Here is a 55,531-nt window from a genome sequence, read left to right on the forward strand (position 1 = left end):
CCCCCGCGCCCCGCCCCCCCCCCCCCCGGGGCGGCCCCCCCGCGGGGGCCCCCCCCCCCCCCCCCCCGCCGCCGCGGGGGCTGGGCGGTCAGGCGGACGGGCACGGCGTGCCGGGGACGGTCAGGGCGGCCCTGGCGTGGCTGACCACGATGTCCACTCCCGCCAGCGTCCGCACGTGGATGGCGTTGACCGCGACACCGGCGCCCCCTGCGATGGGCACCTGCTCGTTGATCACGACTTTCGCCACGAGCGGGAGGTTGATCGTCAGGTTGGGCTTCGGGTCGGTGATCGACACGCCGCCGACCTTGAGGTTGGTGATGTGCACCGAGCCGTCGACGTCGACCTGCCCGCTCTCGCCGTCCCGGGCTTCGGCCTTGGCGGTGATCTCCTCGGCGGTGACGAGACCGCCGAGGAGATTCACCCCCGCGGTCTTGGCGGAGGCGGACGCGGTGCGCAGGCCGTCGTCGCCGACCGCGCCGGCGGCCTTCGTGGCGATCGCGCCCAGTGAGCCGAGGCCGGGAAGCGTGGCCTGCAGGAGCGTGCCGTCGTCGGGACCCGGGGCGTCGGTGCAGGTGACGTCGGAGGGAACCAGCGGCGCGACCGTCACCAGCGGGGCCGAGACCCGGCCGCCGTGCGCGTGCGCGTCGAAGACCAGGACGGGCCGGGTGAAGGTGACCTCGGCACAGCCGGGAGGGTCGATCCCGGTGCGGTCGGTGACGTCCGCGGCGCACGTGCGGTAGGTGCCGGTGTGGGCGGCCACGACGGTGACCGTCGCGGAGCAGGAGGCGGCGCCGGCGGGCAGGGTCCCGGTCACCGTGACCTGCCCGCCTCCCTGCGGCGCGGTCACGGTCGCGTCCGCGCAGTCGGTGGACGGCGCCCCGGCGACGGTGAGGCCGCTCGGCAGGCTGCCCTTGAACGACCAGCCCTTCTTCACGGCCAGTTCGCCGGTGTTGGTGATGGTGAACTTCAGCGCCGCGGTCTCGCCCACGCGGGCGGAATCGGGGCTGTAGGAGACGTCGAGCCGGGGTGTGACGTCCAGGATGCGTACGTTGTCGAAGGCCGCGTCGTTGCCGATGCCACTGGCCTGGAAGTTGACCAGCCTCAGCCGCAGCGCGCCCCCGTCGAAGAGGACGGGCCCGTCGCTGGTGTAGGTGCCGACGGCCACCGAGCCGATCGTCGTCCCCGGGTGGGCGCACGGCTCGATCGGGGTGGTGAAAGCGGGCACGGCCGTCACCGCGTCCAGCAGGTAGAAGCCCAGCTTGGCGTGGTTGGCGAAGCAGTTGGTCTCGGCGACGTCGACGGAGAAGGCCAGGAACCGCTTGGGGCCGATGTCGATGGAGAAGTTCGACTCCAGTTGAGTCCTGCCCGAGCCGGGATCGTCCCCGGTGTAGGCCGTGACGGCGTGGTTGGTCGCCGGGTCCTCGCCCGCCCACTGGCCGAGCGCGCCGGCCATCTGCTTCACCGTCGCCCAGGCGTTGCCGCAGCCGGAGGCCACCGGTGCGACGGCGGGGTTCTGCTGCGAGGCGATCCAGCCGTTGCAGTGGGTCAGCCAGGCCGGGTCGGCGGTGTAGGTCTGGTGGACGGGCGCGGCTCCGGTGTAGTCGCTGACCAGGATGGGTGTGGCGCCCTGACCGTGCTCGAAGTCCTCGGCGAAGACGGTCTTCGGTGGCGCGGGCACGCCCGGATCGCCGGGTGCGGCCGCGGCCGCACCCGGCTGCGCCGTCAGGGCCGCCGCCGACAGGACCAGCGCGCCGAGAGCGGCGACCGCCCTGTGTGACGGACCTGGCGCGTGGCCACGCGCATGAGAACGCCTCATGTGCGAGTTCCTCCCATTGGTTGACGATGGCGAAAGGCGTGAACGCCCCCGAACCGCTCCGGCCTTTGTATAAGCAAAAAGAGCGACCTTTAGGCAATTAGCTGGATCGCTCCTAAGACAAAATGGCGTGCCGTTCTCAGGCTGTCAATGACCTTTCCGATTTGCCTCGTTTGGCGGCATATATCGGCATATCATGGATGATGCCGCGCCGAGAGGAATAAGGAAGGCGAAAATTCTGGCGGGCTGTACCTGATGCGGGCGTGCCGCCGTCGCACCCGAGGAGCAGGTTTTCGAGGCCAGGCTGATGCTGGGCGAAGCCGAGGCATGCGGAAACGCCGGCCTTGTCACGTCGCTCAGCACCAGACGGGCGTACGGCATTTCTGCGGCTACATCACCCGCCCGCACTACGGCTGGCCAGCCGGATGCGGTCAGTGTTCCAGGCGCGCGAAGGAGTCCGGAGCGGGCTTGCGCGGCCGACCGTCATCGCCGGGCCGGCCGAAACGGCTGGGCGGAAAATGCCGGCTGCGCGCCGTGGTATCCCGCCGGCGATCGCCGGTAAGGGCTTCATTCCTGAGCGGATGCGCCCGCGGTTTCAGGCGCCCGCCGCTCCGCTGTTGTCGGTGGCGGCGTAAACCTGCAGGAGCCGCTCGACTCCGTGTAGGAAGGTCTCGCAGATCAGCACCGGGTCGAACAGGCAGCCGGCGGCCATGGCCCCGTCGCGCATCATCACGAAGTGGCGGGCGGCGGGCTCGGCGCCGGTCTCCTGGACCTTGGCCAGTAGTTCCGTGATGGTTTCCAGGAACCATTGGCGGTGGGCGAGCACGGCCTTGTGCACCGGGGACTCGGGGTCGGGATACTCGGCGGCAGCGTTCAGGAAGGCGCATCCCCGGAAGCCGGGGGACTGGATGCCATCGCCGATGGATCTGCTGAGGGCCCGGATGGTGTCGGCGGCCGGTAGGCCGGCGGCGACGGCCTGGTCCGCCTGACCTCGCATGGCCCGGTCGACCTCGTTCAGATAAGCGAGGACAAGGTCTTCCTTGCCCGGAAAGTGCCGGTAGAGGGTGGCCCGCGTCACCTGCGCCTCGGCGACTATGCGATCGATGCCGACGGCGTGGATGCCCTCCGCGTAGAAGAGCCGGGTGGCCGTGTCGAGCAGCCGGGACCGCGCTTGGGACGTCCGGCCTTCGGATTGGCTGCGCATGCGGCCATCCTAGTAGGTAGAACGTTCGGTCTTGACAGCGCGCGCCGGAGGTTGCAGGCTGTACGAGGTAGAACGTTCTGTCTTGCGAAAGAGCTCTCCCCAGTGGCTCGTCTTCGCGTACGCACCGCCCCGCTGTTCATCGGGGTACGGCCGCGGTCGCCGCGGCCGGCCTTGCCGGCGGCGGGTCCCGCGTGCGCGGCACGGAGGACCTCGGACTCTCCGTCCCTCGTGAAGCCGGCCTGAGTTTCCCTCGAGCATCTGCCGCGACCACGGCCGTCAGCGCGCGCCGGGAGTGTCCTCCCGGAACGAGCGAGGCGGTCTCCTCCTCACTCCAACTCCGGCAAGGATCGTCATGAGTTCCATCGCTGCTTCACCCGGCATCTCCGGCACCGCGTCAACGCTGCGGCGGCTGTACTTCGTCCGGTTCGCGTTCGCCATCGTCTGGGCCCTCGCGATGTTCACGACCGCCTCGAACCTGGGTCCGCTCGCGGTCGCCCTGCTCGTGCTCTACCCGCTGTTCGACGTGGCCGCCGCCGTCATCGACGCTCGCGCGTCGCGCGCCACCGGAGCACCCGCCCTGCTGTACGTCAACATCGCGGTCAGCCTGATCACCGCCATCGGCGTGGCCGTCGCCTGCGCGTCCGGCATCCCGGCTGTGCTGCGCGTGTGGGGCGCCTGGGCGATCGTGGCCGGACTGGTCCAGTTGATCGTGGGCGTCACCCGCCGCACGATGGGCGGCCAGTGGCCGATGATCATCAGCGGTGCCATCTCGGTACTCGCCGGCGCGTCGTTCATCCTCGGCGCCTCGGCGACCGACCCGACGCTGACCAACGCGGCCGGCTATGCCATCCCCGGCGGCGTCTTCTTCCTCATATCGGCCGTTCGCCTCGGCCGCGCCGCGAAGGGAAACTGACATGGACACCACCACGTACGACGTCATCGTGATCGGGGCGGGTCCGGTCGGGGAGAACGTCGCCGACCGGGTGGTGCGGGGAGGGCTGAGCGCCGCCGTCGTCGAGCGCGAGCTGGTCGGCGGGGAATGTTCCTACTGGGCCTGCATGCCGACCAAGGCATTGCTGCGCGGCGCGGCGGCGTTGCGGGCGGCGCGTCAGGTGCCCGGGGCGCGCGAGGCGGTGACCGGTGGTCTCGACGTAGCCGCGGTGCTGGGCCGCCGGGATTCCTTCGCCTCGCAGTGGAAGGACGATGGTCAGGCCGGTTGGCTCGATTCCGCCGGGATCGTGCTGCACGTGGTCAGGGCCGGATCGTGTCCGCGAACGTGGTGGAGGTCACGGCGATCGAACCCGGCTCCTTCCGCACAGGCTGGGCCGGACCGTCCATGACACTGTTCTGTCCCACCCGCGAGCGCGACGGAAGGCAAGCGGGAACAACTGGGCGATCCGGCCAGAGCCGGGGACGCCGTCGTGCGCATCGCGTCGGCCGGTGCGCTGGAAGCGATGAGGCCGTGACGACCTGCGACACGTGACAACGCCGATCATGTGCGAGGGACGACACGGCTCGCCTCGGGCTCCGTGCGCTCGGCCGGCCAGTTGCGCAGGGCGACGTCGATCGTGTCGAGCACCCGGCTCCAGGACTCGTCCGCGGCGCGCGGATGATGGCGGAAGCCGCCTGCCGCCTCGAGACTCACGAACCCGTGGAAGACGCTGCCCAGCAGCCGGACCGCGTCGGTCTGGTCGGGCTCCGCCAGCGAGTAGCCGCGTAGGATCGCCCGCGTCATGTCGGAGTGCCGCCGGGCCGCGCTCGCCGCCTCGGTCTCCGGGTCGAGATCCACCTGCATCGCCGCGTACCTGCCAGGATGCTCCCGGGCGTAGTCGCGGTAGGCGCCGGCGAAGGCGACCAGTGCGTCCCTGCCCGCCCGTCCGGCCAGCGCCGCCGCGGCCCGGTCGGCGAGCTCGGTCAGGGCCAGCGCGGCCACCCGGATCCGCAGCTCGTGGGCGTTCCTGATGTGCGAGTACAGACTGGCGTCCTTCACGCCGAACCTGCGCGCCAGCTCCGAGACCGTCAGGTTCTCCAGCCCCACCTCGTCGGCCAGTTCCGCCGCCGCCTCGGTCAGCCGCTCGAGCGTCACCCCGGCTCGTGCCATCCGCCATCCTTCTTTCCTAGGAGTCCTAGGTAAAAGCTTAATCGATTGCCCCCCAAAGCGGCAGTAGGTAGGTTCAATCCTATGAAGCCAATTGCTGAGCGCGAGATCCGCGCCTCGTTCGTCAACTGCACCAAGGGCGAAGCCAAACGCCTCGCCGTACCGAGGGATCTGGATGCGCGGCCCTGGGACGACCTGGACTTCCTGGGCTGGCAGGACCCCGCCTCCCCAGGCCGTGCCTATCTGGTCGCGGAACAGGGCGACCGGCTGGTCGGGGTGGCGCTGCGGCGGGCCACTGCCAATGCCGGACACGTGCGGCGCAGTATGTGCTCACTCTGCCTGACCACCCATACCGGCGACGGCGTGTCGCTGATGACCGCCCGCCGCGCCGCCGGCAGCGGCAACTCCGTCGGCGCTTATATCTGCACGGACCTGGCCTGCTCCCTGTATCTGCGCGGCAAGAAGGACGTCGGGCCCGGCGGGCGGATGCCCGAGTCGCTCACGCTGGAAGAGAAGATCAGCAGGACCGCGGTCAACGTGAGCGAGTTCCTCCAGAAGGTGACTCAGTGACCGGAACTGCGGGTATGCGCGGCGCGCCGGGGCCCGACTCCGTCCGATCGTGACGCGGCCGCGTCAACTCTGGCGCAGGACGCAGAACTCGTTGCCCTCCGGGTCGGCGAGGACGATCCACGAGACGTCGCCCTGGCCGACGTCGGCGGGCCTCGCGCCGAGTGCCCGCAGCCGCGCCACCTCCGCGGCCTGGTCGTCGCCGGGATAGGGCAGCACATCGAGATGGACGCGGGTCCACGTCGTCGTCGCGCCGGACGTCGTGCGGACGAACTCGAGATACGGCCCGACGCCCTCGGCGGAACGCAGCCTCGCGTATTCGCCGGTCACCTCGTGCACGGTCCAGTCCACCGCCTCGCCCCAGAACCGGGCCATCGCCCGCGGGTCGGCGCACTCGACCACCACCGCGGCGATCGGCCCGGTGTCCCGGTAGATCTCCCGGGGCTCCAGCACACAGAACACGTTGCCCTCCGGGTCGGCCAGAACCGTCCACGGGACCTCGCCCTGGCCCACGTCGGCGGGCCTCGCACCGAGCTCCTTCAGCCGCGCCACCAACTCCGCCTGATGGGCCGCGGAGGTGGTGGCCAGATCGAGGTGCACGCGATACCTCACCGTCTCGGGATCCGGGACGGCGACGACGTCGACGCAGACGGCGGTGGGGTCCGGCCAGACGAAGCCCACGGGTTCGACGTTGGTCACGCCGGGCCCCTCGCTGGAGACACCCCAGCCCAGCGCCTCCGCCCAGAACCGGCCGAGCGCCGCGTCATCCCGGGCTTTGAAATTCACCTGAACAAGTCGCAGCGGCATGCCGCCGATGTTATGCCCGTGGGGATGAGCGCCGGCAACCGCTAGCAGGCCTGGTCCGCGCTCGCTCGGGATGGTGGCAGGAGGCGGCGTCGCCCTCGTTCCCGGTCGTCGGGGAGCCGGCCACGGTGCCGGAGGTCTGATGGTCTGTGAGACAGACCATCAGGCGGCCTCGTTCACGACGGCGGTCCGGCGGGGCAGAACCGACAGCGCGAGCCAGATCAGCGACGCGGCCGCCGCCACGTGCACGGCGCTGGTGAGCGGGGTGTCGGGCAGCGGCGCGAGCACCGCCAGCAGCGGCAGCGTGATGCCGTACCCGTACACGGCGAGCCTGGGGAAGATCCGCGAGCGCGCCATCGAGACGGCGAACAGCATCGTGCCGGCCACGAACACCGCGGTCGCGGTGAGGAACGCCACCTTGGTCGGCCCCTGGAGCAACTGCTCCACGAGCGTGGGCTCCAGGTAGAACAGTACGAGGTTCAGGCTGAACGCGACGCCGGCGAACAGGCCGAGCCCGACGACGTTCACGGCGTACGCGACGAGCCCGAAGCGCCCGGCGGCGGCGGCCTGGTGAAGGTAGAGGATCGTCAGGGCGGGTGTTCCCAGGGCGCTCCCGGTTCCGAGGACGAAACTCGTCACGGCGGTCTCGCCGGTGAACGCCTCGACCAGTGCCGGGCCCCCGATCGACAGGCCCAACAGGATCGCGCAGATCGCGCCGAAGCGCGGCAGCCAGGTGGAAGTCATCGCGAAGCGGCTCCTTGCCGTCGGTAGCGGACGCGACGACCGTAGGAGGCCCAGGGCCGGTGGGTGCAGATGCCGATCGTCCCGGCTCGCGCCCGGAGGTCACGGCGCGTACGCCGGGCGGGGCCGCCGGATCCGGAGCGGACCGTGCCGGTCGGCATGTGCCGTCCGGCCAGAACAGGCCCGCGACGATCGCTCCCGGCGCAAGCGGGGCGTAGCCTGACTGCGGGCGTCCCGGCCGGAGGGGGACCGGCTGCCGTGGGGGAGTGGGCTCCGGTTCGCCTGATCCGGTCGCCCCGGCCATGCCCGCCGGAAGAGACGTGCTGCCCGGGGCGGTGTCCGCCGTACCGGTAGGGAGGTTTGGGATGACTCCGTCGCCGACCACGCTCCTCCCGGCCCCCGCACCAGCCGCGTCCGGGCGCCCGGTGCCCTGGGTCGCGCCGGTGCTGTACGCCGCGGTGCTGGCGAGCGGGCTGTACTACGACGTCGTCGGCGCGGTCCCTCCGCCGTCCGCCGAAATGGCCGTCTTCGTCGCCGGTCTGGCGGCGCTGTCCGGCTTGGACGTGCTGGAGCGGCGGCGCTACCGCGTGCGGACGCCCAGGGGCCCCGCGGCCGCCCTGGCGGGCGTCCGGTTGGCCCTGTTCGTCGTGGTCACGGCCGCCGACCCGGCCGGCCTGTCCCGGGTGCTGTTCGTCCTCCTCCCGTTCACCGCGTACTTCGCCTTCGGCCGCCGGGTCGCGGTCGCGCTGGCCGCCGTATGCCTGGGCCTGCTGACGGTTTGGTTCTCGATCGCGGCCCCGGGCTGGTACGCGAACTCGGCGTACGTGTCCGACCTGCTCATGTTCGTCCTGGGCCTGGTCCTCGCCGTCTCCATGGCCGCGGTGGCCGTCGGCGAGCAGGAATCGCGTACGCGGCTGGAGCACGCGCTGAACGAGGTGGAGGAGTCTCATACGCGGCTCAGTAGGTACGCCGAGCGGGTCGCCGAACTCACGGCGGCCGAGGAACGCAACCGGGTCGCACGCGAGATCCACGACAGCCTGGGGCATCACCTCACCGCCGCCGCCGTGCAGATGGAGAAGGCGGAGGCGTTCCTCGACCGCGACCGGCCCACCGCCGAGCGCGCGCTGGCCGACGCGCGGTCGTCGGCCGCGCGAGCCCTGGAGGAGGTCCGTCACTCGGTGCGCGCGCTGCGTGGAGAGACGGTGCCGTTCCGCCTGCCGGAGGCGCTCGCCGATCTCGTACGGCACCTGGACGGCACCCGCCCACGCGTGACTCTGGAGACGACCGGTGACGAGTCGGGTTACGGCGCCGCGGCGCTGAGTGCGCTGTACCGCGCCACGCAGGAGGCGCTGACCAACGCCCTCAGGCATGCCGAGGCCGGGCGGGTCGCGGTCTCGGTGACTTGCGGGGACGAGGAGGCGCGGCTCGTCGTGACGGACGACGGCACGGGCCTTCCTCCGGGCCCTTGGGAGGAGCGGGGGGTCGGCCTGCGCGGGATGCGGGAGCGGGTGCGGCTCGCCGGCGGAGCCGTCGCCGTCACGAGCGAGGCGGGGCGGGGCACCACCGTCACCGTGACCGTGCCGCGCCGGTCGAGGGCGGTGTGACGATGACACTCTCCCCTGCGGATCCCGCGGGCCCGGCCGGCGACCGGCGCGTGCGGGTGCTGGTCGTCGACGACCAGGAACTGGTGCGCGAGGGCATCGCCTCCCTGCTCGGCATCCAGCCCGGCATCGCCGTCGTGGGCACGGCCGCGGACGGCCAGGAGGCCGTCGAGGCCGCGCTCTCGCTGGAGCCGGACGTGGCCCTCATGGATGTCCGCATGCCGCGGATGAGCGGAGTCCAGGCGGTGTCTGTCCTGCGCAGCCGAGCCCCCGCCTGCCGTGTGGTGATGCTGACGACCTTCGACAACGACGAGTACGTCGTCGAGGCGCTGCGGGCGGGCGCGGCCGGTTACCTGCTGAAGAACCTCCCCGCCGCCCGGCTCGCCGAGGCGGTGCGGCTGGCGTCCGCCGGCGTCACCCAGCTCGACTCCTCGGTCACCCTGCGCCTGGCCGCCACCCTGCCCTCCGAGCCGGAGCCCGGCCGCGACGCGGGGCCGTCACCGGCCTCGGTCCTGACGCCCCGCGAAATCGAGGTTCTGAGACTCATCGCGACCGGGTCGACCAACAGGGAGATCGCGGCGCGCATGTACCTCAGCGAAGGCACGGTGAAGAACCACATCTCGCGGATCCTCGGCAGGCTCGGCCTGCGTGACCGGACCCAGGCCGCCGTCTACGCGAAAGATCACCGGCTCCTGTGAGCGCCCCGGCCGCGTCTAAGGGGGATGGCCCCTCCGGCCCGGATGACCTGTCTAACCGGTGGCCGGGGCACGACCGGCGGCGGCCAGGACCACGGCGGCGGCCAGGGCGGTGACGGCCGCCAGGAGGGCGGCGGCGGCCAAAGTCACACCGTCGGGGTGGATCAAGGGCTGGGCGCGTAGGGCCTGCCAGGTGACCAGAGTGAGCAGGCCGGTGTAGCCGGCGGCTGCCACGCCGATCAGGCGGGCGCGGGTCCGGTCGTCACGCAAGAGGGGATGGCGAGCCGCCAGGGCGGCCAGGAGCAGGGCGGCGATCAGCATGACCTGCAGCCCGTGCAGGCCGACGAAATGGGGGATCCTCAGGTCGCCACCGGTGGTGCTCCACTGTGTCAGAGGAAGGCCGGGGCCGCCGTCGGCTACGCCCACGCTGTGACCGCTGCTCAGGGACACTCTCTCACCACTGGTGGTCAGCGCGGTCTCCGTCTTCCCCTGCAAGGGGATGAGGAACCCCAGGGCCATGCCGACAACGGCCAGGGTCAAACCTGTGTGGATCGCCCGGCTTACGGCGCGGTCGGCGTGGACGCGCTGGAAGGCCAGGATGATCGCGAGCGCGATGTTGGCCAGCATGATGCAGAGCACACCGTTGCCGAAGACGACCTGCACGATCCTCTCGGCCGCAGCGGTGGACTTGTTGAAATGGCTGAAGGTGCCGCGGGCGGCCTGGATCGCGACGATGGCGGTGTCGACGAATCCGGTGACGGCGAAAACGGTGGCCAGGCCCGAGGTCCACTTCCTGCCCCGGTGGGGCAGCGACAGCATCCAGGCGAGGGTGGTTCCGTAGACGGCCATCGACACCGCGAACTTGAACGGCTTCAGCCAGACGGGGGCACCGAGAAGTACCCGTTCGTCGAACACGAGCCCGACCGCGGAGACGACCAGCAGAACCAGCATCGAAGCGACCATCAGCATCAGCGGCCGATGCCACCGCATCACCCGGTGACACGGCGCACCACGAACAGTGGACACGGAACCTCCTGGGACGACCAGAGTCCAGACTCCCGGTCGCCGGCCGCGGCCACACTGCCGTACGCCCCCTTGTCGCAGGGGGGTCAGCCCTACCATCGGTTCGCCGCGGTCAGGCGTCGGGCAGATTGGGCCCGGGCCGCGCCCTTCGGTGGAACGGTGCCGATCCGATAGCTTGCGAGAATTACCCATCTCCCAAGTGATCCGTCCGGCGGCATGACGCAACGGATGAGTACTTTCTATTTTCTATTTCCAGAAAATCAGAAATTCGCTAAGCTGGGCGGCCGTGACGAGCTCCGCGACACTCACCGCGTGCAAGCACTGCGGCGCGCCCATCGAGCAGCCGGTACGCCGGGGCAGGCCGCGGGAGTACTGCCCGGACGGCGACTGCCAGGCGGCGGCCAAGAGGGAGCGGGAGCTCCGCCGTGCCACGCCGGGTCTGGAGGGCGCGCTGGCCCGGGTGGAGGACCTGTACGAACGCATGGAGAAGGGCCTGGCGGCGGCGATCGAGCCGCTGGCGCGGGTGCTCGCGGAAGAGCTGAGCCCGGCGGGGGTCGAGGCGAAACTGAGCGCGATCCAGGCCGAGGCGCACACGAGCGTCGCCATCGCCCGCGCCGAGCGTGAGCAGGCGCTGGAGCAGGTACGGCTGGCCCGCGAGGCCGCCGAGGAGGCCCGCCGGGAGGCGGAGGAGGCCCGCCGCCGGACGCAGGAGGCCTACGCCGAGCGCGACACGGCATTCGCCGACGCGGAGACCGCCCGCGAGCAGGCCCTGGCCGCGCTGCGGGAGGCGGCGAGCACGGAACGCCGGTCCAGGCAGGAGGCCGACCAGGCCACCCGCCGGGCAGAGATCGCCGAGGCCGCCCGGGAGCAGGCCGTACGCGAACTGGCCGAGCGGGTGGACCGGGCCGCGGCCGACGTCCGCCTGGCGCGGGAGCAGGCCGAGCAGGCCGTTCAGGAACGCGACGCGGCGCAGGCCGACGCGCGGACGGCGCGGGCGGAGGCCGAGCTGGCCCGCCGCGCGCATCGGGAGGCCGAGCAGTCCAGTGCCGCCGCGCTGGCCCGGGCCCAGGCGGCCGAGGCCGAGCGCGACCGCGCGGTCGCGCGTGCGGAGGGCGAACGCGACCGGGCCGTGGCACAGGCCCACGACGAGCGTGACCGGGTGCTGGCCCGGGCCCAGGCGGCCGAGGCGGCCCGCGAGCAGGCCGTCGCGGAGGCCGCCCGGCTGCGCGCGGAGGCGAAGCAGGCCGAGTCGCGCGCCGGCGCGGCGGACGCGGAGGCCGCCCGGGCCGGGCAGGACGCGCGGGCCGCGGCGGCCGAGCGCGAGCGGATCCAGGCGGAGCTGACGCTGGAACGGGCGCGACTGGCCGACCTGCGTGCCCAGCTCGACGTGGCCCGGGCCGAGGCGGCCCAGCTGCGCGAACGCGCGGTCGCGGCCGAGCTGCGGCTGCACCGCGATGCCGCCGAGCCGCCGCCCGCGCCGTGACCGGGGCGGATGGCTGTCAGCCCGGAGCAGCGGCCCGCGTCGTGCTGCGGAATGTGCGGAGGTGCCGCCCGCGCCGTGTTCGGGGTTGAGGAACTTAGGAACAGCCGTTGGCGCTGAGAATGATCTTGCGCAAAAGGTGATGTCCAGCTTCGGCGTGCGACCGCTCTACCTGGCGGTCTCTGGCCCGTGGATGATGCGGTGGATGGTGGAGCGTCCGACGCTGTACTCGGTGGCCAGGTCGGCCAGGGACACCTCGCCCTCGGCGTATCGGCGGCGGATGGAGCGCCGGGCGGGTTCGGGCAGTTTGGGTTGCTTGCCCTTGAGCTTGCCGTTCTTCTTGGCCAGGGCCATGCCTTCGCGGGTGCGCAGGTTCCCGAGGTTGGCCTCGAACTCGGCGACCATGGCAAGGGTCTGCAGGAACAGGCGGCCGAATGGGTCGTTCCAGTCGTAGACCGAGCCGCCGAGTCCGAACAGGATGCCGCGTCCGGACAGGTCGGTGAGGATCTGGTTGGCCTCGGCCATGTTGCGGGCGAAGCGGTCGAACTTGGTCACGGTGAAGACGCTGCCGTCCCACACGGCGGCGAGGGCTTGGTCGAGGCCGGCGCGGTTGCGGCGGGTGGTGCCGGAGAAGCCGCGGTCGATGTAGATCCGCTCTTCGGGGACGCCAAGGGTCAGGAGTTGCTCGGTCTGGATGATGACGTCTTGCTCGTCGGTCGAGCAGCGGGCGTAGCCGACGCGGGTTCCGTTCACGGCTCCAAGTGTTCCGGATAGGGGGCCTTCACCGGAACAGTTCACGGAACACCTATACGGAACACTGCGACCTGGGGCTCTGTCTCGGCTGGCGGGTGTTCCGGTTGAGGATCCCTAAACGGAACAGAGGAAGCTCTTCCGCTTCGCAGCCTGAGCTTCCCTTTCCCTTTCGCCAGATAGCGGCTCCCCGGCGCCTGGCTCGCCTCCCGCACCATCCCCGAGCCGCACCCGGAGGAGAGCGATGCCCTGAGATGATGGCCGCATGAACGTCACCAGGGCCCGGCGGTGGGGTCTGACGGTCGCGGGCGTCGCGGTGACAGTGGCCGGCGGGGTGGCGACCAACAAGGTGGACGGCCCCGGATGGGCCCAGATCTCCTGGTACGCGGGGGCGATGCTGTGCCTGGTGCTTGGCCCCTGGCTGACGCTCAAGGGCTCGGCCCGCCCGGCGGCGGCCCCACCCGCGTCGCGCGAGGCGGGCGCCTCGCGCGTCGTCGGGAACATCCCGCGGGCTCCGGCGGCCTGGCAGCCGCGGGCCGAGCCGATGGCGGCGCTCGAAGGGGCGGGCGCGTCGAGCCGGTCGGTGTCGGTGTCGGTGCTCACCGGGCCTCGCGGGGCGGGCAAGACCCAGCTCGCGGCCGCCTACGCGCGCGCCTGCGCTGAGCGGGAGTGGCCGCTGGTCGCCTGGGTGCACGCGGAGAGCCGTGGCCTGCTCGTGTCGGGCCTGGACACGGTCGCCCGCGCCATCGGGATCGCCGTGCCTGAGGAGGATGCCGAACACGGCGCGCAGCGGCTGAAGGACTGGCTCGAGGCGCGCCGGGAGAGGTGCCTGGTGGTGTTGGACAACCTGGTCGACGCCGAGGTCGCGGTCCCGTGGCTGCCCGCCGTGGGCGCCGCGCAGGTCGTCGTCACCAGCACCCGGCGCGCGGTGGAGGTCCTGGGCGCGGCTGTCCCGGTGGGGATGTTCACGCCGGAGGAGGCGGTGGCGTTCCTGCGCGAGCGCTCCGGCCGCCGGGACGAGGAGGGGGCGCGCCGCCTGGCCGCCGAGCTCGACGGGCTGCCGCTGGCGCTGGCCCAGGCGGCCGCGGTGATCCGCGGTCAGGGCCTCGACTACGCGACCTACCTGGAACGGCTGCGGTCAGTGCCGCTGGAGACGATGCTGCCGCCGATCCCGGCCGACGGCTACTCGCACGGCGCTGCGCAGGCCGCCCTGCTGTCGCTGAACCGGCTGGGCAGGCGGCGCAAGACGCGGACCGAGCGGGGGCTGCTGGACCTGCTGGCGGTGCTGTCCCCTGACGGGGTTCCCCGGTCGTGGCTGCGCCGCGCCAACACCTACATGGCGCTGGTGTGGTTCAAGGGTGACGCCTCGCTCCAGATCGACGCCGCGCTCGGGGTGCTGGGCGACAGCTCGCTGATCACCATGAGCGTGGACGGGTCGACCGTCGGGATGCACCGGGTGCTGCAGCGCGTGGTCTGCGACGTGGCGCGCCAGAAAGGGCGGCTGGACCAGGTGCTGCTGAGTGCGGCGGCGCTGGTCGCGGCGTGCGCGCCGGGGAGTGCGGGGGCCTCCGCCGATCGCGAGGCGTTCGTCGACCAGGTGGAGGCGCTCCGCCGCCACGCCTTCCAGGAAGGTGTCAAGGAGGGGACGACGACGTTCATCATGACGCTGCAAGGGCGGGCGGGCGAGTATCTGGAGGACGCCTTCGACCCGAAGCGGGCCGCCGCGCTGTACGAACATGCCCTGGACGGCCTCGAACGCGTCCTCGGCCCGGACCACTACGACACGCTCCTCGCCCGCAGCCTCCTCGGCAACGCCCTGAACGAATCCGGTGACGTCGCTGCGGCGGTCCCGCTGCTGGAGCGGGCTGCCGCCGACTTCGAGCGGATGCAGGGTCCCGATCACCCCGACAGCCTCGCCGCGTACAGCGCTCTCGCCCGTGCCTACCAGTCCGCGGGCGATCTGCGGCGCGCCATCCCGCTGTTGGAGCGTGCCCTCGCCGACTACGAGCGGGTGCTCGGCCCCGACGACCGCAACAGCATCGTCAGCCACAACGAACTGGCCCGCGCCCTGGTGCAGGCGGGTCAGCCGGAACGCGCGATCGAGCTGCATGAGAAGGCCCTCGCGGCGCTGACCCGCGTCCTCGGCCCGGACCACCGTGACACCCTGTTGACTCGGGTGGAGTTAGCCAGGGCCCACGCGCGGGCTGGCGACCCCGGCCGGGCCATCGACCTGTTCAAGCAGAGCATCGCGGACATGGTGCTGCACGGGCCGGACGATCCGGTTATCCAGCTCGCCCGGGAGGAGCTCGCGAAGCTGTCAGGGGAGCAAGTGGCGGGCGGTGAAGCCGAGGACGGCCGCGGCGGGAGCGAGGGCCACGACGCGGCCGGGTAGCGGCGCGCGCAGCTCCGTCGTCGGGCGGTACGGGTCCCGGTAGCGCGCCGCCGACGCAACCTGACGCGTGTCCCCGTGGGGCCATCGGTTTGCCAGGGCTCGCTTTTACGCCGACCACGACAAATGGCGATCCCAGAATCACGCCATCAAGCGATCCAAGTGGAGAAAAGGCGAGAAGGGGTGGCACCCCGGGAATGGACCACACTCCGGGAGCCGGTGGGCCCCCGCGAGGCCGGGAGGCCTTACGCCCCTTCCTCCTCCAGATCGCCGGTGTCGGGGAAGTCGGTCAGGTCGGGGACCTCGCCGAGCTGGCGCAGTCCTTCGACCGGCGTGGAGGAGGAGATGGAGTAGCGGCCCAGGACGTTGAGATGGGCGTGGCCGAGCGGGGACAGCCGGGCGGCATCCTCGTCCTTGACCGGGACGCCGTCGGCGCGCAGCCGGTCGACCGCGGCCGACAGATACTTCGAGTTCCACAGCGCGACCGCGTTGACGACCAGGCCCAGGGCTGCTAGTTGATCTTCTTGTCCTTCCCGGTAGGCCTTGCGGATCTGGCCGCCTGCGCCGTGGCAGATCTTGCGGGCGAGCCGGTGCCGGGACTCCTGGACGGTGAGCTGTTTGTTCAGCTTGCGCCGGTAGGTGTCGTCGATCGGGTCCAAGATGCTGAGCAGGTGCAGGGTCTTGTCGATGCGGCCGTACTCGGCGAACGCCTGCCCGAGCGGGGTGGGCCGTCCATTCCGGGCGAACATGCGCAGCAGGTCGTAGGCGCGGACCTGGTTGGTCACCAGGGACCCGGCGACCCGGGTCATGTCCGACCATTGGGTGAGAATCTTCTGTCGATTGATCTTGTTACGGGCGATCGCCTCCAACGGCCCATAGTCGGCCGGGGTGGTGCTGCCGGGCACCTCCGCGCGCCAGAACCGCTGGTCGCCCAGGTCGGCGAAGCGGGGCGCGAACCGGTAGCCGAGCATGGAGAAGATCCCGAACACCGTGTCCGAATCGGACGCTTGGTCGGTCGTGACGACCTCGGGCTGCGGCCCGGCGTCGATGTTGATCAGGGTGTCCAGGATGAACAGCGAGTCGCGCGGCGTGCCGGGCACGACCATCTGCCCGATCCCCATCACCTGATCATTGACGGCGTTCAAGAGCGTCACACCGCGCTTGTACCCGAAATATTTGGGCGACGGGGCGGCGTTGATCGTCTGCACCGGGACGACGAACCGCAGCCCATCGACCGAGGCCAGCAGCCCGCCGCCCCACAACTGCACGATCGGCACGCCGCGCTGGGCCTCGATCAGGATCGCGTTCGCCGCGGCGTGTGTCTCGGCCCGCACGTAGTTCTGGTCGACGTGCGAGAGCCGGCCGCGGGTCAGCGCCTCGTCCCCATCCTTGATCACCGGGGTGAGGCCGACGTTGCAGGCCTCGCTGATCAGTAGCGCGACCAGGGACCGGGGCAGGTCGTGCATGCGGGTGGAGATGTCGGCCAGGTGCACGTAGGCGTCCAGGAACCCGGTCCAGGAGTGCACCTCCAGCAGTAGCTCGGGCAGGTCGATGCGCGGCAGCATGGCCTGGCAGGCCGCGCGCACCCATTTCAGCGACGGGCTCTCGCCCAGCGCGCCGAGCTTCTCCACCGACAACCGGGCATGCCCATCCGGCGGGGTGACCACCCGGACCAGGGCGTCGTCCCCGGCTTCTTCGAGCCGGCCGGCCATCTGCTTCCATGCCGCGTCCAGCGCCAGCTGCCTGGCGTCCAGATGCGCCTCGACCGGGTCGGTGAGCGACAGGGAGGCGAGCACCTCCTCGCTGATCGCCTCCCACGCCTTGCCGTCCAGCAGGTGGGCGCGCGGGTCGGCCCACCGCAGCGACGGCGCGGCGAACACGTCCCGCACCTGCAGTGCCCGAAACAGCCCCTCCAGGACACAGACCACATACGCGTCACGGTCCACCGCGCCCTTGGGCAGGCCGGGGCTGGCGAACACCGGCCGCTTCCAGGCGGCCGTCACCAGGGAAGCGTCGATCTCCTTCGGCAGGAGCGGCTTGCGGGAGACGTGCCGGCGCGTCAGCTCCGGCAGAGCGCGCACCGCGGCCAGGACCTTGCGGCCACCGGCCGCCGTGCCCAGCGCCTTCGACTCGCCCAGCAGCTTTAAGAACGGGCGGACGGTGTTGTACTTGTCGACCAGCGCGGCGCGCAGCGCCGCCTCGGCCGCGCCGTCGTCGTCGGGCACGAGCTCCTCGACCTGTTCCAGCGCCGCCAGCACCTGATCCTTGCTCGCCCCAGCCTCGGCGATGACGGCCGTCCACAGCGCCGCGGGGTCCAGGTCGGCGCCTGCCTCGGCGACCAGGTCGAGCTGCTCGATGAGCACCCGGCCCGCCCGCGACAGCAGCCGGGATGCCTTCTCCAGCTTGGGCAGCATCGCCAGCCGGTCGCCCGAGGACTTGCGGCGCGCCGGAGAGATCAGGCGCGAGGCCATCAGCAGCGCGAACAGATCGAGCGCGTCGTCGATCGCCTCGGCCTCCAGCGACCGGGTCACGGCCAGCATTGTCGCGGTCTTCCTCGGCTCGTTCAGACGGGCCAGCAGCGGCGCCTTGCTGCCCGCCCCATATTTGGCGAGCGTCTTCATCCGCCGGACCGGCACCTTGTCCACGCGCACCCGCCCCAGCCGGAACCGGGCGATGTCGTCCACCCGCTGCAGCGCCCGCGCCATCTCCGTGCCCGACTGCCGCTTGGGCGCCTGCCGCAGCCGCTCGAGCTCCGACATCCGCGCCCCCGCGGGAACCACCAGCAGCCCCGACAACTCCCGTCGCAACGCCGGATCGGCGCGCTCCACCTGACGCGCCACCGTCGCGTACAGGCGCTCATCGGCCTGCTCCCGGACGCTGGCCACCAGGCGTTCCAGCACCGTCACCCCGGGCAGCAGCACCCGATGCCTGCGCAGCCACGCCACCGACTGATCGAACAACGCCGTCGGCCCCTCGGCATGCGTCCACGCCCGGCCGTGCAGGAACGTCCGGAATCGCCTCGCCAGCACCCGCCCCTCCCACGATTCGTGATCATCGGTAGCCGTAGGCGTCCCGGATCATCCACGCGTGCTCATACGCCGTCTTCAGCCGCTCGCCGTACTTCTTGACCTGCGAGGGATCGCCGATCCCCAATTGCTCGGCCAGATAGTCCACCACCGGCCACGGCACCGCCAGCGGGTCCTCCAGGAACAGACCTTTGTACCGGACCGTCCCGATCTGGACGGCCACGCCCAGGCGATGTGAGTCCTGGCGCGACTTGGCGATCACATCGCGATCGAATGCGTCCAGGAAGAAGAACTTCTCCAGGTCCGACAGCGACGGCAGTTCCTCGAACGCCGTGTACGCCCTGACCTGGTCATCAGACAAAAACCCCACAGGCATGGGCGACAACGGTAGAGACGTCAATGATCACCGTCAAAGCGACGATCACGCCAGATGCCCGAATCTCGTAGCCGAGACGATCAAACACCGAAACCGGGCGTCACACTCCGCTCAAGATCTTTCTCAGCGCCAACCGCTGTTCCTGGGTTCCTCAACCCCGGTGCTGCGGAATGTGCGGAGGTGCCGCCCGCGCCGTGTTCTCGGTGGAAAGCCGCGACCCGCTTGTCCCGGGAAAGTCTGACGTCGTTTGTCAGGTATTTCTGTGAGCATTCCTGCCATGGAGAAAGCACTGACAGGGAAGGTCGCCCTGGTCGCGGGGGCGACACGGGGTGCGGGCCGGGGCATTGCCGTCGAGCTGGGCACAGCGGGGGCCACGGTCTACGTGACGGGGCGCAGTACGCGAGAACACCGCTCGGAGATGGACCGGGCGGAGACGATCGAGGAGACCGCCGATCTCGTGACCGCTGCCGGCGGTCAGGGGATCGCCATCCAGGTGGATCACCTGCAGAAGGACCAGGTGGAGTCCCTCATCCAGCGAATCGACCGGGAGCACGGGCGGCTGGACATCCTCGTCAACAACGTCTGGGGCGGCGAGCTGCTCTTCGGGTGGAACGAGAAGGTGTGGGAGCACTCGCTCGACAAGGGTCTGCGCATCCTGCGCCTCGCGATCGACACCCACATCATCACCAGCCACTACGCTCTGCCGCTGATGATCCGGGAACCGGGCGGTCTGGTCGTCGAGGTCACCGACGGCACCACCGCCTACAACGCGGAGAACTACCGCATCTCCCTGTTCTACGACCTGGCCAAGACCTCGGTGAACCGCTTGGCGTTCGCGCAGTCGAAGGAGCTGGCGCCGTACGGGGCGACCGCCGTTTCCCTGACTCCGGGCTGGATGCGCTCGGAGATCATGCTGGAGGTGTACGGGGTCACGGAGGCGACCTGGCGCGACGCGCTGGACAAAGAACCGCATTTCGTCATCTCGGAAACGCCTGCCTATGTGGGGCGTGCGGTCGCGGCACTCGCGGCCGACCCCGAGGTCGCGCGGTGGAACGGGCAGTCGCTGTCGAGCGGGCAGCTCGCCGGTGTCTACGGCTTCACCGACGTGGACGGCAGCCGGCCCGACGCGTGGCGCTACGTCGTCGAGGTCCAAGACGCCGGCAAGCCTGCCGACGCGACGGGTTACCGCTGACCGCGGTACATCCGGGCGAGCCGGTCCGCCGCCTCCGCCATGCGGGTGCGCAGTTGCGGAGGGTCGAGCACCTCCACCTCCGGGCCGAGCCGTAGCAGCGTGTCATAGGCGACGTCGAGGGATTCGACGGGCAGCAGCGTGGTCACCCGTCCCTGCCCGTCGGGCCTCCCGGCGGCTTTGTGCGCCTGCTCGAAGGCGGGTGGTTCGACGGCGAACCGCAACATTCGCATCCCTCTCGGACTCAGCCGAATGGTGACGTGCTCAGCCAGCAACGAGGCGACGAACTGTGCGGTGTGCTCCGCCCAGAAGCCGGGCAGATCGAAGGACTCATCACGGTCGAACGGTGTCTGGGCCGACTCGACGGCAGCGATCCGGTCCACACGGTAGGTCCGGTAGTCCCGGCGCACCCGGGCCACGAGGTACCAGACACCCGCCTTGAGCACGAGTCCGTATGGGTGCACCGTACGGGACACCTCGTGGCCGTTCTCCCGGCCCCGGCGGTAGCGCAGCTCGACGGCCTGGTCCCGCCAGACCGCCTGGGCCAGGTCGGCCAGGAGCGGCGGCGGATCGGCGGCGGCGAACCAGCCGGGAACGTCCAGATGAAACCGTTGCCCGGCCCGCGCCGGGGCGTCGTGCAACGCGGCGGGCAGCGCCGCGATCACCTTCAGCCGCGCACCGGCGACGGCATCGGCCAGCCCCATCTCCTGGGCCGGACCCGGCAGTCCGGAGAGGAACAGCGCCTCGGCCTCCGTGCGGCTCAGCCCGGTCAACCGGGTCCGGTAGCCGCCGATCAGGCGGTAGCCGCCGTTTCGCCCTTGCTCGGCGTAGACCGGTACGCCCGCCGCCGAGAGCGCAAGCACGTCCCGGTACACCGTTCGCTCGGACACTTCCAACTCGCGTGCGAGTTCCGCGGCCGTCATCACCTCACGGGATTGGAGCAGCAACACCAAGGAGATCAGCCGAGATACGCGCATCCCCTCATCTTGTGAGATGAGCGCAGCCGGTACTCGTCCGGGCCGGCTGAACCGGCAGCCGCACCCGGCGCACAACACCTCCACCCGCGTCGAACGGCCGGTGGCGGCAAGCCGAGCCCCGTGAGCTGCTTCGACGGCATTGACCGCTCGGTCGCTGCGCGACAGCATCGCCGCGGATCAGACCACCGGCCGTGACCGGGACCAGCCGGACGGTCACGCCGGACTCGCGCTGCGACGCGGGCGTGTCCGCAGTCGTGAGCCGATGGCTGGTAAATGGCTCGACGGGATGACGCTCGGGCTTGTAGCTTGCAGTCGATCGTGACACCGCCCGAGGAGGTGAGACCCATGAACGCTGTATCGAAGTGGGTGCTCCCCCTTCCCGTCATGGTCGGGCGATTGACGTAGGTGTCGCCGGGAGCGCCTCGCCGACAAGGCACTCCCCGAAAGGCAACACCTATGAGTTCTCAGTTCACCGCCGAGCCGTCGCCGAACGACATGGCCGAGCGGGACTTCACCTCGGGCGACGTCCCCGGACTTCGGCCGCCGTCCTCCGGCGCCGATCGCGCGCCCCTCATGTTCGACGTGATCATCGCCGGGTGCGGGCCGACCGGCGCGATGCTGGCCGCCGAGCTGCGGCTGCACGACGTGCGGGTGCTCGTCCTGGAGAAGGAGACCGAGCCCAAGTCGTTCATCCGCATAGTCGGTCTGCACATCCGCAGTCTCGAGCTGATGGCGATGCGCGGGCTGCTGGATCGCCTTCTCCCGCACGGAAGACGGCGACCGGCCGCCGGTTTCTTCGCCGCCATCCCCAAACCCGCGCCCAAGGGCCTGGACTCCCCGTACGCCTATCTTCTGGGCATCCCGCAGCCGGTCATCGAGCGTCTGCTCGAAGAGTACGCGATCGAACTGGGCGCACAGGTCCGGCGCGGTTGCGCGGTCACCGGTTTCGAGCAGGACGACGAGGGGGTGACCGTCGAGCTGGCCGGCGGGGAACAGCTGCGTTCGCGCTACCTCGTCGGCTGTGACGGCGGGCGCAGTACGGTGCGCAAACTGCTCGGTGTCGGCTTCCCCGGCGAGCCCTCACGGACCGAGACGCTGATGGGCGAGATGGAAGTGGGCGTGCCGCAGGAGGAGATCGCCGCCACGATGAGCGAGATCCGCGAGACCCATCGGCGATTCTGGCTCAGGCCCTTCGGCGGAGGGATCTACAGCGTCGTAGTCCCCGCCGCGGGAGTCGGCGATCGCGGGCAGCCGCCTACCCTGGAGGATTTCAAACAGCAGTTGCGCACCATCGCCGGAACCGATTTCGGCGTGCACTCCCCGCGCTGGTTGTCCCGCTTCGGGGATGCCACCCGGCTGGCCGAACGGTACCGGGTCGGGCGGGTGCTGCTGGCCGGCGATGCGGCACACATCCATCCGCCCATCGGGGGACAGGGACTCAACCTGGGCGTTCAGGACGCGTTCAACCTCGGCTGGAAACTGGCCGCGCAGATTCGCGGCTGGGCGCCGGAAACACTGCTGGACACCTACCAGGCCGAACGTCATCCCGTCGCCGAGGACGTGCTGGACAACACCCGCGCACAGATGGAACTGCTGTCCGCCGAGCCGGGCCCGCAGGCCGTGCGCAGGCTGCTCACCGAACTGATGGACTTCGACGAGGTGAACCGCCATCTGACCGAGAAGATCACCGCGACCGCCATTCGGTACGACTTCGGTGACGGCCCCGACCTGCTCGGCCGCCGCCTGCACGACCTCGACGTGAAGCAGGGCCGCCTCTACGGTCTGCTGCACGGCGGCCGCGGCCTGCTGCTGGACCGTACCGAACGCTTGACCGTCGGCGGCTGGTCGGACCGGGTCGACCACCTCGCGGATCCGTCTGCGGCACTGGATGTTCCGTGCGTCCTGCTGCGCCCCGACGGCCACGTCGCCTGGATCGGCGACGATCAGCGGGAGCTGGACGACCATCTGTTCCGCTGGTTCGGCAAGCCCGCCGACTGATCCCCCCTGCAGCCGCGGCGGCCCAGCCCGGCGAACGCGCGGTCGCGGCCGAGCCGCGGCCGCGCGGAGCGCCGTCGAGCCGCCGGACCGACCGGCCGCCGCGAGCGCAGGAAGGCCACCTCTGCCGGTCCCCGGCCGGCATCGCCTGAGTTCACGCCAGGTGGCCTCGGACGCGTGAAGCGTGCGGTGAACGGCGGGGATGAGGCGGACGACGTCGCTGCGGACCGCCAGAAGGTGGCGCGTCCACGCCGTCCGTGCCACACTCGCTGTTATAGAACTCTGTTGGGAGTTATAGAACGATAGGAGAGTGGCATGCGAGACGTGCTGCCGTGGCGTGAGCCGGCCCCGCCGGACGGGACGATGGGCGAACCCAGAGCGCGCGGCCGGTTCGGCGAGTACGGCGGACGGTACGCCCCGGAGTCCCTGGTGGAGGCGTGCCGCGAGGTGGAGGAGGCGTTCCGGGAGGCATGGGCGGATCCGGGGTTCCGTGCCGCCCTCGCGCGGCTGCTCGCCGTGCACGCCGGGCGGCCGACTCCGCTCACACCGGCCCACCGGCTGTCGGACGCGCTGGGCGTGCGGCTGTACCTCAAGCGCGAGGATCTCACCCACACCGGTTCCCACAAGATCAATAACGTGCTGGGCCAGGCCCTGCTGGCCACCCGCATGGGACGGCGGAGACTGATCGCCGAGACGGGGGCGGGCCAGCACGGGGTGGCCACCGCGACCGCCGCCGCGCTGCTCGGGCTGGAGGCCACGGTCTTCATGGGCGAGCGCGACATCGAGCGGCAGGCGCTGAACGTCTTCCGCATGCGCATGCTGGGAGCCGAGGTCGTCCCGGTCACCGCGGGCAGCCGTACTCTCAAGGACGCGACCAGCGAGGCCATGCGGCACTGGGTGGGCGCGACCGGCGACTCGCACTACTGCATCGGCTCGGTCGTCGGGCCTGACCCGTACCCCTGGATGGTCAGGGAGTTCCAGCGGATCATCGGCGACGAGGCCCGCGGGCAGTGCGCCGCCGAGCTGCGGACCGGCGTGCCGGACTACGTGGTCGCGTGTGTCGGCGGCGGCTCCAACGCGGCCGGCACGTTCGCCGGATTCGCCGACACCCGGGCGCGCCTGGTCGGGGTCGAGGCGGAGGGCGGCGCCGGGGCGACCCGCGGCCGACTCGGCGTCATGCACGGCTGCCGCTCGCTGTTCCTGCAGGACGACGACGGGCAGATCACCCAGGCGCACTCCATCGCCGCCGGGCTCGACTATCCGGGGGTCGGCCCGGAGCACGCTCACCTGCGTGACCTGGGCCGGGCCCGCTACGTCGCGGTGACCGACGAGGAGGCGGCCGCCGCGGCGGTACGGCTGGCGCGCACCGAAGGCATCGTCCCGGCGCTCGAATCGGCGCACGCCCTGGCCTGGGTGATCCGCGCAGCGGGCGACGGCGAGCTGCCCTCGGGATCGACGGTGCTGATGACGCTGTCCGGCCGCGGCGACAAGGACGTCTCGACCCTCAAGGAGCTGCTGTGACGGACCTCACCCTGACCGCGGGAGCGGTCGAACGCCACCTGCGTGCCCGCCGGGACACCGGACGTGGCCTGCTCATGCCGTACGTCACCGGAGGGATCACGCCCGGGTGGACGGACTACCTGCGGGCGTTCGCCGACGCCGGGGCGGACGCGATCGAGGTCGGCCTGCCCTTCTCCGACCCCACGCTGGACGGCGTCACCATCCAGCAGGCGAGCGACACGGCACTGGCCCGGGGGGCGAGCACCCGCCGGATCCTCGCCGACCTGTCCGGCGTGCCGGACCTGGGCGTGCCGCTCGTGGCCAGCACCTACTACAACCTCGTGCTGCACGACGGCCCCGAGGCGTTCTGCGCCGCGTTGCGCGGGGCCGGCGTCGGCGGCCTGATCGTGCCCGACCTGCCCGTGCACGAGGCGGACGAGCTGACGGACGTGGCCGCCGCCGCGGGCATCGAACTGGTCCTGCTGGCGTCGCCGGCGACGCCGCAGCCACGGCTGGCGGAGATCGCGGACCGTAGTCGCGGCTTCGTCTACGCGGTGTCGGTGATGGGCACCACCGGTGAGCGGGCCGCCCTCGCCGCCTCGGCGGCGGAGCTCACCGAGCGGATCAGACGCGTCTCGGACCGGCCGGTCTTGCTAGGATTTGGCATTTCCACTCCGGACCAGGCACGCGAAGCCCGCCGGCACGCCGACGGCGTCGTGGTCGGCGCCGCGGTGATGCGGCGGGTGCTCGACGGGGCCGGGCCGGACGACCTGCGGGCCTTCCTCGCGCCCCTGCGGCAGGCCCTCGACCAGGAGTGTGACCGACCACGATGACCCCCGACGGGACCCCCGACGCCGGGCACGAGGCGAGATACCGCGCCATCGCCGCCGACCTCGCCGCGAAGATCCGGTCGGGGCACTACGCTCCCGGTGAGGCCCTGCCGCCGCAACGGGAGCTGAGCGCCTCCTACGGGGTGACCCTCATGACGCTGCGCCAGGCGTTGCGGCAGCTCAGCGACGAGAGGCTGATCGTGCAGCAGCCCGGCAAGGGCACGTTCGTCGCCCCGCCCCATCTGGCGTACCAGCTCGACTCGCTCCGCAGCCTGGTCGACGACCTGCGTAAACAGGGCCACGAGGTGCGTACGGCGGTGGCCGGGCGGGCGGTGCGCCGGGCCCCCGCACGGATCGTCGCGGAGCTGCGGCTGCGTCCCGGCGACACCGCCCTGCGGCTGGAGCGGGTCCGCGAGTTCGCGGGACGTCCCGCCGTGCACCAGGTGTCCTGGGTCCGCCGGCCGGTGGCCGACCGGATCCGCGACCGCGACTTCACCGCCGTCTCCCTCTACACGGCCCTCGCCGACGCGGGCGTGACGGTCGCCCGGGCGTCCGAGGTGGTCCGGCCCGGTCTGCTCGACCCCGCCGCCGCCCGTCATCTCCTCGAGCCGCCGGGCAGCCCGGTGCTCGTCAGCAGCCGGATCACCTACACGCTCGACGCCACGCCCGTGGTGTCCGACCACGCCACCATCCTCGGCAGCATGATGGAGATCCGCACCGAACGCGCCGCCACCGGTATCTCTCTCACCTGGGGCGCCACCAGCTGAGGACGCAGTACGGCCGACGCGTCCGGCCGCCGTCACGGGAAGTGGCCGAGTTGATCGCGCACGCCTTCTCGCGGAAGCGTCACTTCGTGGCGAGGGGCAGGCGCAGGACGAGACGGGCCCCGTCGCGGTGATCGGCGGCGTACAGCCGGCCGCCGTGCTCCTGGGCGATCTCCCGCGCGATGGACAGGCCGAGCCCGGACCCGCCCGGATCCCGCAGCCGGGCCTCCTCCCGCCGGTAACGGCGCTCGAAGACGCGTTCGCGGTCCTCCGGCGGGATGCCGGGGCCGTCGTCGAGGACCTCCAGGACGGCGTCGGGCGGGTCGGCGGCGACGACGATCTCGATCGTGGTGTTCGTGTGCCGTTCGGCGTTGGTCATCAGGTTGCTCAGCAGACGGGCCAGGCGGATCGCCGACGCGCGCACGCACACGTGCGGGTCGAGGCGGGTGAGGACGGAGGCGCCCGGGGTGCGACGGTCGAGTTCTTCCGTGACGAACTCGGCGAGGTCGATCAGACGGTCGTTCTCATGGGTCTCGGTGTCCAGCCGGGCCAGGTCGAGCAGGTCCGCCACGATGTCGTTGAGCCGTTCCGCGTCGCGCAGCAGTTTGCGCAACAGCCGCTGCAGATCGCAGCCGGGTTCGGACAGCGCGACCTCCAGCTCCGTCAGCAGGCCCGTGAGGGGATTGCGCAGGTCGTGGGAGGCGTCGTAGACCAGCCGCCGCTGCCGCTCGATCGCCTCGCGCAGAGCCGAGGTCGTCTCGCGCTGCTCCCGGTGCGCCTGCCTGAGCTGGTCGTTGAGGGCCTGCAACTGCAGGGCCAGGGAGTCCGCCCTTCCCTCCTGCTCGCCGCCGGCGCCGGAGCGCCGCAGCGCGAGGACGAAGTCGGTGACCTCCTCGATGGTGAGAACGATCCACCGGACCTCGCCGTGCGGACCGAGTATGGGGTTGAGGATCGTGCTCCAGTACCGCTCCTCGAACACTTCGGGCCGGTCCGCCACCTGGATGTCGTACCTCTGGAGCGGGATGAAGTCGCGTCGGCGGGTGGTCAGCACCTGTTCCAGGGAGGTTCGCAGCATCTGCGCCCCCTGCTGCTCGGAGTCCTCCGAAGCGGCGGGATTGGGCGGGAAGACGTCGAAGACACCGCGGTTCAGAACCGCCTCGCGGTCGCGCCCGCTGACCTTCAGGAAGACGTCGTTCACGTCGACCATGACGAAATCGGGGGTCAGCACCGCGGCCGGGGCCTGACCGGCCCGGAACACCGCCCCGTAGTCGATTTCTGGCCTCATGCCCACGGTGCCTATCCGCACCAGTCTTCCAGCCCCCGCAGTCGGCATGACTCCCGGCCGCCCACGCCACGCGGCCGTGCACTCTCCCATGCCCCCGAGGACGCGTGTCAACGGACAAAGGCACCGAAGCGGTGACGGGAAAGCAGATGAAGCAGGCCCGCAGCCATCACGAGGACCGTCCATCGCCTCCGCCGACCGGCGTCCGGGCCGTCCGGGCGACGGCGGCGGCCGCCACGGCGCAGACCACGGCGGGCACGATCAGCGCGTACGCCGCGCCACTGTGCCCCCCGGGCACGCCGAGGGTCATGAACGCGCCGGTCACGGCGACGCCGATCGTCGCGCCGCACTGCCGGGCCGCGTTCAGCAGCCCACCGGCCGCGCCGGCGGCGCCTGCGGGGGTCACGGTCACGACCAGGGTGGCCAGCGCGGGCAGCGCGAACGACACACCGAAGCCGGTGGCCACCAGCCCGGCCAGCAGGAACGGATAGGAGGCCCCGGCCCAGACGGCCGCGCCGAACGCGAGCCCGCCGGCCGTGAGCAGGCCGAGCCCCGCCAGCACCGGCGGCCGGGGCCCGGACCTGGCGACGATCCTGCCGGTCAGCAGCGGATTGACGGCGAAGGGCAGCGTCATGGGCAGCAGCGCCACCCCGATGCCCCCCGGCGTCAGGCCGAGCGCCTGCTGGAGGAGCAGCGGCAGCACGAACAGCACGCCGCTCATCGCGAAGTTGACCGCCGCGCCCGCCAGCAGCGCGGCGGGGATGCCGGGGACGCTCAGCACCGCGGGCTCCAGGACCGGCGCCCGGCCGCGCCGCTCCCGTACGGCGAAGGCGCACACCGCGAGCGCCGTCGTGCCCGCCGACCAGGCGGCGTGGACGAGGGCGCGGGCGCCGAGCGCGATCAGGGTGTCGGTCAGCAGCGCCACCACGGCGCAGGCCAGGGCCTGGGCGGCCCAGTCGATACGCCGGTCGCCGCGCGGGCAGCGCACGGCCGGCGTGAGTGTGAGCGTGAGCGTGACGGCGGCGAGCGGCACGTTGATCAGGAAGATCGCCCGCCAGCCCGCCAGGTCGGTGAGCGCCCCGCCGGCCACCGGACCGGCGACCAGCGCCGCGCCGCTGGTCGCCGCCCAGACGGCCACCGCCCTGGCCCGCTCGGCGGGCACCGGGTACAACCGGGCGATCATGGCCATCGACGCCGGGACACAGCCCGCGGCGGCCAGGCCGAGCAGCGCCCGCAGCCCGACGAGCGCCCACAAAGACGGCGCGAACGCGCTCAGCAGGCTGCCCAGGCCGAAGGCGGCGACGGCCATCCGGAACACGCGGTGCGCGCCGTACCGGTCGGCCACCGACCCGGCGGTCAGCAGCGACGCGCCGAACACGAGGGTGTAGCCGGTCACGGCCCACTGCAGCCCCGCGACACCCGCGCCGCCGAAGGAACGGGCGAGGCCGGGTTCGGCGACCGACAGCACGGTGGTGTCGAGCAGCACCATGAAGTAGCCGAGCGCGATCCCGGCCAGCGCGCGGGCTCGGGCGGGGGCCGCCGGGGGAGAGGCGGTGATCGTCATGAGAATCTCCAGGACAGTGGACAACCTGGGCCTCACTGTGGAGCGGGCCGCCGTGCGGCTCCACCGGCCCGGCCGCAGGCCGCGTTCGGAATAACCGAACTCTCCGGACCGGTTCGGTCTGGCGTGGAACTGCGGCAGTTGCGCACCTTCGAGGCGGTCGTGACCCATCGGACGGTCACCGACGCCGCCGTCGCCCTGGATCTCGCGCCGTCCTCGGTGTCGGAGCAGATCAGGTCCTTGGAACGGGACCTCGGGGTCGTGCTGTTCGAGCGGGGTCCCCGGGGGATGCGCCCGACCGCGGCGGGCGAGCGCCTGCGCGGCTGGGCGCGCCGCCTGCTCGACCAGGCCGACCAGGCCCGGCGTGACGTCGCCGGGGCCCGCCCGGTGCTGCGGCTCGGCGCCCTGGAGACGATCGCGGCCGTGCACGTGCCCGCGGTTCTCGCCCGGCTGGCCGAGCGCCGTCCCGACCTCGTGGTCGAGGTGCAGTCGGACGGCGTCCGCGACCGCCTCCTGGAGGCGGTCGCCGCCGCGGATCTCGACGCGGCGCTGCTCCTCGACACGGGGGACGACCTGGGCGGGCTCGGCTTCGGCGCGCCGGGCGCGCCACTGGCCTTCCTCGACCTCGACCCCGTGCCGCTCGCGCTGGTCGCCGCGCCGGAGCACCCGCTGGCCGCCGCATCCCGCCTGCGCAGGGAGGACCTGTACGGCCAGCGGCTGCTGGTCAACGTGCCCGCCTGCTCCCTGTGGCTGGCGGGGGAGCGCCTGCTGGGCGACCGGGTGGAGCGGGTGCGGGCCGGCGGTGTGCCGGTCATGCGGGCGTGGGCCGAGCGCGGCCTCGGGATCAGCCTGCTGCCGTGGTTCGCGGTCGCCGACCGGGTCGCCGCCGGCGCCCTCGCCCGGCTCGCGTTCGACGTGCCGGGCCTCAGCCTGCGCCTGGTGTGGCGGGCCGACCGCGAGGGCCTTCCCGGGATGCGCGAGATCCTGTACGCGAGCGCCGCCTCCGAGGCGGTCAGCGTCCCTCCGCCCGCCGATCACGGCGCTGCGCGGCGGTGAGCCAGGCCGCCGCGGCGAGGCCGAGCACAGAGGCGGCGGTGAGCCACCAGAAGGCGACGTGGAAAGCGTCCCGCACGCCGTGAGGCAGCCGGGCGGTGAGCACCATCGCGAACACGGTCCCGCCGAGCGCGCCGCCCAGCCGTTGCAGGATGTTGACCTGCGTCGTGGCGTCCGCGAGCTGCTCGGGGGCGACCGCCTGATAGGCCGCGATGCCGGCCGGCGTCACGGCGGCCGCGAGGGCCATGCCGCGCAGCAGCAGCAGGCCTTCCACCACGAACGCGTTCATGTCCGTGTCGAGCAGCGCGAACGGCACGGTGGTGGCCACGGCGGCGAGGCCGCCGTACACGCTGACGATGCCTCCGCCGAAGCGGTCCACGAGCCGGCCGCTGACCGGCAGGAGCAGGGCGGTGCCGAGGCCGAGCGGAATCAGCGCCAGCCCGGTCTCCGTCACCCCGGCGTCCCGGCCGACCTGGAAGTACAGCGGGAACAGCAGTGTGGCGCCGAACATCGCAGCGCCGGTGAGCGCGGCGGTCGCCGTGGCGGCGGCGTACGCCGGTTTGGCGAACAGCCGCAGGTCGAGCACCGGGTGGGTGGTACGGCGCGCGTGCCAGGCGAACGCGCCGAGCGCGAGGGCGCCGGCGGCGACCGGGCCGAGCGCGCCGCCGAATCCGCTCGAGGACGCGCCGCGCTCGCCCCAGGCGCTCAGGCCGTAGATCACGAGCGGGACTCCGGCGGCGACGAGCAGCAGCCCCGGCCAGTCGAGACGGCCGGGCCGCACGGACGGCCGCTCGCGTGGCACGTGACGCAGGCCGAGACACAGGCCGAGCGCGCCGAGGGGGAGGTTGACCAGGAACAACCACTGCCAGGAGCCGATGTGCAGGAGGAGGCCGCCGAAGGCCGGGCCGAGCGCGGGCGCGAGCGTGACCGCGATGCCGAGGGTCGCCATCACGCGGCCGAGGCGGTGGGTGCCGACCGCCTGGCCGAGCACGGTCTGCCCGGCGGGCAGAAGCAGTCCGGCGGTGAGCCCCTGCACGACGCGGAACGCGACCAGCCAGCCGATATCGCCCGCGAACGCGCACAACCCGGAGGAGAGGGTGAAACCGGCGAGTGAGGCGAGCCAGACCGGCCCGGCGCCGTACCGCCGCCCGAGCCAGCCGCACGCGGGCAGCGACAGGCTCAAGGCGATCAGGTACGCGTTCGCCACCCATTGGGCGTCGTCCAGGCCGGCACGCAGATCCATCGCGATCGTGTCGAGGCCGACGTTGACGACCGAGGTGTCGAGCTGACTCATGAACGCGCCGAACGCGATCACCAGGGCGAGTCGCCAGACGGGCCACGGTATGGGCGCGTCGGCGGCCCTCGCGCGGGCGGGGGCGGCCATCACGCGGCGGCCGGACGACGGAGGACCCGCAGCGCAGCGCCCCAGGCGGTGAGCTGGTCGAGCAGGACGTCCAGCTCCCGATCGCGCCCGGGTCCGGGAGTGAAGTCCTCGCCGTCGAAGTCCGCCGCCAGCGACAGCGCCACCTGCGCCCGGACGTCGGCGACCTGCAGCTCGCCCATGACCACGCGGAGGTGCTCGACCGCGCGGGCGCCGCCCGCGTCGATGCCGTAGCTGACGAAACCGGCGGCCTTGTTGTGCCACTCCCGGTACAGGTAGTCGATGGCGTTCTTCAGCGGGCCGGGGATCGACCGGTTGTACTCGGGGGTCACGAAGACGTACGCGTCGAAGCGCGCGATCGCGTCCGCCCACGCCTTGGTGTGCGGCCTGTCGTACCGTCCGTAGGCGGCGGGCCAGGGCTCGTCCAGCACCGGCAGGTCGAAGTCGGCGATGTCGACGACCTCGGCCGCGAGGCCCGTGCGGCGCGCGGCACGCTCGTGCACCCAGCGTGCGACGGCCTCGCCCCGGCGCCCCGGCCGGACGCTTCCCACGATGACGGCGAGAGTGAGTTCCGGCTGCATGACGTCCCCTCCAGAGGTAAAGTAAACCGTGTACGGCAGAAAATAGCGTAACCCTGGCGGAGGACAAGTGGACGGGTCAGATCGGCCGGATGCTCCGAGGCGTGGACGGCCGGCCAAGAACGAGGCCATCACCCGGGCCGCCCGCGCGGTCTTCGGCCGCGACGGGTACGCCCGCACCACCACCGACGCCATCGCCCGCGAGGCGGGCGTCTCGACCCGCACGCTCTACAAGCATTTCGGCAGCAAGGAGCGATTGTTCTCGGTCGTGCTCGCCGAGAGCGCGACCCGGGTCGCCGACGCCTTCGCCGAGTACGTCGAGCGCGGGCTGCGCGAGGCCGCCGGGCCGCAGGAACGGCTCGTCGCCGTCGGGCGCGCGCTGGTCGCCCATCGCGTCGACTTCCCCGAGCACTTCGCACTCGTGCAGATGATCAACGTGGAGGGTCCGCACTTCCCCCGCCACCTGCTGGAGGAGTGGCAGGAGGCCGGACCGCTGCGCGTACGGGGCGAGGTCGCCCGCCGTCTGGGGGAGCTGGCCTCCGAGGGCCTGCTCCGGATCGAGGACCCGCAGCGTACGGCGCTGCACTTCATCGCCCTGGCGACGTTCGAGGCCTCCACCCGGTCCGCCGAGGGACCGCTCACCGGCGAGCAGATCACGGAGATGGTGACCGCAGGCGTACGGGCCTTCCTGGACGGTTACCGCAGGACGGAGGGCCGGGCGGCAGGCGATCCGGCGCCGGCCGGGCGGCGGTGAGCCGGGCCGTCCACGGAGATCAGTGCCCGGCCTCGGGAGCGAGCGCGCCAAGCCCGGCGTCGCCGGTGCTCTTTCTCCTAGGTCGTGTCTGACAGACACTCCCTAGCCGTCAGGAGGGCTGGACTTCGTCGAAGAGGGCGAGGGCCGCGGCGGGGTCCGGGCTGACGAGACGTTCCAGACCGGCCGTCGTCATCTCCGCCCACCTGCCGGCCCGTGCCCACATCCGTTCCTCGAAAGCGCGGACGGCCTCGTCCAGATCGCCGGGGCCGGGGGCGGCGGCGACGGCCTCGGCGAGTTCGGCGCCTTCCAGCATCGCGAGGTTCGCGCCCACCCCCAAGGGGGGCATCAGGTGGGCGGCGTCGCCCAGCAGCGTCACCCCGGGAACGTGGGTCCAGGTGTGGGGCGCGGGCAGGACGTAGAGGGGTCGGTGCGCGAAAGCGGTGCCGCGGCGGAGGAGGTCGAGGACGGGAGCGGCCCAGCCGTCGAACAGCGCCAGCAGGCTTGATCGCACGGCCTCGCCGTCGGCCAGGTCCAGGCCCGCGTCCGGGCCCATATGCCGGTCCAGGTTCGTGTGCCAGTCCAGGTTCGTGTGCCAGTCCAGCGGCGCGCGGAACTGGGCGTACACCTTGACGTGGCCGCCGCTGTTGCGCTGGGCGGCGAGGTTGCGGTTCACGCCGTACACCGCCACGGAACCGTCGCCGATCAGCCGGGCGAGGTCGGGGTGGCGGGTGTCCACGTCGTCCAGGGAGGTCTCGATTAGGGTGACGCCGGTGTAGTACGGCGTCGCGGACGAGACCGCCGGGCGCACCCGGGACCAGGCGCCGTCCGCGCCGACCACGAGGTCGAACATCTCCTGTCGTCCGTCCGCGAAACGGACCAGCACGCCATCCCGGGTCCCCGGCACCACCTCCGTCACGCCCCGCCCCCACTGCACGTCCAGAGGACCGAGCAGCAGGTCACGGAGTTGCCCGCGGTCGATCTCGGGATTGGCCCGGTCACCCGGGCGGGCCTGCCAGTCGCGCAGGACGGTCCCGTCGGCGTCCAGGATGCGCATGGCCTGCCCCTCGGGACGGGACAGCGCCTCGAACTCCGCCAGCAGCCCCGCCTTGCCCAGCGCGAGCTGGCCCAGCCCTTCGTGCAGGTCGAGCGAGCCCCCCCGGGGGACGGGCGTCGGGAGCGGGATCGCGTTCGAGGACGGTGACGCGGTGATCGTGCCGGTGCAGGACACGGGCGAAGGTAAGACCGGCGGGGCCGGCCCCGACCACGGCGATGCGATGTCTCATGTCGATACACTGTATTTTCCTGATACGCCGTATCGCAACAGTACGATGTATCCATGACTGTGTGGGACCGGCCGGAGCCGCCGACTCGCCCCGCGCCGCTCGACCGGAGGCGACTGGTCGCCGCCGCCATCGCGCTGGCCGACGAGGGCGGGCTGGAGGCCGTGTCGTTGCGCAAGGTCGCCGCGCGGCTGGACGTCGGCCCGATGCGGCTGTACGGGTACATCTCCACCAAGGAGGAGCTGTTCGACCTCATGGTGGACGAGGTCCACGCCGAGATCCTCCCCGAGGAACGGCCCGGCGACTGGCGTAAGGCGTTGCACACCCTCGCCCACCGCACCAGGCGGGCCGCTCTCCGGCACGAATGGCTGGCCGACCTGCTCGGCGGCCGTCCGGCCCTCGGCCCGAACGCCCTCGCCGTGACCGAGGCCACGCTGGCCTCCTTCGACGGCGTCGCCGACCTCGAGACCGTCACGCGCGCCGTGGAGACCGTCAGCGCCTACTTCACCGGCGCGATCCGGCGCGAGATCGCGAACCTGCGGGCCGAGCGCGCCACAGGACTGTCCGACCGCGACTGGCAGCGCGCCTCCGGCCCGCATGTGATGAGGATGCTGGCCACGGGCCGCTTCCCGGCGCTGGCCCAGTTCGTGCACTACGGCGTCGAGGTGGACGCCGAGGTGTCGTTCGCGACCGGCCTGGACTGGGTCCTCGACGCCGTGGCCGCCAAACTCGCCCGGCCGCCGGCGTGACGCTCAGGATTGTCGGTGGCGCGACATACGCTTCTCGGGTGAGCAGCAGACCCGCATCAGAGCAGCACCTGCGCGACCTCGCGCTGCTGCGCCGCGTCCGTGACCGGATCGACCGGGAGTACGCCCGGCCGCTGAACGTCGAGGCGCTCGCCCGTGGCGTGAACATGTCGGCCGGGCACCTCAGCCGGCAGTTCCGGCTCGCCTACGGCGAGTCGCCGTACGGGTATCTGATGACGCGGCGGATCGAGCGCGCGATGGCGCTGCTGCGCCGCGGCGACCTGAGCGTCACCGAGGTCTGCTTCGCGGTCGGCTGCTCGTCACTGGGCACCTTCAGCACCCGCTTCACCGAGCTGGTCGGTGTGCCGCCCAGCACCTATCGGCGGCAGGCCGGGAGCGCGACGGCCGGAATGCCCTCATGTGTGACGAAAAAAGTGACCAGACCGGTCAGAAACCGAGAAGCGCGGCTCGCCCAGCCGCAGCTAGCGTGACCGCCATGGACGTGACCATCCAATCGGCCTTCCTCCCGCACGACGACCCGGACGCGGCCCTGGCCTTCTACCGGGACACTCTCGGCTTCGAGGTCCGGGGCGACGTCGGATACGGCGGGATGCGCTGGATCACGGTCGGCCCTCCCGGCCAGCCCGGCACGTCGATCGTCCTGCATCCGCCGGCCGCCGACCCCGGCATCACCGACGAGGAGCGCCGCACCATCGCCGAGATGATGGCCAAGGGCACCTACGCCATGATCGTCCTGGCCACCGAAGACCTCGACGGCGTCTTCGATCGGCTGCGGGCCCGCGGCGCCGAGGTCGTGCAGGAGCCGACCGAGCAGCCGTACGGGGTCCGCGACTGCGCCGTCCGCGATCCCGCCGGCAACATGATCCGCATCAGCGAACGGCGCTGAGCCGGCCACGCCGCACCGCCGGTTCCGCGGTTGCCCGCATGGGCGAAGAGAACCAGACGTACCGCTCGAAGCTGGTTGGATCGAGGCCGGCGACGCCGGCGGAGACCGCGAAGGCGGCCCCGCCTGAACACATGGAGAACACGATAAGCATGGTCACGAGGACGGACGAGCAGTCCCCCGAGCTGCACGTTGCCGACACCCACGATCTGATTCGCGTGTACGGCGCGCGCGAGAACAACCTCAAGGACGTCAGCATCGAGATCCCGAAGCGCCGGCTGACGGTGTTCACCGGTGTCTCGGGCTCGGGCAAGAGCTCGCTGGTGTTCGCCACGATCGCCGCCGAATCGCAGCGGCTGATCAACGAGACCTACTCCGCGTTCGTGCAGGGCTTCATGCCGTCGCTGTCGCGTCCCGAGGTCGACGTGCTCGACGGGCTGACGACCGCGATCGTCGTCGACCAGGAGCGGATGGGCCCCAACCCCCGCTCGACCGTCGGCACCGTCACCGACGCCAACGCGATGCTGCGCATCCTGTTCAGCCGGCTCGGTCAGCCGCACATCGGCTCGCCCCAGGCGTTCTCCTTCAACGTCGCCTCGATCAGCGGAGCGGGCGCGGTCAAACTCGAGCGCGGCGGCAAGACCGTGAAGGAGCGGCGCGAGTTCACCATCACCGGCGGTATGTGCCCGCGCTGCGAGGGCATGGGCCGGACCTCCGACATCGACCTGTCCCAGCTGTACGACGACTCCAAGTCGCTCAACGAGGGCGCGCTCACCATCCCCGGCTACAGCGTCGACGGCTGGTACGGCCGCATCTTCACCGGCTCCGGTTTCTTCGATCCGGACAAGCCGATCCGCGAGTTCACCAAGAAGGAACTCCACGACCTGCTCCACAAGGAGCCGACCAAGATCAAGGTCGACAACATCAACCTCACCTACGAGGGCCTGATCCCGCGGATCCAGAAGTCGATGCTGTCCAAGGACAAGGAGGCGCTGCAGCCGCACGTCCGGGCGTTCGTGGAGCGTGCGGTCGCGTTCATGACCTGCCCCGAGTGTGAGGGCACCCGGCTCAACGAGGGCGCCCGGTCCTCCAAGATCAAGGGGATCAGCATCGCCGACGCCTGCGCGATGCAGATCAGCGACCTGGCCGTCTGGGTCCGCGGCCTCGACGAGCCGTCGGTCGCGCCGCTGCTGTCCACGTTGCGGCAGCTCCTCGACTCGTTCGTGGAGATCGGGCTGGGCTACCTGTCGCTCGACCGGGCGTCGGGCACGCTGTCGGGCGGCGAGGCGCAGCGGGTCAAGATGATCCGCCACCTCGGCTCCTCGCTCACCGACATCACCTACGTCTTCGACGAGCCCACGACCGGCCTGCACCCCCATGACATCCAGCGGATGAACGACCTGCTGCTGCGGCTGCGGGACAAGGGCAACACGGTGCTGGTCGTGGAGCACAAGCCAGAGATGATCGCCATCGCCGACCACGTCGTCGACCTCGGCCCCGGCGCCGGCACGGCGGGCGGCACCGTCTGCTTCGAGGGGACCGTCGAGGGCCTGCGGACCAGTGGCACCGTCACCGGCCGTCACTTCGACGACCGGGCCGCCCTGAAGGAGACGGTGCGCACGCCCACCGGCACGCTGCAGATCCGCGGCGCGAAAGCCAACAACCTGCGCGACGTCGACGTCGACATCCCGCTCGGAGCGCTCGTCGTGGTCACCGGAGTCGCCGGTTCCGGCAAGAGCTCGCTCATCCACGGGTCGATCCCGGCCGGCGCGGGGGTGGTGTCGGTCGACCAGGGCGGCATCCGCGGCTCGCGGCGGAGCAACCCGGCGACGTACACCGGGCTGCTCGACCCGATCCGTAAGGCGTTCGCGAAGGCGAACGGCGTGAAGCCGGCGCTGTTCAGCGCCAACTCCGAGGGTGCCTGCCCCACCTGCAACGGCGCCGGTGTCGTCTACACCGACCTCGCGATGATGGCCGGCGTCTCCACCACATGTGAGGAGTGCGAGGGGAAGCGGTTCCAGGCATCGGTGCTGGAGCACCACCTCGGGGGGCGCGACATCAGCGAGGTGCTCGCGATGCCGGTGACCGAGGCCCAGGAGTTCTTCGGCTCCGGCGAGGCGCGCACCCCGGCCGCGCGTGCCATCCTCGACCGGCTCGCCGACGTCGGGCTCGGCTACATCACCCTCGGCCAGCCGCTGACCACGCTGTCCGGCGGCGAGCGGCAGCGGCTCAAGCTGGCCACCCACATGGCCGACAAGGGCGGGATCTACGTCCTCGACGAGCCGACCGCCGGCCTTCACCTCGCCGACGTCGAGCAGCTGCTCGGGCTGCTGGACCGGCTGGTCGACGCCGGCAAGTCGGTCATCGTCATCGAGCACCACCAGGCGGTGATGGCGCACGCCGACTGGATCATCGACCTCGGCCCCGGCGCGGGTCACGACGGCGGCCGGATCGTCTTCGAGGGCACCCCGGCCGACCTCGTCGCCGCCCGCTCCACCCTCACCGGCCAGCACCTCGCGGCCTACGTCGGCGCCTGACCCGGCCCACCCGCGCGGGCGTACGGGCAGGGCCCGTCGCCCTCGGCCCCTGCCCATCGGAGCAGGGGCCGGCGGTGACCACGGGCGGGCGTCACGTCGCCGCGCCGCTTGACCCTGACGCTGGGTCAATCTCTCAGCATGGGGGCATGACCACGAAAACCGGTGCGACCGAGGTCGCCGGACTGCGGACGTCGTACGGCGAGCACGACGATGGAGAGCGGGCCGAGAGGGGCGACAGGACGACGCGGCATTTCACGATCCACCACGACGGCGTCACGATCCCGGTGTCCCGTGACGGCCGGGGACGACCGCTGGTCCTGTGCCCCGGTCTGAACTCGACACAGGCCGACCTGCAGGAGCTGGCCGAGCTGCTGCGGCACGACCACGAGGTGGTGACATTCGACCTGCGCGGCCACGGCCTCGCCTCGGCCGCCGACCGGTACTCCTTCGAAGCCTTCCTCGGCGATCTCGCCGCGGTGATGGCGGAGCTGGGAAACCTCGGCCTGTCCGCGGCGCCCGTGCTGGTGGGCTACTCGCTGGGCGCTGACCTGGCCGTGCACTACGCCTCCGAGCATCCCGGCGCCGTCGCCGAGCTCGTGCTCATCGACGGGGCGAACCCGGTGTCCGAACCGTTCATCACCGAGGCCGTCCTGCCGGAGTTCCGCGCCATGTGGGAGGATCTGTCGGCGCGGCAGGAGGCCGAGCGGGGCACTGCCCGTCAGGTGTCGCTCACCGCCCGGGAGATTGTCGACCTGAACCTCGAGATCGACGTGATTCGGTCCGAGATCCTCGACCGATACGAAGAGATCGACCGGCCCATCACAATGATCATGTCGACCTCGATGGCCGGCGAGAGCGGCGAAGGGCACGCGCCGCGGTTCAACCGGATCTGGCGTGCAGGCGTCGAGCGGCTTGTCCGAGAGCACCCGCACGTCACCACCACATGGCTCGACGCCGACCATCGGCTGGTCTTCACCCATGCCCCGCGGATCGCCCAGATCATTCGTGGTACGGAAGGCCCACCCGGCCAGGCGACATCGTGAGCGACTCCTGGAGACCGGTCTGATGCTGACCATCGGCGAGCTGGCGTCCTACGCCGGAGTGACGGTGCGCGCGGTGCGTCACTACCACGCCAAGGGACTGCTGCCGGAGCCGGAGCGCGACCCCTCCGGCTACCGCAGATACGACGCCGGCGCCGTGATCGAGCTGATCAGAATCCGGACCCTCGCCGAGGCCGGGGTTCCGCTGGCGCGGGTGCGGGAGCTGCTGCGGGCCGGTGAGGAGGAGTTCGCCGCGGCGGTCGCGGAGATCGACGGGCGCCTGCGAGCGGAGATCCGGGAGCGGCAACGGCATCGCGAGCGGATCGCCCGGCTCGCCTCCGGGGACGGCCTGGCGCTCCCCTCGGAGGTGGTCGAGTATCTCGACCGGCTGCGGGCGCTCGGCGTCGACGAGCGGATCGTCCAGGCCGAGCGTGACGGCTGGATCCCGCTGGCCGCGCACTCACCCGCGCGAGTCGCGGAGTGGATGGCGCGCAAGCGTGAGCAGATCGGTGACCCGCTGCTCGCCGGCTTCTACCTCACCCTGAGTCAGGCTCTCGACCGAGCCGACGACGACCCGCGGCTGGTCGAGCTGGCCGACGAGCTGGCCGCTTACATCACGCGGATGGCCGACGAGCGCGGCGAGGACTATGTCGACGACACCGACATCGAGTCACCGCTCGTCACGCTCATGGACACGCTGGCGTTCGACACCGTGCCGCCGGCGCGTCGGCTGATCGAGCTGCTGAGGCAGCGGGGCTGGACCGGCTGGACCAAGCTCGAGCGCGTGGCCCCCAGGCCGGACGCGCCGCGTGAGCGGCCGACGACGTGAGCGTTCGCGCCGGACGCCCGCGGCGGCGGGAGGTACGGCGAAGCGCGCCGGGATGACCGGCGCGCTTCGGGGCGTCGGCCGTCAGGCGGCGGCGGTCGCTTCGCCCGGGTACATCGGGTAGCCGTACCCGACCACCTGCCAGGTGTTACGGGTGCGGGTCTCGACGGCGCCGTTGCCGGTGTTGCCCTCGATGGTCCGGATGGTGCCGTCGCCGTTGTCCTTGACGACGAAGCCGACGTGCACGACGTCGTCGATGTTCTTGCTGCCGTTCCAGTTGAAGAACACCACCGCGCCCGGCTTGGGCGTCCGGCCCCAGCGGCCGTGGTCGGCGAACCAGTTGGCGTGCTCGACGGTGTAGGCGTCGGAGCCCATGACCGGCCCGATGCCGAGCTGGTGGCCGACCCAGGAGACGAACATGTCACACCAGGGCGCGTTCAGGTAGCCCTTCAGGGTGCCTCCGTCGCGGGCGAGGGTCTCCTGGGCGCGGGGAGTGGTCATGTACCACTGCTGGAACTTCGTCCCGCCGCCGTAGGCGTTCTCACTGATCCCGACCTGGCTCTTGGCCAGGTTCAGCACGTCGGTGGCGCTGACCTTGGGCAGGGTCTTGGCGATCTCGGCCATGGACTGCGCGGCCGCCGGGCCCTTGCCGGTGGCGGGGTTGTCGGCGTGCGCGGCCGGTGCCGCGACAAGCACGGCCGAGGCGAGGGCGGTGCTCGCGAGGGCGGCGCGGACGCAGGTGTTGAGGACGTGCATGGTGGGGCGGACTCCCTTACTTCCATGCCGCCTACCGGGTTAGCTGACGGGTTCGGGCTGGAAGGCGCCCTACGGCAGGCATGCCGATTCACCCCAGGAGAGGTGGGTCCCCGGCTCCGCGCGGACGCGGACTCGGCGGCCGGGCGGCAAGCCGGGATCGGCCGGCCGCGTCGGTCTGAGGAGGGCTTCTTGACCATTGAATGAGCAAGTGCGCCCTGAGCTGCCTAAAAGGTAATAGACCAGGTCAAACCGGTCAAGTTAGAACAACTCGGATTTTACTCTCGAGTAGGGAGAGACCGGGCGACAGTGGGTACGGCACTCCGGATGTGATCAGCTCTGAGCCGCTCCGGGCAGGCGTACGGTCACCGTCAGGCCGCCCGCCGGCCGGGCGTCCGCCTCCGCCGTGCCGCCGTGCGCCACCGCGATGGCCCGGACGATGGACAGGCCCAGCCCCGCCCCCCGGGCGGAGCGGACGCGGTCGCCCCCGAGCCGGCGGAACGGCTCGAACAGGTCGTCCACCTCGTACGGCGGGACCGCAGGCCCGGTGTTCTCCACCGTCACGCTCACCCCGGTCTCGTCCTCCCGCAGCCGGACCCAGACCTCCCCGTCCCGCACGTTGTACTTGATCGCGTTCTCCAGCAGGTTGATAAGGCAGCGCTCCAGCAGGAGCGGATCGCCGTACGCGACCGCCCGGCGCAGGTCCTCGTGGACGACCACCTTCCCGCGGCGCGGCTGCAGGTCGATCTGCTCCATCGCCGTACGGACGACCTGCCGCAGGTCGACCGGCCTGCGGGCGGTGAGTTCCTGCTCCGACTGGGCCAGCATGAGCAGGCCCTCGATGAGCCGTTCGTGCCGGGCGTTGGTGCCGAGCAGCGCCCGGGCCAGCGCCTTGAGGTCCTCCGACGCCGCCGGCTCCTCCAGCGACACCTCCAGCACCGTACGGTTGACCGCGAGCGGGGTGCGCAGCTCGTGGGAGGCGTTGGCGATGAACCGGCGCTGGGCGTCGAACACCCGGTGCAGCCGGTCGAGCATCGCGTCGAAGGTGTCCGCGAGCCGTTTGACCTCGTCCTGGGGGCCGCTCAGGGCGATCCGCTCGTGCAGCGTGCTCTCCGACAGCCGCTGCGCGGTCTCGGTCACCCGCTCCAGCGGGCGCAGCGCGCGGTCGGCGACCAGGTATCCCAGCAGCACCGCGACGGCCCCGACTAGGATCATGACGATCAGCGACGACCCGAGGACGTCGCTCAGCACGCCGGCCGCCCCCTGCTCGACATCGGTACGCACCCGCTGCGCGAGCATGTCGGCGCCGGGCAGCGCGCCGCCCGGAGCGGCGTCGGGGGTGCCCCCGCCGGTCACCTTCGACGCCACCGCCACCACGAACCGCTGGTTGAGCGCCCGAGCCGTCAGCAGGTGGGTGAACCACAGCAGCACCGACCCCGCCACGAAGAACAGCCCGCCGTACAGCAGGGTGAGCCGCATGCGCAGGCCGAGCCTGCCCCAGAAGAACAGGGCACGCGTCACAGCCGGTACCCCCGGCCCGGCACGTTCTCGATCACGGCAGGGGCGCCCAGCTTGCGGCGCAGCGAGGTGATCGTGACGCGCAGCACGCCCGTCCCGGCGTCGGAGTGCTCGTCCCACACGTTCGCCCGCAGCCGCGCCGAGGTGACCAGGTCGCCGCCCGCCCGCATCAGCTCGTGCAGCACGTCGAACTCCCTGCGGCCCAGCGCCACCTGACACCCGTCCCGCACGACCGTACGGCGGGCGGGGTCGAGCCGGATCCCGGCCCGCTCCAGCACGGGCGGCACCGCACGGGACGAGCGCCGGGCCAGCGCCCGGACCCGGGCCACCAGCTCGGCGAACGCGAACGGCTTGACGAGGTAATCGTCGGCGCCCAGGGACAGGCCCCCGACCCGGTCTCTGATCCGCCCGGCCGCGGTCAGCATGAGGATGCGGCTCGCCCCGCCCGCGCCGATCAGCTCCCGGCAGACCTCGTCCCCGTGCACGTCGGGCAGGTCGCGGTCCAGCACGACCACGTCGTAGTCGACGTAGGCGGTCAGTTCCAGCGCCTCCCGCCCGTCGTAGGCCACGTCCACGGCGATCGCGTGCAGCCGCAGCCCCCGGGCGACCGCGTCGGCCAGCTGTTCCTCGTCCTCGACCACGAGCACCCGCATCCCAACCTCCCGCTCGGCTCCGAGACTGACGCACGAGGTGTTAGCCGCGGATAAGCACGGACGAGCCGATCTCGCTTATCCGCGTTTAGCACCGCCTCCGCTGAAGTTGGGCCGCGTCCCGGGCGAACGTCCCGGGAGAGGAGGAGCGACTCATGCGCGTACGACCGCCACGTGCCCTGGCACCGGCCCTCGGGCTCGCGCCGGCACTGGCATTGGCACTGGCATCGGCACTGGCACTGGCCGCCTGCGGCGCGGCCCCCACCGGCGACGGGGTCGCCAGTGCCGGCGGCGCCGCCTCCACCGCGAAGGCGAAGCCGTCCGCGCGGGGCCCGGCCGACCTGCAGGAGGCCCAGCTGAAGTTCGCCCAGTGCATGCGCGAGCACGGCGTGGACATGCCCGACCCCGGCCCCGACGGCCGCGTCCGCATCACCGGCAAGAAGGGCGAGGAGGCCACGATGCGCAAGGCCATGCAGGCCTGCGAGCACTTCATGAAGGACGCGGTCGGCGACAAGCTCGGCGGCGACGATCCCAAGGTGCGCGACCGCATGGTCAAGTTCGCCCAGTGCATGCGCGAGCACGGGGTCGACGTCCCCGACCCGGCGCCCGGGCAGGGACTCCAGATCAAACTCAAGCCGGGTCAGGAGAAGGCGATGGACGAGGCGCAGAAGGCCTGCGAGGAGTTCGCCCCGGGGAGGAACGGGTGAGGACGAGCCTGGTGATCGCGGGCGCGGGCGTCCTCGCACTGGCCGCGGGAACGGTCGTCGCCGTGGCGGGCGGCGACGGCGCCGGCGCGGCCGAGCCGTCCCCGCCTCCGGTCCCCGCCACCGCGCCGATCACCCGCCAGGACCTGGTCGACACCAAGACCGTCGAGGGGGCGCTGACCTACTCGGGTGAGCGGCGGGTCAGCACCGACGCCTCCGGCACCGTGACCTGGGCGCCCGCCGAGGGCGCGGTCGTCCGGCGCGGCCGCCCGCTGCTCAGGGTCGACCGCAGGCCGGTCGTGCTCATGTACGGCGCGCTGCCGATGTACCGGCCGCTGCGGCAGGGCGTCGACGACGGCCCGGACGTCGAGCAGCTCGAACGCAACCTCAAGATCCTCGGCTACGGCGACGACCTGACCGTGGACGACCACTTCAGCTACGCGACCCATCTGGCCGTCAAGCGGTGGCAGGACGACGCCGGGCTGCCCGAGACCGGGCAGGTGGATGCCTCCCAGGTGGTCTTCCTGCCCGCCGCCGCCCGGGTGACCGACGCCGGGGTCGAGGTCGGCGGCAGGATCACCCCCGGGCGCCCGGCCCTCACCGTCTCGGGCGTACGGCGGCTGGTGCACGTGGACCTGTCCACCGACGACCAGACGCTGGCCAGGAAGGGCGCCAGGGTCACCGTGGAACTGCCCGGCGGCGAGCGCGTCACCGGGAAGATCACCTCGGTCGGCACGGTGGCCGAGGCCGTCTCCGGCGAGCGGGGACAGGACGAGGGCAGCACCGTCGACGTCGACATCACCCTGAGCAAGACCCCCAGGACCCGCCTCGACAGGGCCCCGGTCGAGGTGGAGCTGGTCAGCGAGCGGCGCAAGGACGTCCTGGCCGTCCCAGTGGAGGCGCTGCTGGCCCTGCGCGAGGGCGGATTCGGCGTCGAAGTGGTCGAGGGCGCGTCCACCCGTGTGATCCCGGTGGAGCTCGGCGCCTTCGGCGGCGGCATGGTCGAGATCACCGGCGCCGGGCTCGTCGAGGGCATGCGGGTCGGGGTGCCCGCCGCATGAACCGGCTGAGCGAGCCCGGCCTCCCGGGCACCGCGTACACCCCCGGTGACATGGCAGATGGGCAGCCCTCCGCGCCGGGCGGGCCGTACGTGGTGGAGCTGCGCGAGGTGACCAAGGTGTACGGGCGAGACGTGCGGGCGCTGCGCGGCGTCGAGCTGCTGATCGAACGCGGCGAACTGGTCGCCGTCGCCGGGCCGTCCGGCTCGGGCAAGTCGACTCTGCTGCACCTGATCGGGACCCTGGACCGGCCCACCACGGGCACCGTGCGGATCGCCGGGCACGACGTGGCCGGCCTGGGGGACCGCGAGCTGTCCGCGTTGCGTGCCCGCCACCTGGGGTTCGTCTTCCAGCAGTTCCACCTCGCGCCCGGGGTGAGCGCGCTGGACAACGTCGCCGACGGGCTGCTGTACAGCGGGACGCCGTTGCGGGCACGGCGGGAGCGGGCCGCCGCCGCGCTGGAACGGGTGGGCCTCGGCCATCGGCTGGGCCACCGGCCGGGCCAGTTGTCCGGCGGCGAGCAGCAGCGGGTCGCGGTGGCCCGCGCGGTGGCGGGCGACCCGCCGCTGCTGCTGGCCGACGAGCCGACCGGCAACCTGGACTCGGCGGCGGGCGCCGAGGTGCTGGGGGTCCTGCGCGACCTGCACGCCGCCGGCACCACGATCGCGGTCATCACCCACGATCCCGAGATCGCCGCGTGGTGCCCCCGGCAGGTGCGCGTACGCGACGGCCTCGTCGTCGGCGACCCCGGGGCCGGCGCCGGGTGCCGCGAACCCGGGCCCATTCCCAAAACGGCGCCCACCCTCAAGACGGCGTCCACCCCCGCGACGGCGCCCGAGCGCGAGACGACGGACGCGCCCGGAGCGGCGGCGAAGGGAGCACCACGATGACCGGTCAGAGGCTGACTCCCGCCAGGCTCGCGCCGTCCGACGTCCTGCGGACCGGGGTGGCCGCGCTGCGCACCCGTCCCGCCCGGGTGGTGCTGTCCGCGCTGGGCATCGCCATCGGCATCGCCACCATGATCGCCGTGCTGGGCGTCTCGTCCTCGTCCCGGGAGCAGTTGCTGCGCGAGCTCGACCGGCTCGGCACCAACCTGCTCACGGTCACGCCCGGGCAGACGGTCTTCGGAGAGGAGGCCGCGCTGCCGGTCGAGGCGCTCGGCATGGTCCGGCGCATCGGGCCGGTCCGCACCGCCTCGGCCACCGGCTCGGTCGACACCACGATCAGGCGCACCGACCGCATCCCCAAGGCCGTGACCGGTGGCATCGCCGTCCAGGCCGCCACCGCCGACCTGCTGACCACCCTGGAGGGCAGTGTGGTGACGGGCGCCTGGCTGAACGCCGCCACCGAGGCGCGGCCCGCCGTCGTGCTCGGCGCCAAGGCGGCGGAACGTCTCGGCGTCACCCGGACCGGCGTGCAGGTCTGGATGGGCGAGCGGTGGTTCACCGTCACCGGCGTCCTGGGCCCGATGCCGCTCGCCCCGGAGATCGAGCGCTCGGCACTCGTCGGGTTCCCGGCCGCGCGGAAGTACCTGGGCTTCGACGGCCACCCGACGACGATCTACGAGCGGTCCGCGGAGGAGGCGGTGGAGGCCGTGCGGGCGGTGCTGCCGCGCACGGTCAACCCGGAGAACCCGGAGCAGGTCACCGTCAGCAGGCCCTCGGACGCGCTGGCGGCCCGGGCGGCGGCCGCGAGCGCGTTCACCGGCCTGCTGCTCGGCCTGGGCGCGGTCGCGCTGCTGGTCGGCGGTGTCGGCGTGGCCAACACGATGGTGATCTCGGTGCTGGAGCGGCGCAGGGAGATCGGCCTGCGCCGCTCGCTGGGCGCCACCCGAGGGCAGGTGCGCCTGCAGTTCCTCGCGGAGTCGCTGCTGCTGTCGGTGCTCGGCGGGACCGCGGGTGCGGCGCTCGGCGGCCTGGTCACCGCCGGCTACGCGCTGTCGCGCGGCTGGCCGCCGGTGGTCCCGGCCTGGGCGTTCGCCGGCGCGGTCGGCGCGACGCTCGTCGTCGGCACCCTCGCCGGTCTCTACCCGGCCATGCGCGCCGCCCGCCTGTCGCCGACGGTCGCGCTGACCGCCACCTGAACTGTCACCGCCAGCCGGCGGGGTCGACCCCGCCCGGCACCGGGGCCTGCGGGTCGTACGGCTCACGCGTGAAGACGAACGTGTTGAGGTCCAGGTGGGTCACCCCGCCGGGGGAGCGGACCACCCGCAGGGTCTCCCCGGCGTAGTAGCCGTCGAGCCCGAGCCAGGTGCCGTCGGCCTGGGGGACGAACCGGGAGGCCCGGCCCTGCCCGCTCACCGGGGTCACCGACAGCCCCCGGTGCGGCAGGACCCGCACCACGTACGGCGTGGGGCCCCAGTACCACGGCCCGGTCAGCTCCAGCAGGTCCTCGTCCACCGGCGAGGGCGACCATTCGGCCGGCAGCGGCGGCTCGTGCTCGGCCAGGATGTCCAGCAGGGCGGTGTCGAGGTTGCGCATGCCCGAGGTGGTGTTGGCCATCCACAGCACGGCCACGCCGTCGGCGGGGTCGGCCCACACACTGGCGAGGAAGCCGGGCATCGACCCGCTGTGACCGGCGAGCCGGCGCGGGCCGCCGGGGCCGACGTGCCGGACGAGCTGCAGGCCCAGCCCGTAGCCGCGCACCCAGATGTCGCCGTCCTCGACGACGGCCGGCTCGCGCATCTCGGCGAGCGTGGCCGGGCGCAGCACGTCGCCGGTGTCGCCGCCGATGAAAGCCGCCCATCGGGCCAGGTCGGCGGTCGTGGTCCACAACTGGCCGGCGGGGGCCATGGCGCCGTGGTCGTTCTCGGGCTCGGGCAGCAGCGTGTCGGCCCAGGGGTGCACGGCGTACCCGGTGGCGTGCGGCGCCCGGGGGCGCGGGGTGGTGTCGCGCAGGCCGAGCGGCTCGAGGACCTCCTCGCGCACGGCCTCGTCCCACGGCGCCGACCGCTTGCGCGCGACCAGCTCGCCGAGCAGGGCGAATCCGAGGTTGGAGTAGTGGTAGCGGCGGCCGGGCCGGTGCCGGGCGGACTCGGGACCGAGCGCGGCGACCAGGTCGCCCACCGGCACGCCCGGGGTGCGCTCCCACCACTGGCCGGGCGACTCCGCGGTCAGCCCGCCGCTGTGGGACAGCAGCTGGGCGACCGTGACGTCGCCCAGCGGCGTGCCGGGCACGTGCTTGTCCAGGGGGTCCAGCAGGTCGAGCCTGCCCTCGTCGCGCAGCCGCATGACGACGGTCGCCACGAGGGTCTTGGTGATGGATCCGATGCGGTACTGGGTGTCGCGGGTGGGCGGTTCGCCGTCCACCCGGCCGCGCGCCCCGAACCAGGCGATCTCGCCGCCCCGCACGATCGCCGCCACCAGCGACGGCACCCGCGCCTCCGCCTGCTCGACCGCCAGCCTGCGCAGCAGCGCTCGGGCCGTCCCCTCCAGCACCATTCCGGTCGTCCCCTTTCCGTGACCCGCACCAGGTTAGCGTCCCGCCGCCCCGGCGGCCCGGAGACGGCCCAGGCCATGCCCCGTTCCGGATGGACAGACGCGGGAGCCGCGCGGCTCGTCACAGGAGGAAGGGCAGCGCCCGTTCGGCCACCGCGGGGGCCGCTTTGCGTTCCGAGGGCCCCATGTGGTCGAGGCCGTCGACGGTGCGCAGCACGGCGCTGGGAAGGGTGCCGGCCAGCGTGGCGAACTCCTCCCGGTGCGCGGGCTTGCTGCGGCCGCCCACCAGGATCAGCACCGGGGCGGTGACGTCAGCGAACTCGGAGAGCCGGCCGTACTGCGCGGCGAGCTGCTCGTGTTCGGCCAGGCAGGCGCCGAGCAGGGGCCGCATCCGCTGCCAGGCCGCGCCGCGGAAGGCGATGCGGAAGACCGCCCGCAGATACCAGTGCGGCAGCTTGGTCATGAAGTCCGGTGCGCCGCCCGACCCCTGGATGAAGTGGATGAACGCCCCGTAGTTGTCACCCGCGGCCAGCCGTTCCCGGAAGGGCGCCATCCATGCGGTGGGGACGGGTGCGCAGGGCACTCCGGGCTCGTAGACGGCGATGCGGTCGAACAGCGGGAACGACCGCGCGGTCTCGAGGATGACGAGCCCGCCGTAGCTGTGCCCGAAGGCCAGGCGCGCCCCGGTCGCCTCCTGGACGGCCCGCAGGTCCTCCACTTCCTTGGCCAGGGAGTAGCCGGGTCCCTGAGGGCCGCTGTCGCCGCGTCCGCGCCGGTCGACGACGTGCACCGTGAAGGAGCGGGCCAGCGAGGAGGCCAGCGGCAGGTAGTCCTCGGAGGTCTTGAGATTGCCGCCGAGCAGGATGAGAGCGGGGCCCGCGCCGAGCGTCCGGTAGGCGATCGCCGTGCCGTCGGCCGAGACGGCCGTGTGCCGGCGTAAGGGCGTGGTGTCGATGTCCCGGCTCACTTGCCCGCCTCCCGCTCCAGCCGGTCGAACGTCGCCAGCAGCCGCGCGGTGTGCTCGGCGTACTCGGCGTACGGCACTCCGCTCTCCGCGACGACCGCGGCCAGCCGGTCCTCGAACTCCTGCCGGATGGAGGCCACCCGCCGCTTCCCCTCGTCGGTGAGGCTCAGCCGCCGGCGGTTCCCCCCGCCGGGGTCGGGCTGGACGTCGAGGAGGCCGTCGGCGGCGAGGACGCCCGTCATGCGGCTCACCGACGGCTCGGTCACGCCGAGATAGTCGGCGAGGGTCCGCTGCGTCGACGCCCCCAGTTCGCCCACCAGGGTCAGCGCCAGGAAGCGGCTGTAGGAGATGTCGTGCTCCGCCCGCAGGATCCGGTCGGCGGCGCGGTCCAGCCGGGCGGTGAGCACGTGCAGGTTGAGGCTGAGGTTCCGTTCCATGGGACTAACTTAGCAAGCTAAGTTAGCACATGCAAGATACTGGCTCGGTCGTACGCGTCGGGGACTCACCGGGATTCGATCCGGCCCAGCGGATGGCCGCCGTCCGCCAGGGCCGTGCGCGCCGCCGACCACGCGGAATCCTCGATGCCCAGGGCGTGGCGCAGGTAGGCCCACGTGACCCTCCGGAGCAGGGCGACGCGTTCGGGGCTCTCGTCCGTCGTCTCCGTGACGTTGTATCCGGAGATCCCGCCGAGCGAGTGTTCGGCTCCCGACAACGTCAGCAGGCTCTTGCCGCCGGGGCTCATGTGGTAGGCGTCGGTGAACCAGTCCGGTCCCCGTACGGACAGAAGGGACTGGTCCTTGTCACCCGCGACCATGAGGGCCGGTGTGGTCATCTCCGCGAAGCTCGGGTTCATGAACGGGAAGTGCTCGGCGGCGAACGGAGTCAGGTCCGCGCCGCCCCTGCCGGTCAGGGCGAGCAGCACCCCGGCCGTGACCCGCGGGTCGGACATGTCCTCTCCCGGCACGCCTTCGGCGTCGAGGACCCGCGCGCCCAGCAGCATGCTCGCCGTCTGGGCGCCCCAGGAATGCCCGGCGACGGCGATGCGGCCGCGGTCGAGCCGCCCGGCGAGACCGGGGACGGCGTCCTCCAGAAGGTCGAGCCGGTCGAGGACGCGCTTGAGGTCCTCGACCCGCGAGCGCCAGATGAGCGGCGTACGGGGGTCGTCGGGGGGAAGGCTCAGCGTCCTGGAGTCGAGGTGCGTGGGCTGGATCACCGCGAAGCCGTGCGCGGTCCAGAAGTCGGCCAGTGGGGCGTAGCCGTCGAGCGACTCGCCGAAGCCGTGCGAGAAGACGACGACCGGCAGCTCGTGCCCGGTCGTGGGCGCGGACACGCGTACGTGCAGGTCCTGGCCACGGCCGGGGGCCGGCAGCGCCACCGGCTTCACCGAGACGACCGGGGTGGGCGCGCCGAGGGTGATGAGCGATTCGTTCACAGGATTGTCCTTCGGTTGCTTCCGGGGGCTTTCGGGGAGAGAAGGGGCACGCATGGCCGTGTAGCGCCTGAGGCATGGCGGCGTGCTCTTGGTGACCGGGCCGCTGATCTGGCAAAATGAACAAGCGGGACCGTGTCCCGTTTGAAGATACGGAACGGTGTCCCGTTTAGCAAGCCCGGCGGGTGGAGGGAACGACGCGATGGACGACAACGACCCGGGCGCGGGGCGTGCGGCCCGGCCCAGGCGGGCGGACGCCCGGCGCAACGAGAAGGCCCTGCTCGACGCGGCCGCCGCGGTCTTCGTGACCTCGGGCGTGGACGCGCCGGTCCGCGACATCGCGGCCAAGGCCGGCGTCGGGACGGCCACGATCTACCGCCACTTCCCGACGCGGGCGGACCTCATCATCGCCGTCTACCGGCACCAGGTCGAGGCGTGCGCCGAGGCCGGGCCCGCCCTCCTGGCGGCCGGCGAGACGCCGTACGCCGCGCTCGGGCGATGGATCGACCACTTCGTCGACTTCCTGGTCACCAAGCACGGCCTGGCCGCCGTGCTGCGCTCCGACAGCGCGGGCTTCGAGACGCTGCACGCCTACTTCCTCGACCGGCTCGTGCCCGTGTGCGCCGAGTTGCTCGACGCCGCGGCCGCCGCCGGCGAGATCCGCTCCGACATCGAGGCCATCGAGCTCATGCGCGGCGTCGGGAACCTCTGCATCGGCGCGGACAGCGATCCCCGCTACGACGCGCGCCGGCTGGCCGGGATCCTCATCGCGGGACTGCGCCTGCCCCGCTAGCGGCCGGCCGCGCGGGTGTATCGGCGGGCGAGCCGGGCGGGTGGGATCGCCGAGGCGCTCGACCTGACCCGTCCGGCCTGGCGAAGGGCCCGGCGTCAGCGGCTTCACCGCTCAGAAATCCTCCGCCACGTCGTCAGTTCTGGTAGCCCCTCGCCACCCGCGGAAGGATTGACGACCATGACCGACGCCAGACCGCTGAGCGACGACGGAGCCGCGTTCGTCGCGGCGGCCCGCTCGAACGACGCGGCACAGTTCGCGCTCATCACGGAACGCTACCGGCGTGAGCTGCAGGTGCACTGCTATCGGATGCTCGCGAACTACGAGGACGCCCAGGACCTGACGCAGGAGACGTTCCTGCGGGCGTGGAACAAGCGGGAGTCGTTCAAGGGCCACGCTGCGCCGCGGACCTGGCTGTACCGGATCGCGACGAACGCCTGCCTCGACTTCCTGGACAAGCGCAACGACCGGACACCCGTCCCTGCCGAGCTGCCGGGCGCGGGCTCGGAAGTGCGCTACCTGCAGCCCTACCCGGACCGGATGCTCCCGGACGACCCGCAGGAATCGATGGTGGCGCGGGAGACGATCGAGCTGGCGTTGATCGTCGCCGTCCAGCACCTGCCGCCGCGGCAGCGGGCGGTTTTCATCGTGCGCGACCTCCTCGGCTGGCCGGCGTCGAAGGCCGCCGACGCCCTCGAACTGACCGTCGCATCGGTGACCAGCGCACTGCAGCGGGCGCGCGTGACGATGCGCGAGCAGCTACCCGACCGCCGCCTCGACTGGCGGAGCCCTGCCACGCACGAGCTGTCGGATGACGAGCGCGGCGTGGTGAAGTCGTATATGGACGCCCATGAGCGCAACGACCTCGACGGGCTGACGGCCCTGCTGCGCGACGACCTGCGCTTCGCGATGCTGCCCGACCCGGGCACCGTGACCGTCACGGCCAAGGACGCGGTGGACGGCTGGGTCTCCGGTGGGCTCTTCCAGCGCGGCCACGACGACTGGCGCGGCATCGCCACGACGGTCAACCGCATGCCTGCCGCCGTGCTGTACCTCCGCACCCCCGGCGACCCGGAGTACCGTCTGTTCGCCATCGCGGTCCTGCGCATCGCCGACGGGAAGGTCGCCGAGCTCACCGGATTCGACGCCACCGACAAACCATGGCTGGGCCTGCCCGCGACGCTGTGATCAGGCAGGCCCCCATCGTCGGCGAGCCCGGCGCACGGGCCGGTGCCAGGGAGTCGACCTGGCCTCACGGGCCGGGCATCCGGCCCGTGCTCATCGCCTCGTCTCGTATCGGGTCAGCATTACGCCGCCGGGAAATGTCCGCGTCTCGACCAGCTTCAGGTTCACCCAGCTGTCCAGCACGGTGAAGAACGGCGTGCCGCCGCCCACCAGGACCGGCACGGTGACCAGCGCGTACTCGTCGATCAGCCCGGCCCGCATCGCCGCCCCGGCGAGCGTCGCGCCGCCGATGTCCATCGGGCCGCCGTCCTCCGCTCTGAGCCGGGCGATCTCGGCGACCGCGTCGCCGGTGACCAGGCGGGTGTTCCAGTCGACCTTGTCGATCGTCGACGAGAACACCACCTTCGGCATGTCCCGCCAGAGGCGCGCGAACTCGATCTCCGCCGGGGTGGCGTCGGGCCGCTGATCGCCGGTCGGCCAGTAGGAGCTCATCGCCTCCCACAGCTTGCGCCCGTACAGCGACAGCTCGCTCGCCCGCATCTGGTCGTACCACCACTGGAACAGCTCGGCGCTCGGTGACGAGTCCGGTCCCTCGCCTCCACTCCAGCCGATGTCGTCACCGGTCGCGGCGATGTAGCCGTCCAGGGTCACGTTCATGCCGAAGATCAGTTTCCGCATGGTTCCAGCCTTTCGTGAGTCGATGTCACACGTACAGACGGGCGCGGCGCGGAAACCTCATCGGTGCGCGATCGCTGGAGATCGCCAGGTAGTTCCCGGCGCCGGGCATCTCGCTCGGCGGCCGGCGGCCGCACATGCGCCGCAAGAGCCGCGAGCGCCTATCTCTTCACCAGCGCCGACGCTGAGGAGGCACGGCGATCCCGGCAGCCGGTAGCGGGAGGAGTCTCCGCCGCCGCGGAGCCGCCCAGGCCGTGGTACCTTCTTGATCGTAAGGTGCGGCGCTCGTTCCCGAGCGTGCCGGGACATCCGGCCGGCACGACAGCCTAAGCACAGGCTGTCTGGATCTCTCAATGGAGAGTCTGCCTCGCCATGTCCGCACCCCAGTCTCCGCCCAGATGGGCGATCTTCCTCTCGGCGTCCGCCCCCGGTGTGCTCGACCCGCTCGGCCCCCCGGTGACCGGCGCGGCACCGCCGTGGGCGCCTCCGGCCGAGGCCGTCACCGCCGCCTGCGCGATGGGCGTCCCGCTGCCCGCGCGCCGTGGCGCCCACGCCCGCTGAGCCTTCCCCCTTGCCGGAAGGCATCCGCACCCGCATTCCCAGCGTTCACAGGAGCATTTCCATGATTCTCGTCACCGGAGGCCGCGGCGCGGTCGCCACCCACCTGCTGACCCTGCTGCTGCAGGCCGGCCGCGCCGTACGCGTGGCCTCCAGCGACCCCGGACGGCTGCGCGTGCCGGACGGCGTCACCCCCGTCACCTGCGACCTCACCGATCCCGCGACCTTCCCGGCCGCCCTCGCCGGCGTCAGGGAGGTCTTCCTGTACGCCGAGGCCTCGCACATCGCGGAGTTCGCCGACGCCGCCGTCACGGCCGGCGTCGAGCACGTCGTCCTGCTGTCGTCCGCCAGCGTGCTGAACCCCGGCGCGGCCGGCGACCCACTGGCCAAGTCGCACCTCGACGTCGAGACCGCGCTGCTCGCCGCGCCGCTGACCACCACGATCCTGCGCCCCGGCTCCTTCGCCGGCAACGCGGGCGCCTGGGCCTGGTCCATCAGGGCCGGGAATCCGGTGAACCTGCCCTACCCGGGCTCGCACACCGACCCCATCCACGAACGGGACCTCGCCGAGGTGGCCTTCACCGTGCTCACCGACCCACGCCACCAGGGCCGGTGCCTGCATCCGACCGGCCCGGAGAGCCTCACGTTCACCGAACAGATCGAGCAGCTCGCCGAGGTCGTCGGACGGCCCATCACCGTCGGCCACGTCACCCCCGGGGAGTGGAAGAAGGAGATGGCCGCCTACATCCCCGGTCCGTACGCCGACGCCCTGCTCGCCTACTGGCGGGGCAACGACGGCCGCCCCGTGCCCCTGACCGACGTCGTCGAGCAGGTCACCGGCCGCGCTCCCCGCACCTTCGCCACCTGGGCCCGCGACCACGCCGCGGACTTCACCGGGTAGCACCCGCGGAAACGCCGCCCCCGGCCCCCTGCGAGGCCGGGGGCGGCCCCGTCCCCACCCGGCCGGTCACGGTCGGGCGGGCCCCGCCGGGTGGGAGACAATGCGACCCATGACGAATCCTCCCGGAGGCGCCGCGGGCAGGCCGCCCGGCGTGCAGCTCGACGCCGTGCTGGAACGCAGTGTCCGCAAATGAGAAACGTGTGAGCGTGTCCGCGCTCAAACTGCCGTCGTCAGGTGACACCGACGGCGGAGCGATTGGGGAGGCGTGAATCTTTTGTCCACATGCGGCCATCGGCTAAAAGGTGATTTTCCGCTCAAGGTGGGGTCTTATAGAGGCAAGCGGCGCAGCGCCGCCTCAATCATCGGCTCGAAGGGATCAAATGGAAATTCCGGCTAGAGCCTATCTGATCAATAAAAAGTCAGGGCTGGCGCTCGACATCGCGGACTCATGGCCCCATGACGGTGGCCGTGCCTGCCAGTGGCATCCCACCGAAACCGCCAACCAGCGATTCGAACTCAGACCCACCGCTGATGGCGGTTACAAGTTCATCGCCGAACATTCCGGTAAGGCGCTGGACATCGCAGTGGCCAACCTCAACCCCGACTGCGCGATGCAGTGGAGTCTCAACAACAGCGACAGCCAGATCTGGTACCTCAAGAAGTACAACGAGGGCATCTACCGGCTCGTCAACAAGCATTCGGGCCTGGTGCTGGCCGTGGAGGGCGCCTCCACCGCTCCGGGCGCGCGGGTGGTGCAGTTCCACTCCGGCAGCGACGAAAACGAACTGTGGCTGCTCAAGGCCGTTTCCTAGCACCAGAAAACGGCGCTGCGGGTCGGTGAGGCCCGCTCACAGCGGCGATGCCTGGCTGTGCCGAACGCTACAACCGCACCCTGCTCGACGAATGGGCATACGCCCAGCCCTATACGTCCGGGACCCAAGACTGTGCCGCCCTGCCCGCCTGGTTGCACACCTACAATCACCACCGCGGCCACACCGCGCTGAACGGCCTACCACCCGCCAGCCGCGCACCCGACCTCAGGGGACAGAACACCTAGCCGAGCTCGATGACGACCTTGCCGACCGGCGAGCCCTCCCGGTAGTACCGGTAGGCGTCCCGCACGTCGGTGAAGGTCCGATCGACAA

At 71.9% G+C, this 55,531-nt stretch carries 51 protein-coding genes, 2 pseudogenes and 1 riboswitch; of the genes and pseudogenes, 30 read left to right on the plus strand and 23 right to left on the minus strand.

The features are described 5' to 3' along the window. Positions 1–88: 88 nt before the first annotated feature. Together ACWEQG_RS26685 and ACWEQG_RS26690 are read right to left on the minus strand one after the other, a co-directional pair. Positions 89–1,816, minus strand: coding sequence for a choice-of-anchor P family protein (locus ACWEQG_RS26685; protein WP_452288733.1), 1,728 nt, complete (start codon positions 1,814–1,816; stop codon positions 89–91). Between the two features lie 592 nt (positions 1,817–2,408). Beyond that, on the minus strand, positions 2,409–3,017 hold the full coding sequence (locus ACWEQG_RS26690) for a TetR/AcrR family transcriptional regulator (protein ID WP_452288735.1): 609 nt from the start codon (positions 3,015–3,017) through the stop codon (positions 2,409–2,411). A 352-nt stretch (positions 3,018–3,369) separates the two neighbouring features. On the opposite strand from ACWEQG_RS26690, the gene ACWEQG_RS26695 reads away from it, so the two are divergent. Further along, positions 3,370–3,930, plus strand: coding sequence for a hypothetical protein (locus ACWEQG_RS26695; RefSeq protein WP_452288737.1), 561 nt, complete (start codon positions 3,370–3,372; stop codon positions 3,928–3,930). 1 nt (position 3,931) lies between these two features. Then, on the plus strand, positions 3,932–4,357 hold the full coding sequence (locus ACWEQG_RS26700) for an FAD-dependent oxidoreductase (protein WP_452288739.1): 426 nt from the start codon (positions 3,932–3,934) through the stop codon (positions 4,355–4,357). A 152-nt stretch (positions 4,358–4,509) separates the two neighbouring features. Here ACWEQG_RS26700 and ACWEQG_RS26705 read toward each other — a convergent pair whose 3' ends face one another. Continuing rightward, the gene (locus ACWEQG_RS26705) at positions 4,510–5,118 is read right to left on the minus strand and encodes a TetR/AcrR family transcriptional regulator (RefSeq protein WP_452288741.1); all 609 of its coding nucleotides are present in this window, start codon (positions 5,116–5,118) and stop codon (positions 4,510–4,512) included. Positions 5,119–5,199: 81 nt separating this feature from the next. Here ACWEQG_RS26705 and ACWEQG_RS26710 point away from each other — a divergent pair, with 81 nt between their 5' ends. Continuing rightward, positions 5,200–5,685, plus strand: coding sequence for an FBP domain-containing protein (locus tag ACWEQG_RS26710; protein WP_452288743.1), 486 nt, complete (start codon positions 5,200–5,202; stop codon positions 5,683–5,685). Positions 5,686–5,748: 63 nt separating this feature from the next. Here the strand turns inward: ACWEQG_RS26710 and ACWEQG_RS26715 are convergent, their stop codons facing one another. Beyond that, positions 5,749–6,489, minus strand: a complete 741-nt coding sequence (locus tag ACWEQG_RS26715) for a VOC family protein (RefSeq protein ID WP_452288745.1) — start codon at positions 6,487–6,489, stop codon at positions 5,749–5,751. A 159-nt stretch (positions 6,490–6,648) separates the two neighbouring features. Then, positions 6,649–7,230, minus strand: coding sequence for a hypothetical protein (locus ACWEQG_RS26720; protein WP_452288747.1), 582 nt, complete (start codon positions 7,228–7,230; stop codon positions 6,649–6,651). 362 nt (positions 7,231–7,592) lie between these two features. On the opposite strand from ACWEQG_RS26720, the gene ACWEQG_RS26725 reads away from it, so the two are divergent. Further along, entirely contained in the window at positions 7,593–8,831 is a 1,239-nt protein-coding gene (locus ACWEQG_RS26725) for a sensor histidine kinase (RefSeq protein WP_452288749.1), read from the plus strand. A 2-nt stretch (positions 8,832–8,833) separates the two neighbouring features. Beyond that, positions 8,834–9,526 (plus strand): response regulator, encoded by a 693-nt coding sequence (locus ACWEQG_RS26730; protein ID WP_452288751.1) that lies wholly within the window; start codon positions 8,834–8,836, stop codon positions 9,524–9,526. Positions 9,527–9,577: 51 nt separating this feature from the next. Here ACWEQG_RS26730 and ACWEQG_RS26735 read toward each other — a convergent pair whose 3' ends face one another. Beyond that, positions 9,578–10,474: a hypothetical protein gene (locus tag ACWEQG_RS26735; protein ID WP_452288753.1), complete on the minus strand. Its 897-nt coding sequence runs from the start codon at positions 10,472–10,474 to the stop codon at positions 9,578–9,580. 358 nt (positions 10,475–10,832) lie between these two features. Here ACWEQG_RS26735 and ACWEQG_RS26740 point away from each other — a divergent pair, with 358 nt between their 5' ends. Continuing rightward, on the plus strand, positions 10,833–12,029 hold the full coding sequence (locus tag ACWEQG_RS26740; protein ID WP_452288755.1) for a hypothetical protein: 1,197 nt from the start codon (positions 10,833–10,835) through the stop codon (positions 12,027–12,029). 165 nt (positions 12,030–12,194) lie between these two features. On the opposite strand, the gene ACWEQG_RS26745 is transcribed toward ACWEQG_RS26740, so the two are convergent. Continuing rightward, complete coding sequence (locus ACWEQG_RS26745) at positions 12,195–12,779, minus strand: recombinase family protein (protein ID WP_452288757.1); 585 nt, start codon at positions 12,777–12,779, stop codon at positions 12,195–12,197. Between the two features lie 262 nt (positions 12,780–13,041). Between ACWEQG_RS26745 and ACWEQG_RS26750 the strand changes: the two genes are divergently transcribed. Next, the gene (locus ACWEQG_RS26750) at positions 13,042–15,168 is read left to right on the plus strand and encodes a tetratricopeptide repeat protein (protein WP_452288759.1); all 2,127 of its coding nucleotides are present in this window, start codon (positions 13,042–13,044) and stop codon (positions 15,166–15,168) included. A gap of 242 nt (positions 15,169–15,410) precedes the next feature. Here ACWEQG_RS26750 and ACWEQG_RS26755 read toward each other — a convergent pair. After that, a pseudogene (locus tag ACWEQG_RS26755) lies at positions 15,411–18,567 on the minus strand (Tn3 family transposase). A gap of 277 nt (positions 18,568–18,844) precedes the next feature. On the opposite strand from ACWEQG_RS26755, the gene ACWEQG_RS26760 reads away from it, so the two are divergent. Next, positions 18,845–19,759 carry an SDR family oxidoreductase gene (locus ACWEQG_RS26760; RefSeq protein WP_452288761.1) on the plus strand — a complete coding sequence of 305 codons (915 nt, stop codon included), beginning with the start codon at positions 18,845–18,847 and terminating at the stop codon, positions 19,757–19,759. On the opposite strand, the gene ACWEQG_RS26765 is transcribed toward ACWEQG_RS26760, so the two are convergent. Then, positions 19,750–20,901, minus strand: coding sequence for a helix-turn-helix transcriptional regulator (locus tag ACWEQG_RS26765; RefSeq protein WP_452288763.1), 1,152 nt, complete (start codon positions 20,899–20,901; stop codon positions 19,750–19,752). The two genes, ACWEQG_RS26760 and ACWEQG_RS26765, sit on opposite strands and share 10 nt — an antisense overlap. Positions 20,902–21,306: 405 nt before the next feature. Here ACWEQG_RS26765 and rox point away from each other — a divergent pair, with 405 nt between their 5' ends. The 4 genes from rox to ACWEQG_RS26785 all read left to right on the plus strand — a co-directional run bounded on the left by rox (position 21,307) and on the right by ACWEQG_RS26785 (position 25,825). Next, positions 21,307–22,731: a rifampin monooxygenase gene (gene rox, locus ACWEQG_RS26770; RefSeq protein ID WP_452289161.1), complete on the plus strand. Its 1,425-nt coding sequence runs from the start codon at positions 21,307–21,309 to the stop codon at positions 22,729–22,731. A 312-nt stretch (positions 22,732–23,043) separates the two neighbouring features. Beyond that, positions 23,044–24,249 carry a tryptophan synthase subunit beta gene (gene trpB, locus ACWEQG_RS26775; RefSeq protein ID WP_452288765.1) on the plus strand — a complete coding sequence of 402 codons (1,206 nt, stop codon included), beginning with the start codon at positions 23,044–23,046 and terminating at the stop codon, positions 24,247–24,249. Then, on the plus strand, positions 24,246–25,061 hold the full coding sequence (trpA, locus tag ACWEQG_RS26780) for a tryptophan synthase subunit alpha (protein WP_452288767.1): 816 nt from the start codon (positions 24,246–24,248) through the stop codon (positions 25,059–25,061). Before trpB ends, trpA begins: the two co-directional genes overlap by 4 nt. Continuing rightward, on the plus strand, positions 25,058–25,825 hold the full coding sequence (locus tag ACWEQG_RS26785) for a GntR family transcriptional regulator (RefSeq protein WP_452288769.1): 768 nt from the start codon (positions 25,058–25,060) through the stop codon (positions 25,823–25,825). The genes trpA and ACWEQG_RS26785 overlap by 4 nt, the downstream gene beginning before the upstream one ends. Before the next feature lie 79 nt (positions 25,826–25,904). On the opposite strand, the gene ACWEQG_RS26790 is transcribed toward ACWEQG_RS26785, so the two are convergent. Together ACWEQG_RS26790 and ACWEQG_RS26795 are read right to left on the minus strand one after the other, a co-directional pair. Beyond that, entirely contained in the window at positions 25,905–27,107 is a 1,203-nt protein-coding gene (locus ACWEQG_RS26790) for an ATP-binding protein (protein ID WP_452288770.1), read from the minus strand. Between the two features lie 166 nt (positions 27,108–27,273). Then, complete coding sequence (locus ACWEQG_RS26795; protein WP_452288772.1) at positions 27,274–28,668, minus strand: MFS transporter; 1,395 nt, start codon at positions 28,666–28,668, stop codon at positions 27,274–27,276. A 123-nt stretch (positions 28,669–28,791) separates the two neighbouring features. Between ACWEQG_RS26795 and ACWEQG_RS26800 the strand changes: the two genes are divergently transcribed. Then, on the plus strand, positions 28,792–29,721 hold the full coding sequence (locus ACWEQG_RS26800) for a LysR family transcriptional regulator (RefSeq protein ID WP_452288774.1): 930 nt from the start codon (positions 28,792–28,794) through the stop codon (positions 29,719–29,721). On the opposite strand, the gene ACWEQG_RS26805 is transcribed toward ACWEQG_RS26800, so the two are convergent. Further along, on the minus strand, positions 29,678–31,102 hold the full coding sequence (locus ACWEQG_RS26805; RefSeq protein ID WP_452289162.1) for a DHA2 family efflux MFS transporter permease subunit: 1,425 nt from the start codon (positions 31,100–31,102) through the stop codon (positions 29,678–29,680). The two genes, ACWEQG_RS26800 and ACWEQG_RS26805, sit on opposite strands and share 44 nt — an antisense overlap. After that, on the minus strand, positions 31,102–31,680 hold the full coding sequence (locus ACWEQG_RS26810; RefSeq protein ID WP_452288775.1) for an NADPH-dependent FMN reductase: 579 nt from the start codon (positions 31,678–31,680) through the stop codon (positions 31,102–31,104). Before ACWEQG_RS26810 ends, ACWEQG_RS26805 begins: the two co-directional genes overlap by 1 nt. Positions 31,681–31,747: 67 nt before the next feature. Between ACWEQG_RS26810 and ACWEQG_RS26815 the strand changes: the two genes are divergently transcribed. Then, entirely contained in the window at positions 31,748–32,431 is a 684-nt protein-coding gene (locus tag ACWEQG_RS26815; protein WP_452288777.1) for a TetR/AcrR family transcriptional regulator, read from the plus strand. Between the two features lie 109 nt (positions 32,432–32,540). On the opposite strand, the gene ACWEQG_RS26820 is transcribed toward ACWEQG_RS26815, so the two are convergent. Together ACWEQG_RS26820 and ACWEQG_RS26825 are read right to left on the minus strand one after the other, a co-directional pair. Continuing rightward, positions 32,541–33,485, minus strand: a complete 945-nt coding sequence (locus tag ACWEQG_RS26820; protein ID WP_452288778.1) for an FAD-dependent oxidoreductase — start codon at positions 33,483–33,485, stop codon at positions 32,541–32,543. Further along, entirely contained in the window at positions 33,427–33,714 is a 288-nt protein-coding gene (locus tag ACWEQG_RS26825; RefSeq protein WP_452288780.1) for an NAD(P)-binding protein, read from the minus strand. Before ACWEQG_RS26825 ends, ACWEQG_RS26820 begins: the two co-directional genes overlap by 59 nt. A gap of 53 nt (positions 33,715–33,767) precedes the next feature. Here ACWEQG_RS26825 and ACWEQG_RS26830 point away from each other — a divergent pair, with 53 nt between their 5' ends. The 6 genes from ACWEQG_RS26830 to ACWEQG_RS26855 all read left to right on the plus strand — a co-directional run bounded on the left by ACWEQG_RS26830 (position 33,768) and on the right by ACWEQG_RS26855 (position 39,767). Beyond that, positions 33,768–34,460: a TetR/AcrR family transcriptional regulator gene (locus ACWEQG_RS26830; protein ID WP_452288782.1), complete on the plus strand. Its 693-nt coding sequence runs from the start codon at positions 33,768–33,770 to the stop codon at positions 34,458–34,460. A gap of 38 nt (positions 34,461–34,498) precedes the next feature. Continuing rightward, entirely contained in the window at positions 34,499–34,948 is a 450-nt protein-coding gene (locus ACWEQG_RS26835) for a helix-turn-helix transcriptional regulator (RefSeq protein ID WP_452288784.1), read from the plus strand. A 5-nt stretch (positions 34,949–34,953) separates the two neighbouring features. Further along, the gene (locus ACWEQG_RS26840) at positions 34,954–35,364 is read left to right on the plus strand and encodes a VOC family protein (RefSeq protein WP_452288786.1); all 411 of its coding nucleotides are present in this window, start codon (positions 34,954–34,956) and stop codon (positions 35,362–35,364) included. Between the two features lie 149 nt (positions 35,365–35,513). Further along, on the plus strand, positions 35,514–37,898 hold the full coding sequence (locus tag ACWEQG_RS26845) for an ATP-binding cassette domain-containing protein (protein WP_452288787.1): 2,385 nt from the start codon (positions 35,514–35,516) through the stop codon (positions 37,896–37,898). Between the two features lie 146 nt (positions 37,899–38,044). Continuing rightward, positions 38,045–38,941 (plus strand): alpha/beta fold hydrolase, encoded by an 897-nt coding sequence (locus ACWEQG_RS26850; protein WP_452288789.1) that lies wholly within the window; start codon positions 38,045–38,047, stop codon positions 38,939–38,941. A 22-nt stretch (positions 38,942–38,963) separates the two neighbouring features. Further along, positions 38,964–39,767: a MerR family transcriptional regulator gene (locus ACWEQG_RS26855; protein WP_452288791.1), complete on the plus strand. Its 804-nt coding sequence runs from the start codon at positions 38,964–38,966 to the stop codon at positions 39,765–39,767. Between the two features lie 81 nt (positions 39,768–39,848). Here the strand turns inward: ACWEQG_RS26855 and ACWEQG_RS26860 are convergent, their stop codons facing one another. From ACWEQG_RS26860 to ACWEQG_RS26870, 3 genes are all read right to left on the minus strand, one after another. Further along, complete coding sequence (locus ACWEQG_RS26860; RefSeq protein WP_452288793.1) at positions 39,849–40,520, minus strand: CHAP domain-containing protein; 672 nt, start codon at positions 40,518–40,520, stop codon at positions 39,849–39,851. 14 nt (positions 40,521–40,534) lie between these two features. Next, positions 40,535–40,668: riboswitch (cyclic di-AMP (ydaO/yuaA leader) on the minus strand. A gap of 182 nt (positions 40,669–40,850) precedes the next feature. After that, complete coding sequence (locus ACWEQG_RS26865) at positions 40,851–42,038, minus strand: sensor histidine kinase (protein ID WP_452288795.1); 1,188 nt, start codon at positions 42,036–42,038, stop codon at positions 40,851–40,853. Next, complete coding sequence (locus ACWEQG_RS26870; protein WP_452288797.1) at positions 42,035–42,688, minus strand: response regulator transcription factor; 654 nt, start codon at positions 42,686–42,688, stop codon at positions 42,035–42,037. The genes ACWEQG_RS26865 and ACWEQG_RS26870 overlap by 4 nt, the downstream gene beginning before the upstream one ends. 152 nt (positions 42,689–42,840) lie before the next feature. Between ACWEQG_RS26870 and ACWEQG_RS26875 the strand changes: the two genes are divergently transcribed. The 4 genes from ACWEQG_RS26875 to ACWEQG_RS26890 are packed head-to-tail and all read left to right on the plus strand — an operon-like array spanning position 42,841 to position 46,530. Then, positions 42,841–43,392: a hypothetical protein gene (locus ACWEQG_RS26875; RefSeq protein WP_452288799.1), complete on the plus strand. Its 552-nt coding sequence runs from the start codon at positions 42,841–42,843 to the stop codon at positions 43,390–43,392. After that, on the plus strand, positions 43,389–44,450 hold the full coding sequence (locus tag ACWEQG_RS26880) for an efflux RND transporter periplasmic adaptor subunit (protein WP_452288801.1): 1,062 nt from the start codon (positions 43,389–43,391) through the stop codon (positions 44,448–44,450). Before ACWEQG_RS26875 ends, ACWEQG_RS26880 begins: the two co-directional genes overlap by 4 nt. A 50-nt stretch (positions 44,451–44,500) precedes the next feature. After that, positions 44,501–45,337, plus strand: coding sequence for an ABC transporter ATP-binding protein (locus ACWEQG_RS26885; RefSeq protein ID WP_452289164.1), 837 nt, complete (start codon positions 44,501–44,503; stop codon positions 45,335–45,337). Further along, positions 45,334–46,530 (plus strand): ABC transporter permease, encoded by a 1,197-nt coding sequence (locus ACWEQG_RS26890; protein WP_452288803.1) that lies wholly within the window; start codon positions 45,334–45,336, stop codon positions 46,528–46,530. The genes ACWEQG_RS26885 and ACWEQG_RS26890 overlap by 4 nt, the downstream gene beginning before the upstream one ends. 4 nt (positions 46,531–46,534) lie before the next feature. Here the strand turns inward: ACWEQG_RS26890 and ACWEQG_RS26895 are convergent, their stop codons facing one another. The 4 genes from ACWEQG_RS26895 to ACWEQG_RS26910 all read right to left on the minus strand — a co-directional run bounded on the left by ACWEQG_RS26895 (position 46,535) and on the right by ACWEQG_RS26910 (position 50,280). Continuing rightward, positions 46,535–47,887: a serine hydrolase domain-containing protein gene (locus ACWEQG_RS26895; protein ID WP_452288805.1), complete on the minus strand. Its 1,353-nt coding sequence runs from the start codon at positions 47,885–47,887 to the stop codon at positions 46,535–46,537. Positions 47,888–48,005: 118 nt separating this feature from the next. Beyond that, entirely contained in the window at positions 48,006–48,851 is an 846-nt protein-coding gene (locus tag ACWEQG_RS26900) for an alpha/beta fold hydrolase (protein WP_452288807.1), read from the minus strand. Then, the gene (locus tag ACWEQG_RS26905) at positions 48,848–49,285 is read right to left on the minus strand and encodes a MarR family winged helix-turn-helix transcriptional regulator (RefSeq protein WP_363463379.1); all 438 of its coding nucleotides are present in this window, start codon (positions 49,283–49,285) and stop codon (positions 48,848–48,850) included. Before ACWEQG_RS26905 ends, ACWEQG_RS26900 begins: the two co-directional genes overlap by 4 nt. A 65-nt stretch (positions 49,286–49,350) precedes the next feature. Then, positions 49,351–50,280 (minus strand): alpha/beta hydrolase family protein, encoded by a 930-nt coding sequence (locus ACWEQG_RS26910; protein WP_452288809.1) that lies wholly within the window; start codon positions 50,278–50,280, stop codon positions 49,351–49,353. A 199-nt stretch (positions 50,281–50,479) separates the two neighbouring features. On the opposite strand from ACWEQG_RS26910, the gene ACWEQG_RS26915 reads away from it, so the two are divergent. Together ACWEQG_RS26915 and ACWEQG_RS26920 are read left to right on the plus strand one after the other, a co-directional pair. Then, entirely contained in the window at positions 50,480–51,070 is a 591-nt protein-coding gene (locus ACWEQG_RS26915) for a TetR/AcrR family transcriptional regulator (protein WP_452288811.1), read from the plus strand. 177 nt (positions 51,071–51,247) lie between these two features. Next, complete coding sequence (locus ACWEQG_RS26920; protein WP_452288813.1) at positions 51,248–52,255, plus strand: RNA polymerase subunit sigma-70; 1,008 nt, start codon at positions 51,248–51,250, stop codon at positions 52,253–52,255. Positions 52,256–52,345: 90 nt separating this feature from the next. On the opposite strand, the gene ACWEQG_RS26925 is transcribed toward ACWEQG_RS26920, so the two are convergent. Next, positions 52,346–52,930 (minus strand): dihydrofolate reductase family protein, encoded by a 585-nt coding sequence (locus ACWEQG_RS26925; protein ID WP_452288815.1) that lies wholly within the window; start codon positions 52,928–52,930, stop codon positions 52,346–52,348. Positions 52,931–53,299: 369 nt separating this feature from the next. On the opposite strand from ACWEQG_RS26925, the gene ACWEQG_RS26930 reads away from it, so the two are divergent. From ACWEQG_RS26930 to ACWEQG_RS26945, 4 genes and pseudogenes are all read left to right on the plus strand, one after another. After that, the gene (locus ACWEQG_RS26930; protein WP_452288817.1) at positions 53,300–53,488 is read left to right on the plus strand and encodes a hypothetical protein; all 189 of its coding nucleotides are present in this window, start codon (positions 53,300–53,302) and stop codon (positions 53,486–53,488) included. Positions 53,489–53,549: 61 nt separating this feature from the next. Continuing rightward, the gene (locus tag ACWEQG_RS26935) at positions 53,550–54,386 is read left to right on the plus strand and encodes an SDR family oxidoreductase (protein ID WP_452288819.1); all 837 of its coding nucleotides are present in this window, start codon (positions 53,550–53,552) and stop codon (positions 54,384–54,386) included. Positions 54,387–54,766: 380 nt separating this feature from the next. Continuing rightward, entirely contained in the window at positions 54,767–55,198 is a 432-nt protein-coding gene (locus ACWEQG_RS26940) for an RICIN domain-containing protein (RefSeq protein WP_452288821.1), read from the plus strand. 53 nt (positions 55,199–55,251) lie between these two features. Further along, positions 55,252–55,443 (plus strand): annotated as a pseudogene (locus ACWEQG_RS26945) (integrase core domain-containing protein); the annotation flags it as partial. Positions 55,444–55,531: the final 88 nt, after the last annotated feature.

The organism is Microbispora sp. NPDC004025, from assembly GCF_053604425.1.

Bases quoted from the DNA above. Each gene is read 5' to 3' on its own strand.
- ACWEQG_RS26685 (WP_452288733.1), bottom strand. From the start codon at position 1,816: ATGAGGCGTTCTCATGCGCGTGGCCACGCGCCAGGTCCGTCACACAGG.
- ACWEQG_RS26690 (WP_452288735.1), bottom strand. From the start codon at position 3,017: ATGCGCAGCCAATCCGAAGGCCGGACGTCCCAAGCGCGGTCCCGGCTG.
- ACWEQG_RS26695 (WP_452288737.1), top strand. From the start codon at position 3,370: ATGAGTTCCATCGCTGCTTCACCCGGCATCTCCGGCACCGCGTCAACG.
- ACWEQG_RS26700 (WP_452288739.1), top strand. From the start codon at position 3,932: ATGGACACCACCACGTACGACGTCATCGTGATCGGGGCGGGTCCGGTC.
- ACWEQG_RS26705 (WP_452288741.1), bottom strand. From the start codon at position 5,118: ATGGCACGAGCCGGGGTGACGCTCGAGCGGCTGACCGAGGCGGCGGCG.
- ACWEQG_RS26710 (WP_452288743.1), top strand. From the start codon at position 5,200: ATGAAGCCAATTGCTGAGCGCGAGATCCGCGCCTCGTTCGTCAACTGC.
- ACWEQG_RS26715 (WP_452288745.1), bottom strand. From the start codon at position 6,489: ATGCCGCTGCGACTTGTTCAGGTGAATTTCAAAGCCCGGGATGACGCG.
- ACWEQG_RS26720 (WP_452288747.1), bottom strand. From the start codon at position 7,230: ATGACTTCCACCTGGCTGCCGCGCTTCGGCGCGATCTGCGCGATCCTG.
- ACWEQG_RS26725 (WP_452288749.1), top strand. From the start codon at position 7,593: ATGACTCCGTCGCCGACCACGCTCCTCCCGGCCCCCGCACCAGCCGCG.
- ACWEQG_RS26730 (WP_452288751.1), top strand. From the start codon at position 8,834: ATGACACTCTCCCCTGCGGATCCCGCGGGCCCGGCCGGCGACCGGCGC.
- ACWEQG_RS26735 (WP_452288753.1), bottom strand. From the start codon at position 10,474: ATGCTGGTTCTGCTGGTCGTCTCCGCGGTCGGGCTCGTGTTCGACGAA.
- ACWEQG_RS26750 (WP_452288759.1), top strand. From the start codon at position 13,042: ATGAACGTCACCAGGGCCCGGCGGTGGGGTCTGACGGTCGCGGGCGTC.
- ACWEQG_RS26760 (WP_452288761.1), top strand. From the start codon at position 18,845: ATGGAGAAAGCACTGACAGGGAAGGTCGCCCTGGTCGCGGGGGCGACA.
- ACWEQG_RS26765 (WP_452288763.1), bottom strand. From the start codon at position 20,901: ATGCTGTCGCGCAGCGACCGAGCGGTCAATGCCGTCGAAGCAGCTCAC.
- rox (WP_452289161.1), top strand. From the start codon at position 21,307: ATGTTCGACGTGATCATCGCCGGGTGCGGGCCGACCGGCGCGATGCTG.
- trpB (WP_452288765.1), top strand. From the start codon at position 23,044: ATGCGAGACGTGCTGCCGTGGCGTGAGCCGGCCCCGCCGGACGGGACG.
- ACWEQG_RS26785 (WP_452288769.1), top strand. From the start codon at position 25,058: ATGACCCCCGACGGGACCCCCGACGCCGGGCACGAGGCGAGATACCGC.
- ACWEQG_RS26790 (WP_452288770.1), bottom strand. From the start codon at position 27,107: ATGAGGCCAGAAATCGACTACGGGGCGGTGTTCCGGGCCGGTCAGGCC.
- ACWEQG_RS26795 (WP_452288772.1), bottom strand. From the start codon at position 28,668: ATGACGATCACCGCCTCTCCCCCGGCGGCCCCCGCCCGAGCCCGCGCG.
- ACWEQG_RS26805 (WP_452289162.1), bottom strand. From the start codon at position 31,102: ATGGCCGCCCCCGCCCGCGCGAGGGCCGCCGACGCGCCCATACCGTGG.
- ACWEQG_RS26810 (WP_452288775.1), bottom strand. From the start codon at position 31,680: ATGCAGCCGGAACTCACTCTCGCCGTCATCGTGGGAAGCGTCCGGCCG.
- ACWEQG_RS26820 (WP_452288778.1), bottom strand. From the start codon at position 33,485: ATGCGCATCCTGGACGCCGACGGGACCGTCCTGCGCGACTGGCAGGCC.
- ACWEQG_RS26825 (WP_452288780.1), bottom strand. From the start codon at position 33,714: ATGAGACATCGCATCGCCGTGGTCGGGGCCGGCCCCGCCGGTCTTACC.
- ACWEQG_RS26830 (WP_452288782.1), top strand. From the start codon at position 33,768: ATGACTGTGTGGGACCGGCCGGAGCCGCCGACTCGCCCCGCGCCGCTC.
- ACWEQG_RS26840 (WP_452288786.1), top strand. From the start codon at position 34,954: ATGGACGTGACCATCCAATCGGCCTTCCTCCCGCACGACGACCCGGAC.
- ACWEQG_RS26845 (WP_452288787.1), top strand. From the start codon at position 35,514: ATGGTCACGAGGACGGACGAGCAGTCCCCCGAGCTGCACGTTGCCGAC.
- ACWEQG_RS26850 (WP_452288789.1), top strand. From the start codon at position 38,045: ATGACCACGAAAACCGGTGCGACCGAGGTCGCCGGACTGCGGACGTCG.
- ACWEQG_RS26855 (WP_452288791.1), top strand. From the start codon at position 38,964: ATGCTGACCATCGGCGAGCTGGCGTCCTACGCCGGAGTGACGGTGCGC.
- ACWEQG_RS26860 (WP_452288793.1), bottom strand. From the start codon at position 40,520: ATGCACGTCCTCAACACCTGCGTCCGCGCCGCCCTCGCGAGCACCGCC.
- ACWEQG_RS26870 (WP_452288797.1), bottom strand. From the start codon at position 42,688: ATGCGGGTGCTCGTGGTCGAGGACGAGGAACAGCTGGCCGACGCGGTC.
- ACWEQG_RS26875 (WP_452288799.1), top strand. From the start codon at position 42,841: ATGCGCGTACGACCGCCACGTGCCCTGGCACCGGCCCTCGGGCTCGCG.
- ACWEQG_RS26885 (WP_452289164.1), top strand. From the start codon at position 44,501: ATGGCAGATGGGCAGCCCTCCGCGCCGGGCGGGCCGTACGTGGTGGAG.
- ACWEQG_RS26890 (WP_452288803.1), top strand. From the start codon at position 45,334: ATGACCGGTCAGAGGCTGACTCCCGCCAGGCTCGCGCCGTCCGACGTC.
- ACWEQG_RS26895 (WP_452288805.1), bottom strand. From the start codon at position 47,887: ATGGTGCTGGAGGGGACGGCCCGAGCGCTGCTGCGCAGGCTGGCGGTC.
- ACWEQG_RS26905 (WP_363463379.1), bottom strand. From the start codon at position 49,285: ATGGAACGGAACCTCAGCCTCAACCTGCACGTGCTCACCGCCCGGCTG.
- ACWEQG_RS26915 (WP_452288811.1), top strand. From the start codon at position 50,480: ATGGACGACAACGACCCGGGCGCGGGGCGTGCGGCCCGGCCCAGGCGG.
- ACWEQG_RS26920 (WP_452288813.1), top strand. From the start codon at position 51,248: ATGACCGACGCCAGACCGCTGAGCGACGACGGAGCCGCGTTCGTCGCG.
- ACWEQG_RS26925 (WP_452288815.1), bottom strand. From the start codon at position 52,930: ATGCGGAAACTGATCTTCGGCATGAACGTGACCCTGGACGGCTACATC.
- ACWEQG_RS26930 (WP_452288817.1), top strand. From the start codon at position 53,300: ATGTCCGCACCCCAGTCTCCGCCCAGATGGGCGATCTTCCTCTCGGCG.
- ACWEQG_RS26935 (WP_452288819.1), top strand. From the start codon at position 53,550: ATGATTCTCGTCACCGGAGGCCGCGGCGCGGTCGCCACCCACCTGCTG.
- ACWEQG_RS26940 (WP_452288821.1), top strand. From the start codon at position 54,767: ATGGAAATTCCGGCTAGAGCCTATCTGATCAATAAAAAGTCAGGGCTG.